Source organism: uncultured Roseobacter sp., from assembly GCF_947496515.1.
Taxonomy (GTDB): domain Bacteria; phylum Pseudomonadota; class Alphaproteobacteria; order Rhodobacterales; family Rhodobacteraceae; genus Roseobacter.
Window position 1 is genome coordinate 1 of record NZ_CANMDB010000008.1, and the last position, 54944, is coordinate 54944.

Sequence of the window (54944 nt, forward strand, 5' to 3'; positions counted from 1 at the left end):
GAGCTTGAGTTGAACAAGGCCGCGCTCGAAGAAAAGCTGCAAAATCAGGGGCAACCACGCCGGTCGTTCGAGGAGGCACTCGAACACACCCTCAAATTCCTCTCAAGCCCCTGGAAAGTATGGGAAAAAGGCAACTTTGAACTGCGCCGTGCTATCCTTAAACTGGTGCTCACAGCCCCCCTTCGCTACCACCGAGATAAGGGACCTCGAACACCGGAAATAGCATTTCCGTTCAATGCTTTAGCGGAAAATTGTGCCGGGAAATCAGATATGGTGCGGGCGGAGGGACTTGAACCCACACTCCGTAAGGAACTGGTACCTAAAACCAGCGCGTCTACCATTCCGCCACGCCCGCAATGTCCCCGGCATAGCGAGCAGATCGCCCACGCGCAAGGCTTTGCTGTGGATCCCGCGGCATCGGGTACCATAGCCGGTACCCGTCGCCCGGAAAGCGCCTGATCTTAATCAGACGTTATCAAAACCGCTGTTTAATGCGGGCATGAAGATGGGATTGTCGTCATGAAACCCGGGCGTGCCACGCGACAGGCGCGCTTGATGGATGCCGGACCGGTCGATGCCCAGCCATGGGTCGGCCTCGCCGGGCTCGTCACAGGTGCGCGTGTGACAACCAACACCGGCGAGCGCTCGGTGGAGGCATTGTCGCCCGGGGATGTCGTGCTGACACGCAGTGGTGCCGCGCCGATCACGCGGGTGGAGGCGCTCAGCCTCGTGGCACCTGTGGTCTATGTGATTGCCGGATCGCTCAGCCATAACCGCACGGACCGGGACGCATTGCTGATCGCTGATCAGACGATCTATCTCCAGGACTGGCGCGCGGCGGCCTTTTGTGGTGCGCCCGCCGCCTTGGTGGAGGCAAGACGCTTGATTGATGGCGAATTTGTGCGCCATCTCGGCCAGCACGCCGTCACCATCCACCGGGTCTTCTGCGACACCCCTCAGATCCTGCTCGCCGATGGCCTGGAACTGGGAACTTCTGATCTGGTTGGCGATGTGCGTCTGGATCAGGCGTGCTGAGAGGCAACCGGTCGGGTGTCTTCCGTCCATCGAGGCAACGTAGCTTTAGAGGCACGGCTCATCCCGCTGATCGCCTCCGCCTGTCCGAGAGGCCGGGCCGCCCCGACCAATCGTGTGGCCTCGGTACGCAAACCATGACCACGGCGCTAACGCCGCTGTTCCGCGGGTCAGTTCGGTGGGTTCACCACCGGTCGGCTCGCGATGTGGTTCGCAAGTATAAAGTAATTAAATCAGTATGTTAGATAGTTTTTTGCCAATCGTTTAGTCCTGAAAGGCCACAACCACTTCAAAGCAGATCGCAGCCTCTCGATATTCCATCGCCAGCAAGTCAGGCGCTTCAGCAGGTATCGAAACAAGGGACCAGGCGCAGCAGTGCGGCAGCCGCTGACACCCGATTATGCCCTCCGATGACTGATACCTGAGCGGCCCGAAACGACCCGAACTGATTGTCAGCGCGCTGCTTCCAGGATCTAAACGCGACACGCGAGGCACCCGGTATGTATTCCCTCTCGGATGCTCGGCGATGTCGAGGAGGCTTGGGCCCAAAGGATCATCGGCGCTCGGCCAATGCGGCGCAATCTACTTTCCACCAAACGTCCGGGACGGGCATGCTTCCCCGCGCCGACACCGGCCACCAACCGTGCCGCGATTGGCGCAGCAGACCTGTCGCCACGCTGCCAATTCGCGGCCAAGGCAACCAGCCTCCAAGCGTGACTAGGCAGACGCTTGAACGCACGGGGCTCAAGGACCGTTGCTCATCCCCGGTCGATGGACTACCCCTAATACGCAGAGGAGGCCCTGTGGGCCGAATCGGCAAATTTATCCGTCGGGGGGCCCGTAAGGGCTGAGAGGTGTTCGCACCGACCCGTCGAACCTGATCCGGACAATGCCGGCGTAGGGAACGGGTACACGTGCTTTGATCGCACCGTTTCCCGCTTTCGCGTCGTCAAGTCCCCCAACCGGAGGCCCGTGTGACGTGACCTATCCCCCGATTGCCTTGACCGTTGCCGGGTCGGACAGTGGCGGTGGTGCCGGGATCCAGGCGGATCTGAAAGCCATGTCTGCCAACGGCGTCTATGGTGCCAGCGTGATCACCGCCGTGACGGCGCAGAACACCATAGCGGTAACGGCAGTCCATGAGGTGCCGGCCCACCTCGTGGCGGAGCAGCTTGCCGCGGTGCTGTCGGATCTCGACGTGCGGGCCATCAAGCTCGGCATGCTGTTCTCCGTTCCGATCATTTCAGCCGTGGCGACAGCATTGCATACATTCGACGGCCCGATCGTGGTGGATCCGGTCATGATCGCGAAATCCGGCGACGCGCTGCTGAAAGAGGACGCCGTTGCCGCCATGGTCCGTGACATTCTGCCGTTGGCGACGCTCCTGACCCCCAATCTCCCCGAAGCCGCACAGCTCACCGGCACTCCGCAAGCGGAGACCCCTGAGGCCATGTCAGCGCAGGCCGCAGCACTTCTGGCGCTTGGTCCCGAGGCGGTACTGATGAAGGGGGGGCACGCTGACGGTCAAACCTGCACGGACTTGCTGGTCGATGGCACGGGCATTCTGGCGACACATAGCGCACCGCGTCAGGCGACCAAAAACACCCACGGCACGGGCTGCACCTACTCGGCGACCATCGCGGCGCTGATGGCGCGCGGGCAGGGGGTCGAGGCCGCAGTAGCAAGCGCCCACGGCTATCTGCAGGCGGCGATCCAAGCTGCGGATGATCTGCGGATCGGCGCGGGCCACGGGCCAGTGCATCATTTCCACGGGCTGTGGGGATGAGCACTATCACCGTCATCGGTGCGGGTGTTGCTGGGCTGTGTGTCGCGCGGGCGTTGCGTGACCGCGGTGCTGATGTGGTGCTGATTGACCGCCGCACGACCCCCGGGCCCCACGCCTGTTCGTGGTGGGCGGGCGGCATGCTCGCGCCCTTCTGTGAAGGCGAAAGCGCCGAGGAACCGGTGGTGCGGCTGGGCGGGGAGGCGGCCAGCTGGTGGGCCAGGCACACTGATGTTCTCCAGCGCTGCGGTTCGCTGGTGGTGGCGTCTGCGCGCGACAGGGCCGATCTTGCCCGCTTTGCCCGGCGCACGACCACGCATCGCGACGTGACCCAGGCCGAGATCGCGGCGCTTGAACCGGATCTGGACGCGCGCTTTTCCAGGGGTCTCTTCTTCGAAAGTGAAGCGCATCTGGATCCCCGGGCGGCCTTGGCGCAGCTGCGCGACGGTCTGATCGCAGAGGGGGTCACCCTGCGTCAGGAGGAGGCGCGGCCCGAGGATCACGCCGTACGCGGTCTGACCATCGACTGCCGCGGGTTTGCGGCGCGCGACACGTTGTCAGATCTGCGCGGCGTCAAAGGCGAGATGGTTGTGCTGTCCTGCCCGGAGGTGGACTTGCGCCGCCCCATTCGCCTGCTGCATCCGCGTCTGCCGCTTTACATCGTGCCGCGCGGGGACGGTGTCTTCATGCTGGGCGCCACGATGGTGGAGGGCAGCGCGGGGCGGCATGTGACGGCGCGGGCGTTGCTGGAGCTGCTGACTGCTGCCTACGCGCTGCATCCGGCCTTTGGCGAGGCCGACGTGCTGGAGATCGGCGTGGACAGCCGCCCGGCCTTTGCCGACAACCTGCCGCGGATCCGCCGCGAGGGTTCGTTGATCCGGGTCAACGGCCTGTTTCGGCACGGGTTTTTGCTGGCACCCGCGCTGGCGCGCATGGTGGCAGAGATGATTTTTGACGGCAAAACACCGGAGGTACAGGATGAAGTTGCAGCTTAACGGGGCGCGGATCACCTCGGAGGCCGGTACGCTGGCTGACCTTTTGGTGGCGGAGGGCTACGGCGGGGCCAAGGTGGCCACGGCCGTGAACGGCACATTTGTGCCCGGATCCGCGCGCGCCATTCATACGCTGGCGGATGGTGATAGCATCGAAGTCCTCGCGCCCATGCAGGGGGGCTGAGATGCGGGATTTCTACGGCGTGACACTGGCCAACGGCTTGATGCTCGGCACGGCGCAATATCCCTCTCCGGCGGTGCTGGCAGAGGCATTCCGGCGCAGCGGTGCGAGTGTCGCGACGGTGTCCCTGCGGCGCGAAAGCGGCGGCGACCGGGCGGGGCAGGATTTCTGGACGCTGATCCGCGGGTTGGGCGTGCACGTGCTGCCCAACACCGCCGGGTGTCACAGCGTCAAGGAGGCGGTGACCACGGCGCATATGGCGCGCGAAGTCTTTGATACCAAATGGATCAAGCTGGAGGTCATTGGCGAGGAGGACACGCTGCAGCCGGATGTCTTTGGCCTCGTCGAGGCGGCGCGCATCCTGACGGAGGACGGGTTTCAGGTCTTCCCCTACACGACCGAGGATCTGGTGGTGGCCGACAGGCTGTTGGGCGCGGGTTGCGAGGTTCTGATGCCCTGGGGCGCGCCCATCGGATCGGGGCTGGGGCTCAACAATGTCTTTGGTCTGCGCGCGATGCGGGCGCATTTCCCGGATGTGCCGCTGGTGATCGACGCAGGGCTCGGGCTGCCCTCGCAGGCGGCAGCAGCGATGGAGCTTGGCTATGATGCGATCCTGCTCAATACCGCCGTGGCCAAGGCGGGGGATCCGGCGATCATGGCCGAAGCCTTTGCCACTGCGATCCGGGCAGGCCAGCTTGCGGCTGTCGCCGACCCGATGGAACCGCGCGATATGGCAGCGCCCTCCACCCCCGTGATCGGCACGGCGTTTCTGTCATGAAACTGGACCGCTTCTACCCGATTTTCGACAGCGCGGCGTGGATGGAACGTCTGATCCCGCTGGGCATCAAGCTCGTCCAGCTGCGCGTGAAAGACGTGCCCGCGCCAGAGCTGCGCGATCACATCCGCCGCTCGCGGGCGGTGTGTGGGGCGCATGGATGTACGCTGGTGATCAACGACCACTGGCAGGCGGCGATCGACGCAGGTTGCGGCTACGTCCATTTGGGTCAGGAAGATCTCGACACGGCGGATGTGCCCGCGATCCGGGCCGCGGGGATGCAACTGGGCATCAGCACCCATGACAGGGCGGAGCTTGCGCGCGCACTGGCGCTGGAACCCGATTACATCGCACTCGGTCCGATCTACCCGACGATCCTGAAAAAGATGAAGTGGCATGAGCAGGGTCTCGACCGGTTGAGCACATGGCGCGGTCTTGTCGGTGAGACACCGCTGATCGCGATCGGGGGGATGACGGTTGCGCGCGCTGCAGGCGCGTTTGAGGCAGGCGCCGATGTCGTGTCTGCGGTGACGGACATCACCCTGTCCGATGATCCGGAAGCCCGGGTGCGCCAGTGGCTGGTGGCGACACGGTGAGCCGTTACGCGCGCCAGACCTGCCTGCCCGAGGTGGGCGCCGCGGGCCAGCGGGCCATCGCCGCGGCGCGCGTTCTGGTCGTCGGCGCCGGTGGCCTGGGCGCACCGGTGCTGCAGTATCTGGCGGGGGCGGGTGTTGGGCATCTTACGATCGTTGATGGAGACCGCGTCGCGCTGTCCAACCTGCACCGCCAGACCCTCTTTCGCGAGGCGGATGTTGGCCTGCCCAAGGCCGAAGTCGCCGCCGCGACACTGCGCCAGTTGAACAGTACGTGCGAGATCACCGCGCACACTCACCCGCTGGATCCTCTTACAGCGCCGGGGCTGGTGGATGGCAGCACGGTCGCGCTGGATTGTGCGGACAGTTTTGCCGTCAGCTACGTACTCTCCGATGCGTGCCGTGCGGCAGGTGTGCCGCTGATCAGCGCCTCCGCTCTGGGGTTTGGCGGGTATGTGGGCGGGTTTTGCGGGACAGCGCCCTCGCTACGGGCGGTGTTCGAGGATCTGCCGGAGCGCGCGGCAACCTGTGCCACCGCAGGTGTCATGGGTCCGGTGGTGGGCATGATCGGGGCTGCGCAGGTGCAGATGGCGCTGGCTGTGCTGGTGGGACAGACACCTTCGCCCTTGGGGCAGCTTTTGCACTTTGACATGCAGGGGTGGCGCACGGGCGGCTTTCGATTTGACGGCGCGCCCGAGCCGGAGAATGACCTGTCTTTCATCGCGCCCGGCCAGATCACAGCGGGCGATTACGTGGTTGAGCTGCGCGGCACCGAAGAAGCTCCCCAGCCGGTCGTCTCAAGCGCGTGCCGCCTCGACGTTGCAGCCTTTCGCGCCGAAATCCCGCGCCCCGCTCCCGGCCAAAGGGCCGTCTTTGCCTGTGCGTCCGGCCTGCGCGCATGGCAGGCGGCCTCTCATCTGCGGTCCTACTGGGACGGCGACATCACCCTCATTGCCATGGGCATGATGCCCGCACAACAAAGGTAGTTTGCATGAAACATATCCCCCTCACAGCCGCACTTGCGCTGCTGGCACCGCCGGCTCTGGCCGCTGACGAGATGACGGTCCTGCTCGATTGGTTCATCAATCCCGACCACGGGCCGCTGATCATCGCGCAGGAGAAAGGGTATTTCGCGGATGTCGATCTGGAGGTGGACATCATCGCTCCGGCTGATCCGTCCGATCCGCCCAAGCTGGTTGCGGCAGGAAAGGCGGATCTGGCGATTTCCTACCAGCCGCAACTGCATTTGCAGATCCACGAGGGTTTGCCCTTGCAACGGGTCGGCACGCTTGTGGCGACGCCGCTCAACTGTCTGCTGGTCCTCGCCGACGGGCCGGTCACCAGCCCGGCGGATCTCGCGGGCAAGAAGGTCGGTTTCTCCGTAGGCGGGGTCGAAGAGGCGGTTCTGGGCTCCATCCTGCGGCATCACGGGCTGTCGCTGGAGGACATCGAGCTGATCAATGTGAACTGGTCGCTGTCGCCGTCGCTGATGTCGGGACAGGTCGATGCGGTGATCGGGGCCTTCCGGAATTTCGAGCTCAACCAGATGGAGATCGAGGGTGTCGAGGGGCGCTGTTTCTTCGTCGAGGAAGAAGGGCTGCCGCCCTATGATGAGCTGATCTATGTGGCCAACACGGATAGCATGGACAAGGAGATGATCGCGCGGTTCCTCGCCGCGACGGAGAAGGCGACGCAGTACATCGTGAATCATCCGGAGGACAGCTGGGAGATCTTTGCGGGGACGTCGGTGGAGCTGCAGGATGAGCTGAACGCAAAGGCTTGGGTCGATACGCTGCCGCGCTTTGCGCTGCGTCCAACGGCCATGGATGCAGGCCGCTATGCCGCGTTCGAGGCGTTCCTGAACGAGGCCGGGCTGATCCCGTCGCAAAACCCTGTGGACATGATCACGATTGACGTGACGGCCCAATGACGGCGCCCGACTATGGCGCGAGTTTCGCGGTCTGGCGCGGGGGCGCGGCAGAGCCGTGGCGGCACTACACTCACCACGCCTTTGTGCAAGGGCTGGGCGACGGGACGCTGCCGCGTGCGGCGTTCCTGACCTATCTGGTACAGGACTACGTCTTTCTGGTGCATTTCGCCCGGGCGTGGTCGCTGGCAGTGGTGAAATCAGAAACGCTCGATGAGATGCGCGTCTGTGCCGGGACGGTCGATGCGCTGGTGAACCACGAGATGGCATTGCACGTAAAGACCTGTGCGGCAGAGGGCATTGATGAGGCAACGCTTTTTGGTGCCACGGAGGCCACCGCGAACCTAGCCTATACGCGATTTGTGCTGGACGCGGGGCTGCAAGGTGACTTTCTGGACATGATGGCCGCTCTGGCGCCCTGCGTCATGGGCTACGGCGAGATCGGCGCACGGCTGGCCAACGGTGATACGGCGGATACCCCCTACGCCCTCTGGATCGAGACCTACGCGGGTGCAGAGTATCAGGGGCTGTGCCGAGATGTGGGTGCGATGATCGACAGGGCCGTGGCGCGACGGGGGGGTAGTTTGCAAGGGTCGCCCCGCGCGGATGCCTTGCAGGCGCGGTTCACCAGGGCCACGGAGCTTGAGGTCGGCTTCTGGCAGATGGGGTTGGATGGGTGAGCGCGCCGGGCATCAGTCTGGAAGGGCAGCACTCGATCGGCGGCCTGCCGCTTTTCGATGCGGAGCTGATGATCCCGGCGGCCCGGTGGACCTGTCTGCTGGGGCGGTCCGGTGTGGGTAAATCCACAATCCTGCGGCTGATCCTCGGGTTGGAGACAGGCGGTGTCTTCACCGGGCGGATTGCGGCCACGGACGGTGCGGCGTTGACCGGTCGGATCACCTACATGGCGCAATCGGATCTGCTGTTGCCCTGGCTGACGGTGCGCGAGAACGTCTGCATCGGCGCGCGGTTGCGCGGCGAGAGAGTGGATGTGGCAAGGGCATCCGCGCTGCTGGACCGCGTAGGATTGGGGCCGCATGCGGGCAAGCGCCCCCCTGCGTTATCGGGGGGGATGCGTCAGCGCGCGGCGCTCGCGCGGACTTTGTTCGAGGACCGGCCTGTCGTGCTGCTGGATGAGCCTTTCTCCGCGCTGGATGCGGGGACGCGGGCGGATATGCAGGAGTTGGCCGCGGCGCTTCTGCAGGGCCGGACGGTCTTGCTGGTCACCCATGATCCGGCGGAGGCGGCGCGTCTGGGGCATGGGATCGTGGTCATGTCAGCTCAGGGGATGACAGCTTGGCCTGCCCCGCGAAGTGCGACGCCCAGGCCGGTCAGTGATGCCGAGGCGCTCGACTGCCAGACGCGACTGTTGGACCATCTGCGTCATCCCCGGGCCGCCGCATGAAGCTGCGCGACAGTCTGCTGGCCCTGCTGGTCGGGCTCGGCCTGTGGCAGGCGATCGTCGTTCTGACAGATGCGCCGCATTTCATCCTGCCCTCACCGGCGCGCGTGGCGGAGGCCGCCTACCAGAGCCGAGTGCTCATCGCACAGAACGCCTGGGTCACGGCGGTGGAGGTCTTTCTGGGGCTGGTGATCGGGACAGCTCTGGGTGTGGCGACGGCGATCCAGTTGGCGCTGTCCAGAACCGCCGAGAGGCTGATGCTGCCGATCCTGGTCTTTACGCAAGCCGTGCCCGTCTTTGCGCTGGCGCCGCTGCTGACGCTGTGGTTCGGCTACGGGATGGCCTCCAAGATCGTGATGGCGGTGCTGATCATCTACTTCCCGGTAACCTCGGCCTTTCACGACGGGTTGACGCGGGTGGATCGTGGCGTCCGGGATCTGGCGCGGACCATGGACGCGGGGACATGGCGGTTCATGCGGCATGTTCAGATCCCGTCAGCCTTGCCGAGCCTTGGCAGCGGTCTGAAGCTGGCGGCAGTCTACGCGCCGATCGGTGCTGTCATCGGCGAATGGGTGGGCGCGTCGCGCGGGCTGGGCTATCTGATGCTGCTGGCCAACGGGCGGGCCAAGATAGATCTGATGTTCGCCAGCCTGATCGTTCTGGCCTGCCTGACGGTGATGTTGCATCTGCTGGTAGGCAGGCTCGCCGCGCGGCTGACGCTCTATGCGCAGGGTCGGGCGGCTGACTAGGGGTTTCGGATCAGTGCCGAGCGCACGGGGGACAAGCCGCCTCACCTCCATCGAGGAGGATCGGCGGCTGCCTGGCCCACGGGCCAGGGGCGGCACCCTTCAGACCAGGGCGCCGGTGGTGACAGATCCGGGGCCCGCGGTGATATCGGCGGTACGGGCGAGAATGTCGGTGCCCTGCATTTTCCAGAAGTGCAGAAGATCGATAAAGATCCAGTTCTCGGCCAGCCTGTCACCATCACGCCGGTAGATGTCCATCACGCGGAACTCGCCCGCGGTATCGGTTGAGGGCATCCCCATGAAGCCATCCGCGGGGACCGCGGTGAAATTGGGCCAGCCGAAAAATCCGCCGAAATGGCCTTCGGCCAGCCGGGCGACATGTCGGGTTTTCGAGCGGTTGGTGAAGGTCGCGCGGAAGGGGCCTGCGTGCTGTTTGGCGTAGCGTTCGATCGTGTAGGTCGCGCCAATGCCTTCGGGACCCCACCACAGCATATCCTCTGCCCATGTCCGTCGCAGCTCCTCCTCCAGCGTGAGCCCGCTGTTCCATTGGCCCAGATCGCTGATCATCCGTTCGATCAGCGCAAGCGTCTCTGCTCCGGCGGCGGGACACCGGGGGGTCATCATCACGCCATCGTGGGTCATGGGACCGGGCTGGATCAGATGTGCTGCGGTCTGGGGGGCAAACACGGTCAGACCCGCCTGCCGCATCAGGTGCGGGATGTCGAAGTACATCGCCGTCTCGGCGATCTGACCGTCCGTGACGCGGTGAAAGGCACAATACCGCAGCATGGCGATTTTGCCGGTGGGTGGAATGCCCAGCCACGGCCGGTCGAAGAGACCCATCAGATGGCCCATGGAGACCACCCAGACACCGCCTTGCTCGGCGACGCTGTTCTGTCCTGCTATGAAGACATCCATGCGCCGCTGGAGCGACGTGAGTGCCTGACGCAGGGGGATCCAAAACGATTCGCCCACCTCCCGCGCGCTGCTGATTTCGTTGAAAGGATGATAGCCGCGCCACCGATACCCGTCACGCGCGAACTGCTCCATCACCGTCGGGATGTCCTCTTCCGCCGCACCGTCCAGTTGGGCGTAGAACCTAAGAACAATTTGTTTTTCTTCACTAAAATCAGGATTCATGGGGCGCTCATTGCTCGCTGGGGCGGTTTTGCATTCGATTGCAAAATACGTTGCCAAAGCGGACCGCTGATGTCTATGGTTGTGATGGGCTGCGGTAAAATAAAGCGCCGCATCATGTGTCGGGGGGCACCATGGCTGAGATACAATTGCGCAACTTGTCCAAGCGGTGGGGCTCTTTCGTCGGCGTCGATAACTTCGATCTGACCATCGCTGACAAGGAATTCTTGGTCCTGTTGGGGCCGTCGGGCTGCGGCAAGACCACGACAATGCGGATGATCGCGGGGCTGGAGGATGCCAGCGGTGGCGACATTCTGGTGGATGGGGACCGGGTCAACGATCTGGAGCCAAAGGACCGTGATGTCGCGATGGTTTTCCAGAGCTACGCGCTCTATCCCAACATGAATGTCTACGAGAACATTCGGTTCCCGCTGAAAGTGCGCAAGATCGATCCCAGCACACACGATGAAAAGGTGCGCCGCGCCAGCGCCATGGTGGAATTGGACGAGTTCCTGCACCGCAAACCGGCGGAGCTGTCGGGCGGGCAGCGGCAGCGCGTGGCGCTGGCCCGGGCCATCGTGCGCGAGCCCAATGTCTTTCTGATGGACGAGCCGCTGTCGAACCTCGATGCCAAGCTGCGCGTGTCCACCCGGGCGCAGATCAAGAACCTCAGCCACGAGCTGGCGGTCACGACGATCTACGTGACCCATGACCAGATCGAGGCAATGACGCTTGCCGACAGGGTCGTGGTGATGAAGGGCGGCGTCGTCCAGCAGGTGGGCAGCCCGACGGAGATCTACGACCGTCCGGCCAACGCATTCGTTGCGAGCTTTATCGGCAATCCTGCCATGAACCTGATCGAAGGCGATATGACGGGCGGCACCTTCCGCGCGCCCAATGTGGAGATTGCCGGGCTGGACGCACCGGATGGAAAAGTGACGCTGGGCTTTCGCGCCGAGGATGCGCAGGTCGCCACCCAAGGTGGGCAGATCACGGCACCGATCTACACGATGGAACTGCTGGGGGATGCGACCATGGTCAGCGTCCGGATCAGTGGCGCATTGGTCAGCGTCAAGGCTGACAAAACCTTCCGCGCCGATATCGCCGATCCGGTGTCGATCTCGGTAGACAAGCAGTTTTGCCATCTTTTCGACACCACGTCAGGCGCGCGCATCGACGCATGATGGCCAGGGATTTCCCGCTGCGGCGGGAGCAACGGATGCAGTCTTCGAAGGTGCATCCATCTTTACAGGGAGAAGAGACACCATGTTTCTGAGAAAAATCGCGCTGACGGGCGCAATGACATTCGCAGCCGCCGGCGCGGTTGCAGCCTGCGAAATACCTGGCAACGTCAGTATTGTCGGCAATGAATTTCCGGCCATCCAGACGGTCGCCAAGACCGCTGCCAAATGCGCTGGCGGTGAGGTAAAGGCGAACCTGACCGCGGATCATCAGAAAATCAACCTTGCGGGCATGCAAGGCAATCCGGCGGAATACAGCACCGCGATCATTGCGAATTCCTCCGTGGTGGCGCTGATCAACGAAGACGTGCTGCGCCCGCTGGACGATCTGGTGGCCGAATACGGTCAGGACATTCCCAAGCGGCAGTTGATCACCATCGACGGCAAGATCATCGCGGTTGCCTTCATGGCGAACGCCCAGACACTCGCGTATCGCAAGGATGTGCTGGAAGAGGTCGGCGTCGGTGTGCCCACATCCTACGAAGAGGTGCTGGTCGCGGCGGAAAAGATCCGCGATGCGGGTATCAGCCAGTATCCCGTGGGCGGCGCCTATGCGGCGGGCTGGAACCTCGCGCAGGAATTCATCAACATGTACATCGGTCACGGTGGCGAATTCTTTGCGCCCGGGTCGGCTGAGGTGGCGATCAACAACGAACAGGGTGTGGCAGCGCTTGAGATGATGAAGGCGCTGACCGAATACATGAACCCCGATTTTCTCACCCACGATTCCAACGCGACGGGTGCGGAGATGGAAGCAGGTAACGTCATGCTCATGAATATGTGGGGGTCGCGCGTGGGGCCATTGATGGACAGCGAGGGTGCCGCCGAAGAGGTCTATACCAATATTGCCGTCAGCGGTCCGCTGATGGTCGGCGACAGCGGGACCCCTGCGTCGACCCTCTGGTGGGATGGTTGGACCGTGGCCAAGAACATCTCTGACGAGGATGCGGTCGCCACCTTCAAGGCGATGTCACATGGTATCAGCCCCGCCATCCTGAACGAGGAAACCATGGGTCAGGCTGTCTGGATGATCGAAGGGTATGAGCCGGCGCCCGTCAACGATGGTGTCTTTGATGCCATCGCCAAGGGCACGCCCTCCTACCCGATGCTGCCCTACATGGGGCTGTTGCACACGTCACTGGGTGACAACCTGGCAGACTTCCTGCTGGGCAAGGAAAGTGCCGAGCAGGCGCTGGCCGACGTAGAGGCCGCATATACAACAGCGGCCAAGGAAAAGGGTTTCCTGCAATAGGAAGCTGCACGCCCTCCGGCGCGGCACCGCGCCGGAGGGGTCTGCACGTGAGCCACGCTCCACCAGAGGACAGAGACGATGAAGCATAGGTCATTTTTCTGGTTTGTTCTGCCGTCCGCCGTGGCGATGCTGCTGTTTATCTTTTTCCCGATCATCTCGGTCATCGTGCAGTCGTTGCATACGGAGCATGAGCAGGTCATCCGCACCGTCGAAAGCTGCGATCTGTTCGGTTGCAAGGAAACCACGACCATTGATCAGGAAGCGACCGCCGCCCTGCGTGCTGAAAAACCGCTGGGCCAGTTTGCCGGTCTGACGACCTATCTCGACCGCAACCACCTGGCCGTGGACGAGGTTGCCATGACCTGGGGATCCGCGGAGAGCCTGCGTGATTTCGGCACCCAGATGCTGAACCTGCCGTTCTATAAGGCCATGGGCTTTACCCTGACCTTTACCTTTGTCGTCACCCCTCTGGTGATCATCCTAGGCTTCATCATCGCCATTGCGGTTAACAGTGCCACCAAGATGATCCGTGGGCCGCTGATCTTTTTCTCGCTCTTGCCAATGATGATCACCCCGCTGGTGGGCGCGCTTATCCTGTTCTGGATGGTCGATGCGCGCGGGATCATCGGTACGACCTTGCAGCAGCTGGCGGGCGATCCGGATCTGTCGGTCAAGGCCTCCACGCCGCTGATGTGGATCATGCTGATGGTCTACGGTGTCTGGCATTCGGCGCCCTTTGCCTTCATCGTCTACTATGCCGGGCTGCAGACCGTGAACAAGGATACGCTGGAGGCGGCGCGCGTTGACGGTGCCAACAGGTGGCTGCAGATCCGCCATGTGGTGATCCCCCATCTGCTGCCGCTGACCACCTTCATTGCGCTGATGCAGCTGATGGACAATTTCCGCGTGTTTGAGCCCATCGTCAGCTTTTCCGCCAACGCCCATGCGACCTCGCTCAGTTGGGCGATCTTCAACGATCTGGGCGGCGAGACGCGGCAGCTGTCGTCGGCGGCGGCCACATCGGTGCTGACCATCCTGGGGATTGCGATCCTGTTGTCGCCCGTTCTCGTGCGCACGTGGCGCGATTTTGACCGGAAGTAGGTGAGATATGTCTGATACAGCACAAAGCCAACCGGTCATCATCACGACCCAGCCTGACAAAGCCGGGCGCCAACCCATCATCATCACGACCCTGGTCGTCACCGTTTTGGCGATCTGGATGTTGCTTGCCGCGTTTCCGTTCATCTGGACGCTCTGGGGCTCCTTCAAGGTCGAGGGCGACTTTTTCTCCAAAGCAGACTGGACCAACGCGCTGACCGGCCCTTTGACCACAATCGAGACAGGCGGTCCCTTTACCGGTGCAGGCTATCACGGTGCTTGGGTGCAGGAGGAGTTCTGGCGCGCGGCGATGAATTCGCTCATCGTGTGTTTCTTTGTGGTGACCATCTCGCTGACACTGGGCACGCTGGGGGGGTATGCGCTGGCCCGCTCCACCTACCGTTATGCGTTCTGGTTCCTGCTGGCCGCCCTGATCTTTCGCGCGATGCCGCCGATCACATTGGTCTCGGGCTATCTGCCGGTGTTCTTTCAGTGGAACCTCTGGGGGCACACGGCGACCACCATCATCGTGCTGGTGGCGATCAACCAGCCCTTTACGCTCTGGATGCTGCACTCCTTCTTCAAGAACATCCCAGCCGAGCTGGACGAAAGCGCCATGGTCGATGGCTGCACAAGGTTTCAGGCTTTTCGCAACGTCATCATTCCGGTGATGTGGCCGGGGGTGATCACCACGGGGCTGTTTTCTTTCCTGCTGGCCTACAATGATTTCGCGGTAACGGCGATGCTGCTGTCCAAGGAAAACCAGACCATGATCCCCAAGGTGGCGAGTTTTCTCGGCACAACCCAGACCAAGGGCAACGTGATGTTCGCCGTCTCTTCGGTGGTATCGGTCACGGCGCCGCTCTTCCTGATGATCATGTTCTTCCAGCGCCAGATCGTCGGCGGTCTGACCGCGGGTGCGGTGAAGGGCTGAACGGTGCGCAAAGAGGCTGCGATATGAAAGGCTCCCGACCCGAGCAGGCCGTGCTGACGCGCGACACCGACATGTCCAAGACCGATGAAACCCGCGCGGTGATCGAGGGCATGGTGGATGGTCTCAATGATCACCGGATCGACGACATTGGCGCTTTTTTCGCGGATGGGTTCCGTTGGATGGGCAATCAGGGTTGCGGGACCAAGACCGGTTTGAAGGAATTTCAGGACAACTGGCAGCGGCCTTTTCAGGCGGCCTTCTCCGACAAGACCTGCATCGACGAGGCGCGGCTCTACATGGGCGAATGGGCGGCGGCCTTCGGGCGGCAGGAGGCCACGCATTCCGGTCCGTTCCTTGGCATCGCCCCCACCGGTAAACGGGTCGAGATCCGCTACATGGATTTCTGGAAGGTCGTGGATGGCAAGATCGTGGACAACTGGGTGAACGTGGATTTCGCCCATGTGGCGGCGCAGCTGGGCGTTGATTTGTTCAACGGGGAAGGCTGGGAAGCATTTGACCGAGGCGAGCGCACCGCACCCAGACCGGACTAAGTGAGGACACAGACATGACGATCACCTACCTCAAACGCGGCAAGCCCGAGGCTGATCGCGCCGATGACGACACCAAGACCGCTGCTGCCGTGTCGGCGACGCTCAGGGACATCGAGACGCGCGGTGACGTTGCCGTGCGCGAATTGGCCGTGAAGTTCGATGGCTATCACCGCGACAGCTACCGGCTGAGCCCGGCGGAGATCGACGCGCTGATTGCCAAGGTCGCCCCGCGCGATCTGGAGGACATCAAGTTCGCGCAGGCTCAGGTGGTGAACTTTGCGCAAGCCCAACGCGACAGCATGTTGGATATCGAAGTGGAAACCATGCCCGGCGTCATTCTGGGCCACAAGAACATACCTGTGCAGTCGGTGGGCTGCTACGTTCCCGGGGGCAAGTTCCCCATGGTTGCCTCCGCCCATATGTCTGTGGCCACAGCCAAGGTCGCGGGCGTGCCGCGCATCATCGCCTGCACCCCGCCCTTCAAGGGCGAGCCGAACCCGGCGGTGATTGCCGCGATGCACCTCGGCGGCGCGCATGAGATTTACGTGCTGGGGGGCATTCAGGCGGTGGGCGCCATGGCGCTCGGTACGGAAACGATTGACCCGGTGCATCTGCTGGTGGGACCCGGCAACGCCTTCGTTGCGGAGGCCAAGCGCCAGCTCTTCGGCCGTGTGGGCATTGACCTCTTCGCAGGCCCAACGGAGACGATGGTGATCGCGGACGACACCGTGGACGCCGAGATGTGCGCCACGGATCTGCTGGGGCAGGCGGAGCATGGGTATAACTCTCCCGCGGTGCTGGTGACCAACTCCGAGAAGCTTGCCAAGGAGACACTGACCGAGATCGAGCGCATTCTGCAGATTTTGCCGACCGAAGGGACAGCGCGGGTCAGCTGGCAGGACTACGGCGAGGTGATCTTGTGTGACACCTACGATGAGATGCTGGAGGTCGCCGATGACATCGCCTCCGAGCATGTGCAGGTGATGACCGACCGCGACGACTGGTTTCTGGAGAAGATGACCTGCTACGGCGCGCTCTTTCTCGGGCCCCGGACCAATGTTGCCAATGGCGACAAGGTGATCGGCACCAACCACACGCTGCCGACGAAGAAGGCCGGGCGCTATACCGGTGGCCTCTGGGTGGGCAAGTACCTCAAGACCCACAGCTACCAGAAGATCACCACCGACGAGGCCGCCGCGAGGATCGGCGCCTACGGCTCGCGGCTCTGCATGCTCGAAGGGTTCGTGGGCCACGCGGAGCAGTGCAACCTGCGGGTCCGCCGCTACGGCGGGCAGAACGTGCCGTATGGAGAGGCGGCCGAGTGATGACCGACCCCGCCGGGACAAAGGATCTGCTGATCCCGCTGCGCCGGGCGATGGCGGATATGTCCGAAGCGGGGGTGCGCGGGGCCTTGGCCTCTTTGCTGGCGGAGGATGTGGTGGTGCGGCTGTTTCACCCGGTGGGGGAGGTCACGGGTGCTGCGTTCTATGATGCGGCCTATGCGCCGCTGCTTGCTGCCATGCCGGACGCGGAACGCCGCGATCTGATCGTGATGGAGGGGGCGGACGACGACGGCGCGCGGTGGGTCGGCTGCATGGGCCAGTACATGGGCAGCTTTCTCGGCCCCTTCCTGGACATCCCGCCCACGGGCCATCTGGCGCATCTGCGCTTTCACGAATTCTACCGGTTTGAGGGCGCGCAGGTTGTCGAAGTGCAGGCCATCTGGGACCTGCCGGAACTGATGATGCAGGCCGGTGTCTGGCCCATGGCGCCGAGCCTCGGGCGGGAGCTTTGCGTGCCGGCGCCGATGAGCCAGGACGGGCTGGGCCCGCATGATCCGCACGCCAGTGCGGCGAGCCGCGATCATGTCATCGACATGTTGACCCATCTTGTTCGGCACCCCGCCGAGGGCGGTGCGGAGGTGATGCAGGCGGAACGCTTCTGGCATCCGCGGATGAACTGGTACGGGCCCGCGGGGATCGGCACCGCCCGAGGCATCGCGGGGTTCCGCGCCTGGCACCAGATCCCGTTTCTGAACGCCATGCCCGACCGCAAGGGCGGCACCAACGGCACGCTGCAGTCGCATTTCTTTGCCGAAGGGGCCTATGTCGCCGTCACCGGCTGGCCCAACATGCAGATGACGGTGACTGGCGACGGCTGGTTGGGGATTGCACCCGCGGGGCAGGAGATCACCCTGCGCAGCCTCGATTTCTGGCGGATGGAGGCGGGGCGTATCCGGGAAAACTGGGTGCTTGTCGATCTGCTCGATGCCTATGCTCAGCTGGGGGTCGATGTCTTGGCCCGGTTGCGGGAGTTCAATCAGGCACGGGTGCCCGGGCGGGTGCCAGTGCTCAGCGGGGCTGCCTGATGGCACTGCCCCGGACCCCATCCTTTCGCCTCGACGGCAAGCGCGCGCTGGTCGCGGGTGCCAGCTCCGGAATCGGACTGGCCTGTGCCGCGGCCCTCGGTGAGGCCGGGGCGGAGGTTGTGCTGGCCGCGCGGCGATTGGATGCGCTGGATGCGCTGGCCGAGGAGATGCAGGCCGCAGGCATGCACGCAGAGGCTTTGCCGCTCGACGTGGGCGATGTTGCTGCCACACAAGCCGCGGTGGCAGAGGCCGGACCTTTCGATGTGCTGGTCAATTCCGCCGGGCTCGCGCGGCATAGCCGTTCCGCCGACACCACGACCGAAGATTTTGATGCGGTTGCCGGACTTAACATCAAGGGCGCGTATTTCCTGACGCAGGCGGTGGCCAAGGGGCTGCTGGAAGCAGGCAAGCCCGGCAGCCTGATCAACATCTCCTCTCAAATGGCGCATGTGGGCGGGCCAGAGCGGGCGGTCTATTGCGCCACCAAACACGCCGTTGAGGGCTTCACCAAATCCATGGCGATCGAATGGGGCAGGGCGGGCATCCGCGTCAACACCGTTTGCCCGACGTTCATCCTCACCGACCTGACCCGCGGCACCTTTGAGCAACCTGACAAACGCGCCTGGATCGAGGAGAAGATCAAGCTGGGCCGGGTCGGCGAGGTCGAAGACATCATGGGCGCCGTGGTCTATCTGGCCAGCGAAGCATCGGCACTGGTGACCGGCACATCGCTGCTGATCGACGGCGGCTGGACCGCGGAATGAGCCGGAACCGCGTCACCTCCGCCGAAGTCGCGAAACGCGCGGGCGTCAGCCAGTCGGCGGTGTCGCGGACCTTCACGCCCGGTGCCTCCGCGTCTCCCAAGACAGCGGAAAAGGTGCGCCGGGCGGCGACGGAACTCGGCTACCGCCCCAATGTGCTGGCGCGCGCCATGGTCTCGGGCAAGAGCCGCATCATCGGTCTGGTGGTGGCCTATCTGGAAAATCAGTTCTATCCGCAGGCGTTGGAAAAACTCTCCACCCAGTTGCAGCAGCGGGGGTATCATCTTTTGATTTTCACCGCCGACCAGGCGATGGGCAATGTGGACCAGGTGGTGGAGGAGATCCTCGATTATCAGGTGGACGGGATCATCGCGGCTTCGGTTGATATGTCCTCGAACCTGGCCAAGCGTTGCCGGGCGGCGGGCGTGCCGATGGTGCTCTTCAACCGGTCGCAGGACGATCCCACCATGTCCGCGGTGACCTCGGACAACCATGCAGGCGGGCGCAAGGTGGCGGAGTTCCTGCTGGCCGGGGGGCACCGCAAGATCGCGCATATCGCGGGCTGGGATGAGACTTCGACCCAGCGGGACCGCGAGGCAGGGTTCGTCGCGGCGCTGACAGCGGCGGGGGTGCCGTTGCACGCCCGTGGCAGCGGGGACTTCACGATGGAGAAAGCTGCGGAGGCTGCGCGCGCCATCTGTGCTGCCGATCCGCCCGACGCGATTTTCGTCACCAATGATCACATGGCGCTGGCGGTGATGGACACGCTGCGGTTCGAGCTGGGGCTTGATGTGCCGGGTGATGTTTCGGTGGTCGGATACGACGATGTGCCCGCCGCCAGCTGGCCCTCCTACCGCTTGACCACGGTACGGCAGCCTGCCAACCGGATGGTCGCCAAGACGGTCGAGATCCTTCTGGATCAGATCGAGAACGCCACTGCCCGCACGCGGCGGATCGCCATCGACGGGCCGATGATCCTGCGCACCTCCGCCCGCATTCCCAAAGGATGGAACACATGAAGGGGTTCAACCCGAAATTCACCGATTTCCCGGATTACATCCTGAAAATCACTCATGAAATCTGGGAAGAGCGCGGCATCGCCACGCTGGACCACTACTACGCGCCGGACATTCCCGTCCGTTTCGCCGAAGGCGTCTCCATCGGAAATCAGCGTACCAAAGCCGGCACGCTGGCCACGCTGGCCGAATTCCCCGACCGCGAGTTGATGGGGGAGGACGTGATCTGGTCCGGTGACGATACGGCGGGCTATCTGTCCTCGCACCGGCTGCTGACCACCGGGACGCACACCGGTGGTGGGTATTTCGGCCCACCCACGGGCAAAAGGTTTACCGTTCGCGCTATCGCGGACTGTGCCGCAATCAACGATCAGATCTATGACGAGTGGCTGATCCGCGACACGACCGGCATCGTCAGGCAGCTGGGAATGGAACCCAAGCAATTTGCCCGGGATCTCATCGCCCGGGAAGGGGGGCCGGAGACCTGTACCAAACCGCTCAACCCCGCGACGGACGTGGAAGGCCCGTATCAGGGCCGCGGCAATGACAATGAATGGGGACAACGGCTCGGCGATATCCTGACCCGGATGATGAACACCGATTTCGCCGTGATCCGTGCGGAATACGACCGTGCGGTGCAGACAGAGCACCCCGGCGCTGTCACGGTGCATTCCTGGGCCGACACGGAACGGCTCTGGATGGGGTTGCGATCCTCCTTCCCCAATGCCCGTTTTGCCATCGACCACCAGATCGGTCGCGAGGATCCGATGCTGCCGCCGCGGGCGGCTGTCCGCTGGCACTTGCACGGCACCCACGATGGCTGGGGCATGTTTGGCCAGCCCACCGGGGCAGAGGTCTATGTGATGGGTTTCACCCATGCGGAGTTCGGCCCCTACGGTCTGCGCCGAGAGTGGACATTGTTCGAGCCTGTCTCGATCTGGAAACAGATCCTGATGCAGACCGGTGATCTCTAATGCGGACACCCGCAACACTGGATGCCAGTCAGGCGGCGCGGCGCTACCATGCGCATCGTGCCTCGTTGCGGGCGCGGCGTCTCAACAACCGTCCTCCGGGGGTGTGGGTCTGAGCCTTCGACACCCAATCCCAAAGGAGAGACATCATGAGCACCATCCAAGACCTCATCGTCCGCTACGGCGATCTGAAACCCTGTAAGACCGCCTTTATCGACGCCCACACACCCGGGTCCGACCGCAAGGAAAACTTCACCATCATCGGCGGCGGCGTCAGCGAAAGCCCCGATCAGCACGTGCATCTGACCGACCGTATCGGGTTCAACATCGGGGCGGCGGGCCAGCCACCCAAATGCCGCAACAGTCTGCATTGTCACCGCACCGCGGAGGTCTTTTTCGTCTTGAAGGGGCGCTGGCGCTTTTTCTGGGGTCGCTACGGGACGGCGGGCGCGTTCATCGCGGAAGAGGGCGATATCTTCAACATCCCCACGGGCATTTTCCGCGGGTTCGAGAACGTTGGTACGGACTACGGGATGATCATGGCGATCCTCGGCGGGGATGACGCGGGCGGCGGGGTCATCTGGGCGCCGCAGGTGATCGAGGACGCGCGCGAGCACGGGCTGGTGCTGGGCGAGAATGGCAAGCTGTACGACAGCAAAAAGGGGGAGGCGCTGCCCGAGGGTCTCAAGCCCATGCCGCTCCTCACCGAAGAGGCGCTCAAGACCTATCCGGAAGTCCCGGTCGAGGATGTGATCGGCACATATGTGGCGCGCTACTGGGATCTGATGGCGCTGGCCGCGCGCAAGCCTGCCAAGGTCATCGGCGCGGATGCGGTGTTGCGCGACAAACCGGGGTTCGAGGTGGATTTCCTGACCCGCGGCTCTGTCCCCGACGAGATGGAGAGCCACGACAAGCCCACCGTGCTGATGCCCCTGCGCGGTCACTGGCTGCTGCGCTACGAAGACGGTGAAACGGTGCTGAACCCCGGTGACACCGCGCTGATCCACCCTGGCGAGGCACATGCTGTGGCGCCGTCGATGACAGGTGAGGCGAGCCTCTACCGCGTGCGGGCGACGGATGATCCCGCTGGCCCCACCTGGACCGGTAGCTGACATAAAAAGGATCCTGAAATGAGTATCGTCAAGACAACCCACACAGGGTCTCTGCCACGCAGCCAGGAGGTGGTCGATTTCATCTTTGCGCGTGAACATGGCAAACCCTATGACACCGAAGCCTTTGATACCTGTATCACCGAGGCGGTATCGGAGACGGTGCGCAAACAGGTGGCGGCGGGTGTCGATATCGTCTCGGACGGGGAGACCTCGAAGATCTCCTATGCCACGTACGTCAAGGACCGCTACACCGGTTTTGACGGGGACAGCCCGCGCAACGCGCCCGCGGATCTCAAGATGTTTCCCGGCTATCTCAAGCGGCTCGCCGATGATGGTGGGACCCCGCAATACGCGCGGCCCATGTGCGTCGGCGAGGTGCGCTCCAACGGGCAGGAAGAACTGCAGCGCGACATCGCAAATCTCAAGGCGGCGATGGCGCAACACGGAGCGACACGCGGTTTTATGAATGCGGCGAGCCCCGGGGTGATTTCCCTGTTCCTGCAGAACGACTTCTATCCGACGCGGGAGGCGTATCTGGCTGCGCTCGCCGATGCGATGAAGGCTGAGTACGAGACGATCGTGGCGGCCGGGCTGGACCTGCAGCTGGACTGCCCGGATCTGGCGCTGTCGCGGCACATGCTTTTCACGGATCTCACGGACGATGAATTCATCGCGGTCGCGAATTCGCATGTGGAGGCGCTGAACCATGCGCTGGCGGATATCCCCGCCGAGCGGGTGCGCGTGCACATTTGCTGGGGCAATTACGAGGGGCCGCATTGTTGCGACATTCCCATGGCCAAGATGTTCGACACGCTGATGTCGACAAAATCGCGCTATGTGCTCTTTGAGACTTCGAACCCGCGGCACGGCCACGAATGGACCGTGTTCCGCGACCGCAAGGATGACATTCCCGATGACAAGGTGTTGGTGCCAGGGGTAGTCGATACGACGACCAACTTCGTCGAGCACCCGGAGCTGGTCGCGGAGCGGATCACGCGTTTTGCGGGGATCGTCGGGTCGGAGCGGGTGATCGCCGGATCTGATTGCGGCTTTGGCACCTTCGCCGGTTTCGGCGCGGTGGATCCTGACATCGCCTACGCCAAACTTGCAGCGCTCGCCGACGGGGCGGCTCTGGCCTCGTGACACCGCTTGTCCTGCTGCCCGGCATGATGTGCGATGCACGGCTGTTTTTGCCGCAGATCGCGGCGTTCTCGGCGATCCGAACGGTGATCAGCGCTGAGATCTGGCGCCACGACAGCATTGGTGCGCTGGCGGAGGCCGTGCTGGCGGATGCGCCTGCGCGTTTTGCGCTCGCAGGGCTGTCGATGGGCGGGATCGTCGCGATGGAGATCCTGCGGCGCGCGCCGGAGCGCGTGGCGCGCATTGCGCTGATGGATACTAATCCGCTGGCGGAGACGGAGACCGTCAAAGCCCGCCGCGCTCCCCAAATGGTCGCGGTCCGCGAGGGACGGCTGGCGGAGGTGATGCGCGACGAGATGAAGCCGAACTACCTGAGCCACGGCGCTCAGCGCGCCGAGGTGCTGTCGCTTTGCATGGAGATGGCGCTGGACCTCGGACCGGAGGTTTTTGTCACCCAATCACAGGCGCTGATGGACCGGCCTGACCAGACCGGGACGTTGCGCGCCGCAACGCTGCCGGCGCTGGTGCTCTGCGGGCGTGACGATACGCTTTGCCCCATAGCACGGCACGAGTTGATGGCCGGGCTGATCCCCGGCGCGCAGCTGGAGATCATCGACGGCGCCGGGCATCTGCCCACGCTCGAACAACCGGCGAGGACCAATGAGGCCCTTGCCCGCTGGCTGGAGGATTGAATGGACGACACGCTGCTGAGCCTGCTGAGGCAGGTCGATACCCCGACCGTTTGCAACGCCATCGAAGTGGCCCAGGGCAAGCGTGGGTTTGATGCCTTCACACGCGGGACCGTTCTGGCGTCTGACCCGGGCGCGCCTGCGATGGTGGGCTATGCGCGCACGGCGCGGATCGCTGCCGTGCACCCGCCCGAAGAACCCGCGGATGTGATCAAGGCCCGGCGGATGGATTACTACCGCCATATGGCGAGCGGTCCGCGCCCGGGCGTCGCCGTGGTCGAGGACATGGATGTGCCCAATGCAATTGGCGCCTATTGGGGCGAGATCAACACCACGATCCACAAGGGCTTCGGCCTGTCAGGGGCGCTGACCAACGGGGTCATGCGTGACCTGGGCGATCTGCCCGAGGCGTTCCCGGTCGTCGCAGGCTCAATCGGGCCGAGCCATGGGTTCGTGCACGTGCGCGAGATTGCGACCCCCGTCACCGTCTTTGGCATGGCGGTCAGCGACGGTGATCTGATCCACGCGGACAGGCATGGCGCGCTGGTGATCCCGTCAGAGGTTGTCCCGGTTCTGGAGGCCGCCATTCACAAGCTGCTGGAAACCGAAAAGCTGGTGTTGGACCCCGCCCGGCGCGAGGGCTTTGATTTCGATGCTTTCGAGACCGCATGGGCAGCGTTCGAGAAGGCGCGGACCTGAGCTTTCCAAATCATGAGAAACGGCGTGCAATGGGTGGGTCGTTCTGGCCTCGGGAACGGATCAGCGTTGAGGCGTCGGACCTTTTTGAACAACGCCAGCACCGGATCGCGGCCTTGAAGGGCGCTCCGCCTCGGGGAGGGGCCATCATCCAGCGCGGATCTGCGGGAACCGGTCATTTCTACAGTATATAGTGGCGTGAGACGTCACCGTGGCATACTGGTGTCGCATGCCCTATGCGCAGTCGACATTGCATGAGCCATCCGAAATGATTCCGCCGGTCCCGTCCTGGATTGCGACCGGGAAGGCTCGCACGGCGGAGGATGCCGCATTTGCCTCCGGTGCGGCATTGTCCCATCTGCACCGTGTCCTGACCCGAGCCGAGCTTCCTGGCGCCTTGCTCCGCGCGCGGCTGGCGTTGCGGGCAGCGGAGGTCTGTGTGACCCACACAGGCCGATCTGAACGGGCGCCCGCGCTGCGCGACGCGACAGCGTTTCTTGAACCCGGGGATCAGCCCGGACCGGCCGGTGAGGTCTACGTGTCTTGGCGCAAAGCCGTGGAGCGCCCTGTATCGGTTAAGGCGCTGCAGCGTGCCTTGCCGGACCTGCGGCAAGATCAGATCGTGCTTTGGCAGGGAACCACGACCGGGTCGCCGCTCACCTGCGCTGCGCGGGTGTTGCAGGCGGCGCTGGCCGAGGATCCGCAGGCGCGGACAACAGCGCTGGTGCTGGCGGATGCCGCGCTGGCCAGAGCGTTGGGTTGGTCGCATTTGGTTCCGTTGCTTGCGACAGAAGTGCCGCGCGCGGATCTGCAGGCAACCGCAGATGCCTTGCGGCTGGCATGTCATCTGGCGATCGCGCGTGCCGCTGTCAGAGTGACGCAGGAGGCCGCAGACCTGACACGGCGCGCCGCGCGGCTGCGCGCTGTCGCCCCGAAACTGCGCGCACGGGGTGCGGAAGCAGCGGTAGCGCAGTTCCTGGCCTGCGATGCCGTCGCCCCGACTGCTTTGACCTCGCTGAGGTCGGATCGCGCCGCACGCCGGTTTTGCGACCGGTTGGTCACATTGGGCGCCGCCCGTGAACTGACCGGGCGCGATACGTTTCGCCTTTACGGTGTCTGACGATGGTCAAGGATCACCGCGATACCGCGTTTGACCGGTCGCTCGAAGACTTGCCGCCCGATCTGCGCTGGCGCGAGTGGATGCGTCGGGTGGAGGCCGTGCTCTTTGCCAGTGCCTCCCCTGTCCCGCGGGAAGATCTGGCGCGTGTCGTTGGTCAGAATGCGTCGGTGGATCTGTTGATAGAAGACCTCGCCGCTGAGTTGGAAACCCGCTCTTTTGAGGTCATCGAGGTCGCTGGCGGGTGGATGTTGCGCACACGGTCGGCCTATGCGCCGGTGATCCGGGCTGCGGCGGATGTGAGCGTGCAGGAGCTGGATCTCAGAGAGTTCGACATCGCGGTGCTGGCTGCCATTGCCTACAATCAGCCGGTGACGCGCGATGGCCTGAAAGACATCTTTGGCAAGGACATCAGCCGTGATCTGATCGCACGCCTGCATGCGCTCCGACTGATCGGTACCGGCCCCCGCAGCCCGCGCCGGGGCGCGCCCTACAGCTACGTCACGACCCCTCAGTTTCTGGTCGCCTTCGATCTGCAATCGCTTCAGGATCTGCCCGACCGCGAGCAGTTGATCGACGCTGGTCTGCGTGAATGATCGCGCGGCGCTCTTGATGAACCTGTCTTCCTACCAATGATGTAGACGTATGCGGTTACCACAACACAGTTTTACATCTGTCGTGGTGGCTGACCGCTGCGGCGATAGGCTCGCGTGCACTGCGGGGAGGTGAGCGCAGCCACATCCAGATCCGACGACAAGGCAGTGATCCCTCTTTGCTATGTGACCCCGGGCGCTCTCAGCGCGTGGCGTTGGATCGCCGTGTACGGTCCGTCATGCGGTAGCCGCGGTGCAGAGGTGCCTGTTCGACAGATCGCCTTGCCGACTCGCTCCTGATCTCAGATCTCCAGAGCCGACAAGGTGGTCCGAAGGGTGTCCAGTTTCAGCGGCTTCTCCAGTACGCCATCAAAACCATGATCCTCGACCTTACGTGGATCATGCCAGCGCACGTCCGCCGTCAGAGCGATCACCGGCAAGTGCCGGCAGTCAAGGGATGGATCGTTGCGGATGACCCCAGCGGCCTCCACCCCCGACATCTTCGGCATGTGCAGATCCAGCAGCACGGCACCGATCCCGGTCCTGTGCGTCGACAACATGTGCAGACAATCCTGACCATCGCAGGCGGTCAGGAAATCATACCCGATTTCACGGCACATTTCCGACAGAACCAGTCGTAACAACGCATCGTCATCTGCGACCAGCACCGCTTTATGCACCCTTTTCACCTTTTGACGCAGCGCCGCGGACGGGCAAGTAGACTTCGAACGCGGTCCCGGTTCCCACGACACTGTCGACGGTAATTGTGCCGCCCATCAGATTGATCAATTCGTGACAGATGGACAAGCCCAGCCCCGCGCCGCTGGTGTCGCGTGTCATTGAGTTATCAACCTGGCGGAACCTTTCGAAAATCTCCTCCATATTGCCGCCTGCAATACCCTTGCCGCTGTCAGTGATCGAAAAGCCGATCCTTTCGACGCCATCGGCGGTCGGGTCAGGGCGAAATGCCCGAATCGCGATAACGCCTTCTTTCGTAAAGCGGGCGGCGTTGTCCAGGAGGTTGTTCATGACCTGCGACAACCTGATGTCGTCAACGGTGATGGTCTCTGGCACGTCGTCATCTACCGTCGCCGTGACCGACACAGCTTTCTTCATCTTCTCTACCAGCCCTTCCGCCAATCGCTGCCATTCATTCAGCAGGGGCGATACCGGAACGTCCCGTTCCCATAACGCGACGGCATTGGCCTCAAGCCGGGACACATCCAAGACATCGGTGAGCAGTTTGATCAGCCTGTCCGACGCTTTTCGTCCGGTATCGACGAGCATCCGCTGCTTCGCAGGTAGATCAGCGCGTTCCAGAAGCTCCAGTATCCCGCTTATCGCGGTCAGCGGTGTGCGGACTTCGTGGCTCATTGTTGACAGAAACGTGGACTTCATCGCACTGGCGCTTTCGGCTTCCTTGCGCGCAATCTCCAGATTGCGGTTGGCAGCTTCCAGAGCCCCCGTCGCCATATCCGCAAAGCGCAGGCCCCGTCTGTTGGCGCGCGACAGCAAAATGAAGATGGCGAGCAGGGCAACGTCCAGCACGATACCGACGACGAGAATGACAATTGCCTCGATGCCTGAGTTCTCCTGCCTGAAGCTCAACCCCGAACGGATATCGAGTGCCCATTCACGACCGTAAAGCGACATCAAGATCCGCTTTTCCTTGATGGCATCATGATCGTAGTCGGTATCTTCCGAACTGATCTCATCGTAGATGATCTCGTCACCATCGCTGATCCGCACGGCGGTGGCGCGCCGGTCTTTGTCCAGAACGCCTTCCATCAGCCGTTTGACGACAAAAGGAGCGTAGACCGCGCCCAGAAACCTGTCGGCATGCGTTGCGTCGGCCCCGTTATCCGAGGTTCGGTAGAAAGGCGCAAAGAAGAGAAATCCGGGTGTGCGCCCTTCGTCCTGAACCAGAATGATCGGACCGGTGATTTGTGTCGAGGCGCTGTCACGTGCCTGTGTCAAGGCAGTGTAGCGGTTGGTCTCATGCATCATGTCGAGACCCACGGCTTCAATGTTTATGTCTTCGGGCTCGATGAAGGTAATGGGTTGATAGATATCTGCCTGCCGGGGCGGGTGGACCTTGAAGTCCGGCCGGTCTTTTCGCTGCCGCGCCAGATAATCGGGCATGTCAGCTGCGGTAATTTCGTGGATGACACCGATCCCGTTGATGCCCGGATAACGGTGCTCAATATCGAGGTTCTGCGCAAAGCTGCGCCATTGGTCGAGATCGACCCCGTTATCATGGGTCTTGATGGCCGCAACCCCGGCCCAAAGGGCCACTTGGTACTTCTGCAGCCGTTCTTCGATCAATTCGGCGACCTGGTCTGCGGCAATATTGAACCGCGTTTCGGTGCGAAGCGCCAGCTGGTACTTGACGTACTGCCACACGACCAGGGTCAGACCTACGGACAAGAGCAGGGTCAACCAGTGAACGAGACGCAGCCGACCGAGCCGTTCGATCGCCCGTCGTTCGTGTGCTACGGTTTCTGGCGGAATACTGTGCGGGGTGTCCGGCGCCGGAGCGCCCGGGGCATCTGTGGTCATGGCGTCCTCCCCTTTCAACTCGACCCCTCACTGTCGGTTTGCTGCGATCAGCCCTTTCCCAAACGCCTTCCAACCAGCGGCTCGCACCGCGCGCGATCAATGATCACGCTGCACGCTGCTCGGCGTAGCTGACCAGCGCTTCCAGATCACGCAGGTATACCGGCTTGCGCAGAATCCAGGTCACGCCGGGAAATTCAGCCAACACTTCCCCGTGGGCAAACTTGCTGGTGCCCGTCACGAGGATCACCTCGGCATCGGGAGCCGCGTACCCGGCGTATTGCGCCAGACCAAGGCTGTTGGTGTCACCGATCATCAGGTCGATGATCAAGAGATCTACTTTGCTTGTTCTCAACACGGTCAGGGCGCTGGCGATGGTGTCGCATGCGACAACCTGGTGGCCCGCATCTGAAAGACACTCCCGGAATACGTCTCTCGCGGCGTCGTCATCTTCAAGCAGGAGTACGCGCATAACAAGAACTCTCCTTAAATCATTATTCTTTAGGTAATATCCCTTATTAGTCTATTAGTAGAATTATTAGGACCGATCTAGACCTAAATTGCTGGGCTTTGGGTCTTCATTACACGGGTTTTGGAGGCGTAATGCCCAGTTGCACTAGCGTTGCGCGCGGTTGATCTGCCGCTATGTTCTCTGTGCTATTCTATGCCCCCCGGAAAATCGGACGACGTTGCCGGAAGCGCGATCAGAGTGCTGTCACCAGAGCATCTTGACCGCGGAGGCAGGGAACCAAAACGGCAATGAGAGAAAAGATCCGGGTGACGTCCCGATTGCCGCCGTCAAATATCCTTGGGGATGGACGCCAACAACATGGATAAATTTCCACCCAGCCATGGCAGCCGGACGTGCTACCTTTCTTCGGTACGTGATGTCCGAGTGAGAGGTCCGGTCGGGATTGATCCATTCAGCATGACTGTTTCAGTCTGCGATAACCAAAAAACAGTCACTCCAGACGTCATGCAGCACCTGTTGGCATACGCTTGATCCACAGGACCGTCAGTGCCATTGCGCCGACGATCGGCAGGGCGCCAAGGGCAAGTATGGTCCAGCCCGCGCCCACCACCAACGCCCCCGAGGCGAAAGCGCAGACAGAGGCGCAAAGTGCGATGGCGGTGTCGTTCAAGCCCTGAACAGCCGCGCGTTCGTGCGGGGCAAGCGCGTCGGCCAGCAAGCTTGTGGCGCCGACGAAGCCAAAGTTCCACCCGACGCCCAACACGATCATCGCGCTGTAGAAGTGAGGCAGGGTTATGCCGCTGGCGGCGATCACCGCAGAGCCAGCGAGCAGGGCGAGACCTGTCATGACGATGGCGGTCGCGCCAAACCGCTTGATCAGGAACCCTGTGACGAAGCTTGGGGCGAACATGGCCACGACGTGCCAGCGAACCACATCACCCGCATCGGCTTCGGTAAAGCCGCAGCCTACCATAGCGATGGGCGTCGGCACCATCAGCAGGACCATCACCCCTTGCGAGACCGCTGCGGTCGCAACCGCGACAGCGACCATCGGGCGCCGCAAGACAGCGATCACATTGACAGCCGGGGCCGAAGCGGTTTCTTCCATTCTGGGCGCCCGTCCTAGGCCGCGCAGGAACAGCAGCGGCAGAATGCCCATCCCGCACAAGACACTGATCGCACCATAGGCACCCGCAAAGGGGATCGGGGCAAGCATATCCTTGGTGCGGGTAAAGACCTCTGGCCCCGCGAAGGCGGCCAGCAGTCCGGATGTCAGCATCAGCGAAATGGCGACCGGTTTCCACCGATCCGGCACCACTTCGGCCGCGGCAAAGCGAAAGAACTGAAAGCAGGCAAGTGCTGCCCCAAGGGCAAAGTGCCCGACGAGGAGGAGGGGAAAGCTGGCCTGCAGGACGCCCGCGACCGCTGCGGCGCCGCCCGCTGCGGCCACCGCCGCCCCCGCCACGAAGCCCGCCTGTCTCCCGAAGCGACCCATGAAGAGCGAGAACGGTGCCGCTGCCACGAGCCCGGCGAGCGTCGAGACGGAGGCGGGCAAGGTGGCCAGACCGGGCGTTGGCGCGAGCAACAGACCCGCCAGCGCGCCGAGGATGATCATCATCGGCATGGCGGATCCAAGGATCGCATTCGCAGCCAGCAGCAGCGCGAAGTTGACGAGGCCTGTGGGCGAGGTTTGGTCGGTCGTGGTCACCGTGTCTTTCCCGGCATTTGTGCTGACCAAAGGGAAGAGGATCCGGGCCAGATTTGCTGTATGGGCGCTCAATACGGTCGTTTCCACGCAGCAGACCTGCGTATAGATGTGCTCCGGTTCCACGGGGTCAATGCGCCTCAGCACCTGGGGGGGAGCGGTCTCAGTTGTCGCAGACCCGAAACGGGGCGGTGTCGGTGGCTCTCGACGCATTTTTGAGGGGCAAGTGTCAGACGCCGAGGGTAGACATGAAAACCTGCGGGACGGTTCGGCAACGCGCTGAGTTTTCCAATGACCTTGAACCACATACCATACCGGTGCCGCTGAAGGTGTGCTGACTGTCAGGGCCCGAGTACGTTCTCAAGAAGCCGGCGATCTATGCCGTCAGATCCGTGCCATACCGGCGGGGAAAGTGTCGTGCCGAGACAACAGGAAATCCGGTGAGCGCAGTGCTTTGATGTTTTGGTTCAACGGCCAGTGCAGTGCGGCCAAGCCGCAGGTCGATCCGGTGCGATGGACAGCTTAAAGCTACGCAATGATTGCTCCTTGGTCAGGACAGCAAGACCTGCGCAACCCGGAAGTCTGACCGCCTCTTGAGTGACCCGATGGGTACCGCAGATGACATCCCCGCCCGCCTTTGCGTGATGAATGCCTGCTACTCTTGGTTCTGACGCGACGGACGACGGGCCAGCTGATGGCGAAGCAGCGGCAGCAAGAGCGCGACGAGAGCTGTCAGGCCAAGCACCAGCGCAATGGGATGGCCCACGAAAAACGCCGCAAAGCTGCCGTCGGTCAGGATCAGGCCCTGTCGCAGGGTGATCTCCAGTGTTGGCCCCAACACCATGCCGATCACCAAAGGTGCCATTGGGAAGCCCTGACGGCGCAGGACGAATCCAACCACGCCAGCGGCGCCCATCACCAATAGATCGAACGGGTTGCCGCGGACGAAGTAGACCCCGACCGCGCACAACAGGACAATGGCCGTCATCATGTAGGCTTCGCGAACGCGCAAGATCGGGGCGGCGACGCGCGACAGTATCAGACCCAGCGGCAACAACAGCAGGTTGATGATGAAGAAACCGGTGAAAATTGCGGCGATGAGCGTGGGGTTGTCTTCGACGAGTTTCGGTCCCGGAGTGATCCCGTGCAGGGTCAGCGTGGCGAGCATCACCGCGGTGATGGCGTCCCCGGGAATGCCCAACGCCATCGTCGGCACGAGCGCGCCCCCCGTGACCGCGTTATTCGCAGCCTCGGATGAGACGATGCCATCCGGCTCCCCGGTGCCGTAGTTCGCCCCGTTTGAGGAGGACCGCCGTCCCTCCGCGTAGGAGATAAAGGCGGCTGTCGCGGCGCCGGTCCCCGGAAGAACGCCGACGAGATTGCCGATCAAGACGGATTTTCCGAGGTTCTTGAGCCGACCTTTCCACATCGCCAGTTTGGGCAGGACGATCCCTTTGAAATCAACCAGCTCGGACGTTTGAGACAGGGCCGTGCTGGCCCGCATCAGCACTTCGGACAACGCGAACACCCCGATGACAACAGCCAGCAGATTGAACCCGGCAAAGAGCTGCCATTGACCGAAGGTGAACCGCATCTCTCCGATGATGGGATCTCCGCCGACCGTGGACAGAAAGATGCCGATCATCCCCGCCAGCAACCCCTTGATCACCGATCCGGTGGACACGGAAACGATACAGGTCATTCCCAAAAGGATCAGGGCGAAGGTCTCGATCGGACCGAATTCGAGCGCGAAGGCCGCGAGTTGCGGGGCCGCAAAGATCAGGACGATCGCGGATACCAGCCCCCCGATGACGGAGGCAACGGTCGCCCACCCCAGGGCGAGGCCAGCCTCGCCTCTCTGTGCCATTGGATAGCCATCCAGGCAGGTGGCGGCCGACTGTGGCGTCCCGGGGGTGTTGATCAGGATCGCCGCGATTGAACCGCCGTAGACAGATCCAGCATAGACGGCTAGGAGCAACAGAATGGCCGGCGCCTGCCCCATGGTCAGCGTGAATGGCAGGACCATCGCAACGGCTACCGTCGACCCGATGCCCGGCATCGCCCCCAAAACGATGCCGAGGACAGTGCCCATCACGAGGACGAGCAACCCCTCGACTGTCAGCAGAATCGCGAGGGCATCGGGCAAGGAAGACAGCATGGACGAGGCCCTAAAATAGATATGTGAAGCGGGACACCGGCAGTGGCATGCCCAACAGGTGATTGAAGAACAGCACAAGCGCGCCCGGCACCGCGACAGCGTAAAGACCGACGACCAAGGGATTGCGGATCCCGAAAATCGGCAGGCTGATCGCCGCAAAAACGACCGAGGGCAAAAAGAACCCCTCGCGCCCGATCACGTTGGTGTAGGTCACCGCGGCCAGCAACAAAACGATCAACCGCGGCCAGCTTGTGACGGGCGCGGTGTCAGAGGGTGCACGGACCGCCTGAACCAAGGCGGCCAGTGCGAGCAGCATCCAAAGTGCGAGGATAATGCGCGGGAAAAATACCGGCGATTGCGCGGTTTCAGTGCTGGAATAGATCTGACCGAAGGTCGCGGCATAAAGGCCCCCTCCCACAAGAAAGAGGGCCAGCAGAACCATCACCCGCTCATTCACGATATGTGTCATAGCAAGGTCTTGGCATGGGGTGGTGACCCGTCAGGCCCCGCGCCCCATGCCTGTTCCGTCACAGACCAGCGGCTTCGATCAACGCGCCGTTGGCCTCATATTGCTGTCGGAAGAACGTATCGAACGCCTCGGCGCCCCGGAAGTTGATGACGGTGCCGGAGTTTGCCGCAAACTCCTGAAATCCTGCCGACGACACGGCGGTCTCGCAGGCCGCTTCAAGCTTGGACGTGACCGCAGGGTCCAAACCCGCCGGTGCGAACAACCCGCCCCATAGGTAAAGCTCGTTCAGCGGTGCCTCGATACCGACCTCTGTTGCGGTTGGCACGTCTGGATAGCTCTCGAGCCGTTCCGAATTGAACACCATCAGGGGACGAAAATCGCCACGGCTCATCAGGATTTCGGTGTCGCCGAAGAACTGTATCGTGCCCGATGTCAGTTCTTTCACCGCGGGGCCGGATCCCTGAAATGGCAGGTGCTTGAGCTTGTCCAGAATACCCAGCCCGGCAAAGGCCGCCACGGTCGTCAGATGTGTCATGGCGCCGGGACCGGAGGAGCCGTAGACAAGCTCACCGGGGTTGGCAGTCGCCGCCTCGACGACATCGGCGGCCGTCATGTAGGGTGTGTCGGCGTTGGTGAAAAGAAGCGTCGGAGAGGCAGCAACGGAACAAATGGGCGTCCAGCTGTCGACGTCATAAGGGACATTCTTGATCTGCGGCTGGATGGTCGAGACCGTAATCGAGAAGTATCCCAACTGATAGCCGTCGGCGCGCTGGCCCTGCAAGGCGGAGGCGGCAACGGTCCCTGATCCGCCCGCCATGTTTGACACAAACGCATCCCCGCCAATGGCTTCGGCGAAATGAGGAGCCAGTCCGCGCAACAACAGATCTGTGCCGCCACCGGCGTTAAAGGGCGCGATCAGATTGATGGGGCGCTCAGGAAAAGCGTCTTCTGCACCCGCTGACGTCGCTATTACCACACTGGCCACGATGCCCGAAAACGTCTTGATATTCATGTATTTTCCTCCCGTGCGGCGGCTTTTGTGCCACCACTATTTCCCTAGTACGATTGCAAGATAGCATGGCAACCGGAAATACCAATCACTCGTGGTCGTCGTGGGGGTAATCTTTACTCGCGCGATGCAGCGGTCAACGGCATGATCTGTGCCGAAGGCCAATGGCCGCGTTTTCGCGGGCATTGCTGGGGTCAGTCTCGTTTTTTGCGCCCGTCTCCTATGGTCTTGGATCATACTTCAGGGTCCGAACTAGGGGGTGAGCGCCTGTGAGGATCCTCTATGCCGGAGGTCGTGTTAGATCAGGCGCAGTGGTGTTGGAGGACAGATGTCCGGTTCTTCCTTCGGGTGCGGTGCCACGCAAAGATGCAGGTTGCCGCGAAGCGGGCAGGGACCTTGAATACGGTATTGGAAGGCCACGGGTGATCGCGGCGCAGAGTTCTCCCGAAGGTGCGAGCCTCGAAAAACCTCTGGCCATCGGTGACGTCGGTCGCCACTGACAGGCGCGTCTAGTAAGCGCCTTTGCCGCTGAACAGGCTCAGAGGTGTGCGGAAGAGGATTTGCAGATCCAGCCAGATCGACCAGTTCTCGATGTAGTAGAGATCATGGGCGTAACGGGCTTCGAGTTTTTCCGCGCTGTCGATTTCACCCCGCCATCCGTTGATCTGAGCCCATCCGGTGATCCCGGGGGGCAGCCGATGTCTTGCAGAGTATCCGTCGACGATCTGCGTGAACAGATCCTGTTGGCTGGACTGTGCCTGGATCGCATGAGGGCGTGGCCCGACCAACGACAGATCACCTCTGAGCACATTGAAAAGCTGAGGCAGTTCATCAATCGAGCTGCGTCGCAAAAACCGGCCGACCCGGGTGACGCGGGGGTCGCCTTTGGTGACGACCTTGCTGGCACTCGGGTCCGCATGCTCGACATACATCGAGCGAAATTTCAGGACTTCAATCGTGCGGTCATTGTATCCGTGGCGGAGCTGACGGAACAGGACCGGACCGGAGCTTTCAAGGCGAATTGCGGCGGCTGCCACCAGCATGACCGGCCAGAGGATCAGCAGGGCGATGACCGCGAAAAAGACATCGAAGAGACGCTTGGTCAAGCGACATTCCGGCGCAAAGCTGCGCCTCAGTTTCTTCAGGTACGGCGCGCCGCTCTGCTCAAACGCATAGTCCTTGCTGTGCGTCGACAATCCAACCTCGACGGGGAGTACACGGAACTCATCCAGCAGCCATTTGATCCGTCCTTCCGCAGCGAAGGGAAGCGCTATGATGACAAGATCAACCGCCGACGCCCGAACGAAGGCGATCAGGTCGTCATAATCGCCAATTTTGGGAATGCCGAGGACCTGGGTTGGGGAGCGTATGTCGTCGCGATCATCGAAGATGCCGTAGAGGCGGATGTCGTTGCCCACCCGGTCACGTACCCCCCGGATCAGACGGGCCGCCTCTTCTCCGCCGCCGGCAATCACGGTTCGACGCGCAATCAATCCGGTTTCCATCACCCATTTGACGACGATCCGATAGCCGAACCGCGTCGGAAGGATCGCAATTGTCAAACTGAGCACAGCCGCCACAGTTGCCGCCCCCAGACTTTCAACCGGCCCAAAAAAGGCGAGCCCCAATAGCGGCGGAAACACGGACAAGACTGTGCGGAAGATGAAAGAAGAGAGGCTGGCAATGATCTTGCCACGATAGGCGCCGATGGCTGCCATGGTCGATACGAATACGACGCTCGCCAAAGCGGCCCATCCCGCAGCCATAATCGGGTTGAAGGCGTCTGCGGGGCTGGCGCCGTAGAGCACGAACCAAAAAGCAAGAACGAAGACCGGAAAATCAACAGCCACAACCACACATAGCAACCAGAGCGGTTCCAATGCGCCGCGCCGCAGCGTCATGGCCACATTCTGAGCGGCCTCGTTCAACTGGATCGATTGTCCATCCATATGTGTTCCGCCGCTGGACCCCCGCGTCTGATCTGCCCGCGCAATGCTGTTGGTGATCAGACATACCTCTGAAGCGGTTAAGGCATCGTAATCGGTAACGGGTATCGAGCGGGTATCTCTCCGACAAAGCGAGGTGTTTGCCTTGGAGCGACACAGGCAGCAGGCGATTGAGTAGTTTGAGCCACGCTTCTCAATCCGGACCACCGCATCGGCTATGGTTGGTCAGATCAAGGGACTTGTGGGGCAAGTGCGGGTTTGCAAGCAGGTAGGTCACTTGAAGGGAGACACGGGTTAAAGCTGGCCTGAAAGCAGACCCGCGGTCCCCTTTCCAGTGTCGCTTCTCCGAAACGGTCTGGATTGCGCAGCTACCCAACCTTTTGCCGGTGCAGGCCGGAATGCTTCGTCTTTTCTCAGCATGGCGGCCGGATGTAATCTGCGGGGGTCGCGAGGGTAACGGAGCTTCGGTCGCCCGCTGGCGGAAAACCAGGTCTGCAGCGCTGCCCTGAACGGCCACACCGCGCTCGGCACGCCCGTCCTGACAGCCTTGAGATCGATCAGTCCGCGGAAAGGGCGGGCGCACCTCTCATCATAATTGTGAAAAGAGCCGTGTGCTGAGATAGATCTGGTTTCAGCGGCCGTGACACCGCTGGACTGACACATGCGTCACAGGTCAGAAACCCACCTGGTCTTGCATGCCTTTGGATCCCGCCTCAGCTCAGTCGGCCAGATCAGCCCGGCGGGACCGATCAAGATCTCTTTCATTGAGCGGGACAAACCAGACATGACAGCGCTCTGGCCACCCGACAGGTATTCAAAACAAAAAGCCGCGCCTGATGAACGGCGCGGCTTTTGACTTTTGGGATGATACCCGTGCTTAGAAACCCAAGCCCGCGTATTTGTTTTTGAATTTCGATACGCGACCGCCGGTGTCCATCAAACGGGAGGACCCGCCCGTCCACGCGGGGTGTACCGATGGATCGATATCCAACGCGAGCTGGTCGCCTTCCGCGCCCCAGGTCGATTTCATTTGCACGACCGTACCGTCTGTCATCTTGACGTCGATGATATGGTAGTCGGGATGTGTGTCCGCTTTCATCGATCCGCTCCTTACGCTTCTGCGCCCGCTTTGGGCTTGTAGTTGGTGTTCTCCGTGATCCGCGCCGATTTACCGCGACGGCTGCGCAGGTAGTAGAGCTTGGCGCGACGGACACGGCCGCGGCGCACAACGGTGATGCTGTCAATGTTTGTCGAATGCAGCGGGAACACCCGCTCAACACCTTCGCCAAACGAAATCTTGCGCACGGTGAAAGACCCGGCGATACCCGATCCGTTATTGCGCGCGATGCACACGCCTTCGTAGTTCTGGACCCGTGTGCGGGTGCCCTCTGTCACTTTGAAGCCAACACGAACAGTGTCACCAGCGCGAAAATCGGGAATGTCACTCCCGAGCGCGGCGATCTGCTCCGCTTCGATCTCTGCAATCAGATCCATCGGATCGTCTCCTATATAGCTCGCGGTTTGCCCACGAAGGTTGTCGCGTCCCAGAGCTTTCAGTCTATGACCGGGTCCGCATCATACGCCCGCTGAAAGAGTTCAGACATCTTTGCTTGTCTCTGCTGCCGCATGGCATTCCTTTGAACAGGAATGCAGCACAGCGAACAGGTCCAGAAGCGCGTGCGCGATTCCAGACAGAGGCCGTATAAGACGGATAGAACGATGGATCAAGGGCGAACGGCCGGCCAACGCGAGGCATTGGTCAGGTGCGACCTAACGCTACTGGCGCGCCGAGAAATTCTTTTGTCGGCAAGGTGATGACCGGCAGCTCCGCAGGTAATGCCGCAGGGCCTCTTTGCGGCCAGGGGCCGCCTCCAACACCCTCATGCTCCTCCGGCGCGCGCCGCTTTGCTCGCGCGCCTAGGGCGGACCCGGATGCTTTTACGCTTCGTCGCTCGGACGCCGCCGCCACAGATCTGGCCGGCGCTCCTGCGTGAGTGCCTCGGATTGCGCGCGCCGCCATTTTGCAATCTCGGCGTGGTTGCCGGACATCAGCACATCCGGGATCGGCGCATCTTGCCAGACGGCGGGCCGGGTATACTGCGGATGCTCCAGCAGGCCGCTCGTATGACTTTCCTCGACCGTACTCTGGGCGTTGCCAAGCACACCGGGCAGCAGACGTACAGCCGCATCAATCATCGCCGCGGCGGCTATTTCCCCACCCGTCATGACGAAATCCCCCAATGAGACTTCCTGCACGTCGTAGTGCTCAAGCACCCGTTCATCGACCCCTTCGAACCGACCGCAGAGCAGGGTCATACCGTTGCCCCGCGCCAGGTCACGCGCCATCGTCTGGTCAAAGGGCCGCCCCCGCGGTGACAGGTAGATCAGCGGCCAACGACCGCGAGCGTGCGCCTGAGCCGCCTCGATCGCGGGGCCAACCACATCGGCGCGGAGCACCATGCCAGCACCCCCGCCCGCAGGCGTGTCATCCACGTTGCGGTGCTTGCCGATGCCGAAGTCGCGCAGGTCGTGGGCGTGCAATTGCCATAGCCCGTCAGCCAATGCCTTGCCGGTGAGTGACAGGCCGAGAATTCCCGGAAAAGCCTGCGGAAACAGAGTGATGATGCGCGCCTGCCAGACGCCTGCCAGCACCTCGTCATCTGACATCAGCGCCCGAGGGTGCAGCACCTGCCGGGCTTGCTTGCGGCCATGGCTCCGGGGTGGATCTGCCACGTCAGAAGAGCCCGTCCGGCGGGTCGGCGATCACCCGTCCGGACGCCAGATCAACCGTCGGGACTGCGACGCGGGTAAAGGGTAGCAGCACTGTCTCCGAGGTGCCGGGGCGCTGCACGTCGAGCAGATCACCCGCGCCGTGATCCACGACGGTCTTGATGGTGCCCAGCCGGGTGCCGCCGGTGTCGTAGACCTCCAGTCCGATAAGATCGGCGTGGTAGAACTCATCGTCGGGCAGGTCAGGCAGTTGCGACCGGTCCGCGAACAGCTGGGTGCCTTTCAGCGCGTCTGCCTCCTCCTTGGTGGCGACCTCCGCGATGCGGGCGGCAAACCCGTTCTTGATGGGGCGAATCAGCGCGAGGTGAAAGGTGCTGTCGCCGTCTTCACCGGTGAGCGGGCTGTAGCTCTCGATGTCTTCGGCCACGGCGCAAAAGCTCTTGATGCGCAACTCGCCGCGCACCCCGTAGGCACCGCCGATCGCACCAACGCAGACCCGGTCCTCGCTCATCGGGCTGCCCCCAGACATACACCGCCCGTGACCTCGCCACCCGCGTCAGCGCAGGCGGATTTCTGGTTGGATCGCTCGGTCAGGATGCCCGCCACGAAGGCCAGCAGGATCAGAAAGAGGGTTCGGAGGGGACGCAGCATGTCTCACCAGATTGAGGGGGGTCCGCCGCAGGGGCAGGCCGGAGCCGGGCCGCAGGGGTCGTGCGCGGCCCGGTCGCTGAGTGTTACTCGGAGGCTTCTTCCGCAGGGGCGGCTGCCTTGGCGGCTTTCTCCTCTGCGCGCTCCTGCGCCTTCTTGCCGGGCGTGCCCTTGTTGGGGTTGTTGCGCTCGGTTTTCTCTTTGAGGCCAGCGGCTTCGAGCATCCGGGAGACACGGTCGGTCGGCTGTGCGCCCTGACCGAGCCAGTGCTGCACGCGCTCCACATCCATCTTGACGCGCTCTTCGCTGTCCTTGGGCAGGAGCGGGTTGTAGGTGCCCAGCTTTTCGATGTAGCGGCCATCGCGGGGCATGCGGCTGTCAGCGGCAACGATGCGGTAGAAGGGGCGTTTCTTGGAGCCGCCGCGGGCGAGACGAATTTTCATAGACATGTCAGTTAGGTCCTTTTGGGTTGATTGTCGGGGGGCCTGCGCCCGCCCTAGCTTTGGTGACGTTGGTGATGCTGAATAACCTCAGCGATGATGAAGTTGAGAAACTTCTTGGCGAAGTCCGGATCGAGATCCGCTTGCTTTGCCAAATCTTCGAGCCGCTCGATCTGGGCCGCTTCGCGGGCGGGATCAGAGGGCGGAAGGTCGTGGCTGGCCTTGAGTTTCCCCACGGCCTGCGTGTGTTTGAACCGCTCGCCCAGGGTGTAGACGAGGATGGCATCGAGACGGTCGATGGAGCTGCGGTGTTCGCTCAGGAGTGTCGCGGCGCGGGTGATGGCGTCGGTCATGGCAGGGGCCTCCGGGGACGTCGGTGGTACGTCGGTATTGCGTCGGTACGACGTCGGTATTGTGTCGGTGCGCGGCGCGCGCTGCGGTAAGGATCAGTCAATGGCCCAGCCTTTCGGTGTGAAGAGCGGATCGGCGTAGTGGCTGATCTCCATTTCGATGCCGTGGGCCAGTTGCGAGCCTGCCAGCGCCTGCGGCGATGGGTGGCGGTAGACCGCATCGTTGCCGTCAATGGTGGGGGCGTCCGGATCCTTGACCGCGCCAAGGCGCTCGGCCAGGCGAATGCTGTCGAGGTTCTTGGGGTCGATGTAGCTGACGGCGGAGCTCCAGCCGAGGGTGCCGTAGAGATAGTCGCGCACCGCATGGGTGGCTTCGAGTGCGTAGCCTTTGCCTGCGTGCTCGGGCCAGATGACCCAGGCGATCTCTGCCTCGGGCCATTTCGCGGGCTGCCAGCCACCCGCCATGCCGTGGGTCGTATCACTGCCCTTGTCGTGGATCATCCACATGCCGAAGCCGCGGATCTGCCAGTGGCCGATTTCAGCGGCGTAGAGCATCCAGGCCTCATAGGCGTTGAGCGGCCCGCCCATGAACCGCGCGCGGTAACTGGTGAAAGTCGCCTTGAAATCAGGGTAGTCCTGAGGTTCGGGGCCGCGCAGCACGAGGCGGTTGGTTTCGATCCGGGGGATCTGCATCACGCTGTCCCCCCTGCGGTTCGGGTGGCCGGCGTCGGATGCCTCCGGCGGGAGTTTTTTTGGCAAGATGACAGGGGAGCGGTCATGCGATCTGCTCCGGTCCGGGGTGGCGCCAGACCTGCATGACCCCGTATTTGGGGTGGGTGAAATCGGTGGTCCGGGTCGCGCCAAGGTGTTCGGCGACGCGGCGGGAGGCGGCGTTATCCGGTGCGATCATGCTGACCACCGTGGTCCAGCCCAGGGTGCCATAGGCGTGCTGGCGCGCGGCGCGCCCGGCCTCGGTCGCGTAGCCCTGGCCCAGAGCGTCCCAGACCATCCAGCCCACTTCGGGCTCCGGCCAGTCGAGCGGCGCGTGCAGGCCGACGAGACCGATGGCGCCGGGGGTGTCCTTGCGTTCGATCATCCAGCGGCCGAACCCGCGCAGCTGCCAGTGGCCGATGACCTGTGCCAGATAGCGCCAGACCTCATAGTCCTTTTGCGGCCCGCCAACGTGGCGCGCGGCGTCGCTGGCGTAGAAGGCGGTGAAGCCGGGCAGGTCGTCAGCGCAGGGCGCGCGGAGGATCAGGCGCCCGGTTTCCAGGATCGGGATAGTGACGGTCATGCTGAAGCCCCGGGATGCGGGTGGCGGTAGACCATGACATCCGTGGCGCGGTCCGGAGTGCTGGGAGTGGGGGCTGCGGCCGCCTCGTCGCGGGTGGCGCCCAGCCGCTCGGCGAGGCGGGCGGAGGCGCTGTTGCCCGCGTCGATGTAGCTGACGATGGTGTCCCAGCCCAGCACGGTCCAGGCGTGATCAAGGCAGGCGTGCGCTGCTTCGGCTGCGATGCCTTTGCCTTCGTGTTCTGCGTCGAAGAGGATCCAGCCGACTTCCCGTTCGGGCCAGCCGTGCGGGTACCAATGCCCGACGAGGCCCAGCGGGGCGTCTTCGTTGTGGAAGGTGACTGTGAACATGCCGAAGCCGCGCATGCTCCAGTGGCCGATTTCCGAGCCGAAGAAATGCCAGGCCTGCCGGGGGCTGAGGGGGCCGCCCACGTATTGTGCCCGGTCGCTGCCGTAGAACGCCATGAAGGCGTCCGCGTCGCCCGGGTGGGGCATGCGCAGGGTCAGGCGGTCCGTGGTGAGGCGGGGCGCGGTCGTCATGTCAGGGGAGGCCCAGCTCTGCCGGGGAGGCACCGGTCAGGACCGGACGGGTGAAAGACCGGTCATAACGGCGGATGCACTTGCTCTCGGCTGCCAGGGCGTAGGCGCGCTGACATTCCGTGTCGGCATGCATCGCGGTGCGGTAGTCTTCGTAATCTGCGAGCGACGGAAAGGAGAAGTGGCAGTAGGCGATGTCGTTAGGTCCCTCATACGGCATGTGATAGCCGTGGTGAAGGCCACCCATCTGCGGGATCTTCCACATCCAGAACCGCGCATACCGCTCGAAAACATCGAGCTTGGCCGGATCCAGTTCGTATCTGACGGTGCAGGTGATCATTTCTTTTTCCCGAAACCGGAGAGGCCCGGGGGCAGGGGCATGCCGCCGCCCATCCCACCGAGGCCGCCGGGCAGCTTGCCGCCCATGGCTTTCGCGGCGGCTTCAAGCTGTTTGGGGTCCATTTGCGCGGGATCCATGCCGGGGGGCATGCCGCCTTTGCCGAACATGCCTTTCATGGCCTGTTTCAGCATGCCGCCTTTGCCCATCTTGCCCATTTTCTTCATCATGTCAGACATTTGCCGGTGCATCTTCATCAGCTTGTTGAGCTCTGACACTTCGAGCCCCGCGCCGCGCGCGATGCGTTTCTTGCGGCTGGCCTGAAGGATCTGCGGGTTGGCGCGTTCCTTCTTGGTCATGGACTGGATCAGTGCGATCTGGCGGCGCAGGATGGCGTCATCGAAGCCCGCGGCCTCGGCCTGTTTGGCCATTTTGCCCATGCCGGGCATCATACCCATCATGCCTTCCATGCCGCCCATCTTGAGCATCTGTTCCAGCTGCATCTTGAGGTCGTTCATGCTGAACTGACCTTTGGCCATGCGGCGCATCATCCGTTCGGCCTGCTCGGCCTCGATGGTTTCCTGCGCCTTTTCCACGAGGGAGACGATGTCGCCCATGCCGAGGATGCGGCCCGCGATGCGTTCCGGCTCGAAGGTTTCCAGCGCGTCCATCTTTTCGCCCAAGCCGACGTATTTGATGGGCTTGCCGGTGACCGCGCGCATCGAGAGTGCAGCACCGCCGCGGCCATCGCCATCCATCCGGGTGAGCACGACGCCGGAGACACCGATGCGGGCGTCGAAGTTCTCGGCGGTGTTGACGGCGTCCTGACCGGTGAGGCCATCGACGACCAGCAGGGTCTCGCGCGGGTCGGCCACGTTGCGGACGGCTTCGACCTGGGTCATCAGCTCTTCGTCGATGGAGAGGCGGCCTGCGGTGTCCAGCATGTAGACGTCGTAGCCCGCAAGGCCCGCTTGCGTCTTGGCGCGGCGGGCGATCTGGACGGGGTCCTCACCTTTGACGATGGGCAGGGTGTCGACGCCGATCTGCGCGCCGAGGATGGCCAGCTGTTCCATCGCCGCGGGGCGGTTGACGTCGAGCGAGGCCATGAGCACGCGCTTGCCGTCACGGTCCTTGAGCCGCTTGGCCAGTTTGGCGGTGGTGGTGGTTTTACCGGAGCCCTGCAGGCCCACCATCAGGATCGGGGCGGGCGGGTTGTCGATCTTAAGCGCGCCCGGTTCGCCCTCGCCGCGCAGCACATCAATCAGCGCGTCATGCACGATCTTGACGACCTGCTGGCCGGGGGTGACGGATTTGGTGACGGCCTGACCGGTGGCCTTTTCCTGCACTGCCTTGACGAAATCACGTGCGACGGCCAGCGAGACATCCGCCTCCAGCAGGGCGACGCGTACCTCGCGCAGGGCGGTGGTCACGTCCTCTTCGCTCAAGCTACCCTGTTTGGTCAGCCGGTCAAAGACGCCAGAGAGCCGTTCAGACAGATTTTCAAACATGGGCCAGAGCCCCTTTCGGTTCGGTTGCGGGATGCCCTTGATGTAGGCGGCCCGCGATCAATTCACAAATGCCCGGGGTCATTACCAAAGGGGTCAAATCCAAATGGATTTGCCCCCGTGGGCGCAACGCGCTGACGGAGGGCGATCCCGGGGTGCCCGGGACCGGAAGGCTGATGCTTCCGGATGTTGGCGCCGTTTAGATCGCGGGCCGGGCCATGTCAAGCGCTGCGGAGCGGCTGTCGGCGGCGGGCGAGGCGCAGTGCCAGCAGCAACCCGCCCGCCAGCAAAAGACCCGAGGCTGGCAGCGGGATCGGGGCCGGGGTGATGGAGAGTACCGTCGCGTCCACGGATTGAATGATGTCGAACTCATCCAGGAAGTAGGCAGAGATCCAACCGCTCCTAAAGCTGCCGGGAAAGGCCGCTGGCAGGGTCGTGGCGCCGCCGCGCCAGTCATCCGCGATCAGATCCAACATCATGTTCCAGCCATTGGGGTCTTCGGATACGAAGCTCTGGGCGGAGAAGAAGTCGGTGTTGCCGATGGCGGCGATGGAGACGATCCGGTTGCTCAGCGACAATCCAAAACCGGTCGGCGTGGAAATCTCAAAGCGCTCCAGCCCGATGTTATAGAAGTAGTCGCTGCCGAACTGCTGGGATGGCGGATCGCTGTAGGTCAACCGCCCTTGCAGCAGCGCGCCATCCTCTACCAGCGCATCCTGTGCGGGATCGCGCAGAAAGGCGCTGTCGATGCGGGCTGTAATGTCGAATGTGAAAGTGGTTGCCGCTGCCATCTGCGGCAGCGCGAGGCACAGGAGGCAGGCGATTGCTCGAAGATACATGGCAGCACTCCACGCGGTTGGTTTCTGGGGTCAGCCGAGCCTACCATGCGCGGGGCTTCCGGTCCATCTAAGCGCGAAGTGACTGGTCCGGGGATCGCGGTTGGTGCAGGGCCCGTCCGCAGACAGGCCCGCCGCGAGCGGACCCTGTCAGGCGGCGATGGCCGCTATCTGGGCGCGGGCCTTTGCCAGAGCCTTGTCCGCATCGAGTTTGACCAGATCAGCGGCGATGATCTCCACATCCGTGATGCCGATGAACCCCATGATGTGGCGCAGGTAGCCGGAGGCGAAGTCGATCTCGGACCCTACGGGCGTGCCGCCGGAGGCCAGCGCGATCACAGCGCGCTTGCCTTTGAGCAGACCGACGGGGCCATCCTCTGTGTAGCTAAAGGTCAGCCCGGCGCGGGCGATCTGGTCAATCCACGCCTTCAGTGCGGCAGGTACGGCAAAATTGTAGATGGGCGCACCGATCACCACCACATCCGCCGACCGGATCTCTGCCACGAGACTGTCGGAGAGTGCGAGGGTCTCGCGCTGCGCTGCGTCGCGGCGATCCTCCGGAGTGAGATTGGCATCGATCCACGCCTCGTCGATCTGGGGGATCGGGTGTGTGAGGTCACGGCGGATCACCGCGCCGCCGAGCTTTTCGACAATGTCGCGCGTCAGGGCGCGGGTGGTCGAGCCCGTGGTGCGGGCGGAGGCGTCGAGGTGAAGGATGGTCTGGGTCATGGCGCTGTTTCCTGCTGGTTGGAGACATGAGAGGTCTGCACCCCAAGATGCACATTGCATTTTCGAACTCAATTTCGGATACCCAACAGGTGCTGTGCATATCCGCACCATTGGAGATCTGTGGCGATGACCAACTGGGACGAAATCAAGACCGCCTATCATGTGGCGCGCCGGGGCACTGTCAGCGGTGCGGCCGAAGTGCTGGGCGTTCACCACGCCACCGTGATCCGCCATGTCGATGCGCTGGAGGCGCGGCTGGGGGTGAAGCTCTTTCAGCGACACGCGCGCGGATACACGGCGACCGAGGCGGGGCAGGATCTGCTGCGCGTGGCACAGGCAACCGACGACCAGTTCAGCCAGCTCGCCGGGCGGATCCGCGGGCAGGGGGATGCGGTCTCGGGCGAGCTGGTGGTGACCTCACTGACCAATCTTGTGCCGCGCATGGCGCCGGTGCTGACCGATTTTCAGCGCGACTATCCGGAGGTGGTGGTGCGGTACCTGACCGGCGATAGGCTGTTCCGGCTGGAATACGGTGAAGCGCATGTTGCGATCCGCGCGGGCAACGCGCCGGACCAGCCCGACAACGTGGTGCAGAACTTTCACCATCAGCACGTGGGGCTCTATGCCACGCGCGGCTATCTTGATGTCTACGGCACACCTGGCGGGATTGACGATTTTCCCGCTCATCGCTTTGTCGGTCATGACACGGATCACAATCGGGCACCGTTCAATCGCTGGCTGCGGGCCAATGTGCCCGGCAGCGCCATCACCTTTCGCGCCACGGACACCCGCGCGCTGGAGGCGGCGGTGATCGCCGGGGCGGGCATCGGGTTCCTGCCCGCGATGGAAGCGCAGGCCAATCCGGATCTGGTGGAGGTGATCGCCCGGCAGGACGACTGGTCGGTGCCGCTTTGGCTGGTCAGCCACGTGGATCTGCACCGCACCACGAAGGTCCAGACCTTTCTGGACTACCTCAAGAAGCGGGCGGCGCGGTGGGACAGCTGAGCGCGGGCGCGCAGGGTCACATCGCGATGCTGGCCTTTTCTGCACTGGTCGCGGGGTCGTTTTCGCTCGGCGCGGATGCGGCGGCGTTCATTGATCCGGGCGTGATGAACGCGGCGCGCTTTGCCATTGCGTCGCTGATCATCGGGGTGGCTGCAGCGGTCACCACGGGCCTGCCACGGGCGGCGTTTCGGGCCAGCTGGCGGTATCTGCTGCTGGGCGGGATGCTGGCCACTTACTTTGTGCTGATGTTCGAGGGGCTGAAAACGGCAGCGCCGGTGAGTGCGGCGGCGGTGTTCACGCTGACCCCGGTGATGGCGGGAGTTGCGGGCTGGCTGATGCTGGGGCAGCGCAGCACGCCACGGATGATGCTGGCGCTGCTGCTGGGCGGGGGCGGTGCGCTCTGGGTGATTTTCCGTGCGGATCTGGGCGCGCTCATCGCCTTTGAGATCGGTCGCGGCGAAGCGATCTATTTCGTCGGTTGTATCGCCCATGCGGTCTATACGCCGATGGTGCGCAAGCTGAACCGGGGCGAGCCGGCGGTCATCTTTACCTTTGGCACGCTGGCGGCGGGAACGGTGCTGCTGGGGGTCTGGAGCGGGCGTGATCTGATGGCCACCGAATGGACAGCGCTGCCGCCCGTGGTGTGGGTGACGCTGGCCTACATCGCGGTCTGCGCCTCGGCCGCGACCTTTGTGCTGTTGCAATTCGCAACGCTTCGCCTGCCGAGCGCGAAGGTCATGGCCTATACCTATCTCACCCCCAGCTGGGTCATTGCCTGGGAGGTCGCCCGCGGGCAGGACATTCCCGGGGCGCCGGTGCTGGGCGGTGTGGGGCTGACCATACTGGCGCTGATCTTGTTGCTGCGCGATGAGGTCGGAAGCGATGGCATGGAACCATCTGCGCCCGCGCGGCGTTAACGTCACAATGAAGTGAAGCAAGGAGCGAAAAAATGCGCAGTATTATTTATATCGTCGGTCTCGTGGTCGTTGTGATGGCTGTCATCAATCTGGCGACCTGACATCACCGGTCAGCTCGGCTGCCAGGAACCGCTCGAACGCATCGAGGTTCACCGGCTCGAACTGGCCAAACCCCTGCATCCAGACCGAGACAGCGCGCAGCGCATCGGGCTGAAGCTTGCACCATATCACGCGGCCGCGGCGCTCCTGAGCAATCAGGCCCGCCGCGACAAGAACACGCAGATGCTTTGAGATTGCTGCCAAAGACATCTCGAACGGCGCCGCCACATCGGTGACAGCCATATCGTCTTCCAGCAACATCGTCAGAATTTCCCGACGGGTCGGATCTGCCAAGGCGGCAAAGGTCTGATCGAGCGTTTGTGCCATGGCATGGCTATAAAGCGCTGGAGCGTTGGACGAAAGATCAACCAGCAGGTTGAATAAGCGAAATGCCGGGTTGAGACCGGCGGGCGCCGGAAACGGTACGAAGCAGCGTGCAAATGTAAAATAAATACCATAATGATTTCAGTACTTTGCGCTGACCTACCCACCGGTGTAGCGCAACTTGACTCCCACCCCCCCACGTCTTAGCACACCCCTGTCCATACCGGAGGCCGTTTGGCATGACCGATCCCGATCAACAGCAGCGCATGAGCGAGCTGGAAGCACGGATCGAGGCTGCCAAAAAAGCGCAAGCGCCCAAGCCCCGGCAGGATGAGCATTATTCCCAGGCGCAGCTTGCCTGGCGGATGGTGATAGAATTGGTGGCCGGTCTGGGGATCGGTTTCGGCATCGGATACGGGCTGGATAGCCTTTTCGGGACGCTCCCGATTTTTCTGGTGCTCTTTACATTGCTGGGCCTCGCGGCGGGTATCAAGACGATGCTGAGATCCGCTCAGGAGGTCCAAGAGAAGAAACTGGCCGAGCTGGCCGAGAAAGACGAAGGGGCCTGAAATGGCAGACAAGGCGGAAGAAGGCGGTCTGGTATTCCATCCGATGGATCAGTTCATCGTCAGCCCGCTTTTTGGCGGCACCGAGGTTGCCTGGTACACGCCCACCAACACGGCCCTGTGGATGGGGTTCTCCATCGTCGCGGTCATCGTGTTGCTGGTGCTGGGCAGTGCCAAACGGTCCGTCGTGCCGGGGCGCGGGCAGTCTATCGCGGAGCTTGCCTACGGCTTTATCTATAAGATGGTCGAGGACATCTGCGGCAAGGAAGGGGTGAAGTATTTCCCCTATATCATGACGCTGTTCATGTTTATCGTCTGCGCGAACTTCCTCGGCCTGATCCCGACGTCCTTTACGCCGACCTCGCATTTCGCTGTTACCGTGGTGCTGGCGCTGGCGGTTTTCATCACCGTGACCGTGTTGGGTTTCGTCAAGAACGGCGCTGCGTTTCTCAGCCTTTTCTGGGTCTCCTCGGCCCCGCTGGCGCTGCGGCCGGTATTGGCGATCATCGAGGTGATTTCCTATTTCGTGCGGCCGGTCAGCCACTCCATCCGTCTGGCAGGCAATGTCATGGCCGGTCACGCGGTGATCAAGGTCTTCGCAGGCTTTGCGGCCATCGCTGCCGTCAGCCCCGTCGCGGTGCTGGGCATCACAGCGATGTACGGGCTCGAGGTGCTGGTGTCCTTCATCCAGGCCTACGTCTTTACCATTCTCACATGCGTGTACCTCAAGGACGCGCTGCATCCGCATCACTAATTCGGGCGGTTTGGTCCGTAATTCTACTCAACTTCCAATTTACAGGAGAATTCTCATGGAAGGCGAACTCGCACACATCGGCGCAGGTCTGGCAGCAATCGGTTCCGGCGCTGCGGCCATCGGGGTTGGCAACGTGGCAGGCAACTACCTGGCAGGCGCGCTGCGCAACCCATCGGCTGCGGCCAGCCAGACGGCGACACTCTTCATCGGCATCGCCTTTGCCGAAGCTCTGGGCATCTTTGCCTTCCTCGTCGCCCTGCTGCTGATGTTCGCCGTCTGAAACTTCAGAGACGATTTTCCTGTAGCCGGGCACTGCGCATCCGCGTAAGGCCCGGTGATCCGGACCGGCTCTAAGGAGACTGACATGGCAACAGAAACGACTAGCGCGGACGCGGCGGCCTCTGCACCCGGTATGCCACAGCTCGACTTTTCGACCTGGGGAAACCAGATCTTCTGGTTGGTGATCACGCTGGTGGTCATTTACATGGTGCTGTCCCGGGTTGCCTTGCCGCGGATTGCGGCAATTCTGGCGGAACGGCAGGGGACGATCACGAGCGATCTTGCCGCGGCGGAAGACCTCAAGTCCAAGGCCAAGGATGCGGAAGCTGCCTATGACAAGGCGCTGATCGACGCGCGCGCGGAAGCGCAGCGGATCGTGGCCGAGGCCAAGGCCGATATCCAAAAGGATCTGGACAAGGCCATTGCCGCCGCGGACGCGGAGATCGCGGAGAAATCCGCGGAGTCCGAGAAGGCGATTGGCGAGATCCGCGCCGGTGCGATGGCAGCGGTGAAAGAGGTGGCGGGCGAGACAGCGCAGGCCATCGTCTCGGCGATGGGGGCCAACCCGGACGCTGCCGAGATTGATGCTGCGGTCAGCGCGCGGCTGAAAGGATGAGTGGGATGCGGATTTTGACTGTGGCGACCGCGGGTTTGGTGTCTGCCGGGCCAGCGTTTGCAGCCGGGGACAAGCCGTTCTTTTCCCTGCTCAACACGGATTTCGTGGTGCTGCTGGGCTTGCTCGTCTTCATTGCGATCCTCGTTTACTTCAAGGTGCCGTCGCTGGTGATGGGCATGCTCGACAAGCGGGCGGAGGGCATCAAGTCGGAGCTCGACGAGGCGCGTGCGCTGCGGGACGAAGCCCAGACACTGCTGGCGAGCTATGAGCGTAAGCAGCGCGAAGTGCAGGAGCAGGCGGACCGGATCGTCGCCTCCGCCAAGGAAGAGGCGGGCGTGGCCGCCGAACAGGCACGTGCGGATCTGGCCAAATCGCTGGAGCGGCGCATGGCCGCCGCCGAAGAGCAGATCGAGAACGCGCAAGCCGCGGCGATCAAGGAAGTGCGGGATCAGTCGATCAGCGTGGCCATGGCTGTGGCCCGCGAGGCAATTGCCAAGCAGATGACGGCGTCGCAGGCCGATGCTCTGATCGACGCATCCATCGAACAGGTGGACACAAAGCTGCACTGACGGGAAAGCCCCCTCACCGCCATCGAGGCGGATCGGGGGCTGCCCGGACTGACGCCGGGGGCGCCCAGTGACTGGTGATCTTTCAAAGCATTGAGCGACAGGACCCTGCCTTGACGGCGGGGTTTTTGTTATCCTTGCGCTCTTTCGTGATCGAGCCGCTGCCGCGCGACCGCCTCGTTACGGTCGGCGCGGATCTGGTCCTGCAGGCATCCCAGCACGAAATCCAGGTGGTCCTCTATCGCAGCACGGGTGCCTGCCGGGTCGCGCGCCTGAAGGTGGTCGTTGATCTGGCGGTGCTGGTCCAGCAGGCTCGCCTGGGTGGCGCGTTGTTTGAACATGATCTGCCGGTTGTAGAAGACGCCCTCGCGCAGCAGATCGTACATGGAGCGCATCATGTGCAGCATCACCACGTTGTGGCTCGCCTCGATGATGGCCATGTGGAATTGCGCGTCCAGCCGCGCCTCATCCTCGGGGCGGCGTGCCGGGTCGGGGGCGGCCATACGGTCAAAGACCGTCTGGACAACCCGCAGATCGGTGTCGGAGGCAAGGCGGGCGGCGCGTTCGGCAGCCAACCCTTCCATATCGCGGCGAAAGGACAGGGCGTCAAAGACAGCCGTTTCGTGGCGCGAGAAGAGATGCACGAGGGCGGGCGCGAAGGCGGAGCCCAGCACCTCGGCCACGTAGACCCCCGCGCCTGCCCGGGTGCTGAGAAGCCCCTGATCCTGCAGAACACCCAAGGCATCCCGCAGGCTGGGGCGGGAGACGCCCAGCCTTTCTGCCAGTTCTCGTTCCGCCGGGAGCCGTTCGCCCGGTCGCAGGATGCCGCGCAGGATCAGATCCTCGATCTGGCGCACCACGGCGGTGGAGAGTTTCTCGGGCTGGACAGGGCGAAAGGGCATGGATGCTCCGGTTTTGGTCAAATCATATGACCAGTTGACCAGTGCGACAATGGTTTTCGGGTGCACCACGGTGAGGCATCATTATCTGGGTCGCACCTCAATATCTTGGGGATAAGTCGCCGATCGCCCCATTCCTTGGGGGTGGCGCTGTTGACACGCGCGCTGTGGGGCCGCAGGCTCGACGGCAATTCCCGGAATCACAGCGAGGGCCCGGTGCGCTTCTCCAAACTCAGACTGACCGGCTTCAAGAGCTTCGTGGATCCCACCGATCTGATCATCTCGGATGGTTTGACGGGCGTGGTGGGACCCAACGGCTGCGGCAAGTCGAACCTGCTGGAAGCGTTGCGGTGGGTGATGGGGGAGAACCGGCCCTCGGCCATGCGCGGTGGCGGGATGGAGGATGTGATCTTTGCCGGTGCGGCCACCCGGCCCGCGCGCAATTTTGCCGAAGTGGTGCTGCACATCGACAATTCCGACCGGTTGGCGCCCGCGGGGTTCAACGACAGCGACCAGCTGGACATCGTGCGGCGGATCACCCGCGATGTGGGCAGCGCCTACAAGGTGGGGGCCAAGGACGTGCGGGCGCGGGATGTGCAGATGCTGTTCGCGGACGCCTCGACCGGCGCGCACAGCCCGGCGCTGGTGCGGCAAGGTCAGATTGCGGAGCTGATCAACGCCAAGCCCAAGAACCGCCGCCGCATTCTGGAAGAGGCGGCGGGCATCAGTGGGCTGTACCAGCGGCGGCACGAGGCGGAGTTGAAGCTGAAGGGGGCGGAGACGAACCTCGAACGGCTCGATGATGTGATCGAACAGCTGGCCTCGCAGCTGGGGCAACTGGCGCGGCAGGCGAAACAGGCAGCGCGGTACCGGGCCATCGGAGAAGATCTGCGCCGGGCGGAGGGGCTCTTGCTCTACCGCCGCTGGCGAGAGGCGGAGACGGCGCGGGCCACTGCGGATGAGGCGCTGCGGACCCGGGTGCGCGAGGCGGCGCAGGCCGAGGCAGCGGTGCGCGAGACGGCAAAGCAGCGCGGCACGGCGGAGGCGGCGCTGCCTGCGTTGCGTGAGGAAGATGCGATTGCGGCGGCGCTCTTGCAGCGGTTGATGGTCGAGCGGGACACGCTTGCGGATCAGGAAGCCCGCGCGCTGGATCTGATCGAGACGCTCACGGCCCGGATTGTGCAGCTGGAGCACGATATCGCCCGCGAGGGCGCGCTGAACCGCGATGCCGGCGAAACTATCGCGCGGCTGGATTGGGAAGCGCAGGAGTTGGCCAAGGCAGCCGATGGGCAGGACGAGCGGCTGGCCGAAGCAGCGGAGGCCGCGCGCGAGGCGGCGGCGGTGCTGCAGACCCGCGAGGCGGATATGTCCACGCAGACCGAGGATGTGGCGCGGTTGTCGGCGCGCTATGGCTCCGCGCAGCGGTTGCTTGAGGACAGCCGCAAGACGCTGGAGCGTTCCGAAGGGGAAGCGGCGCGGGCGCGGGCCGCCGTTGCCGACAGTCAGGAAAAACTGGCCCGGGCGGGGACCGACTTTGTCGAGGCGGAGGCTGCCGAACGGGCTGCGGTCGCCGAGGCGGAGGCGGCAGAGGCCGCGTTGCTGGCCGCGGAGCAGGCGCGGGCCGAGACGCAGGCGCGCGAGGCGGACGCCCGGGCGCAACGTTCCGAGGCGGAAGGCGAGATGAATGCGCTGCGGGCCGAAGCCGGGGCCCTGGCGAAACTGGTGGACCGCGACACGGCCGAAGGCGGGCAGATCCTCGATGAGGTGACGGTCACGCAGGGGTACGAAAAGGCGCTTGGCGCGGCACTGGCCGATGATCTGCGGGCGCCGGTTGTTGCCGCGGATGGACCATCGGGCTGGGCGGGGTTGCCGCAGTATAGTGCGCATCAGCCCTTGCCCGCCGGGGTCACGCCGCTGTCGCTGTTTGTGACGGGGCCGGAGGTTCTGGCGCGCAGGCTGAGCCAGATTGGCCTCGTCGAGGGAGATCAGGGGCCCGCGCTGCAGGCCGACCTGCGGCCCGGTCAGCGGCTTGTCTCCGCCGAAGGGGACCTGTGGCGGTGGGACGGGCTGCGCGCCTGGGCCGAAGATGCGCCCTCGGCCGCCGCGCTGCGGTTGCAGCAACTGAACCGCATGGAAGAGCTGAAACAATCGCTGGAGCTGGCGAGCCAGCGCGCCGAAGGCGCACAGGCGGCCCATGCGCATCTCGGGGCGGAACTGGCCGACCGCGCCCGCACCGATGCTGCCGCGCGCGACGCGCGCCGCGCCGCTGACAAGGCTGTGGCCGATGCCGGGCGACGACTGAGCCGCGCGGAGGCGGACCGCAATCTGGCGGAAGGACGGCTGGAAGCGCTCGGACTGGCGGTCAGCCGTCACGAGGAAGAGGCCATGGCCGCGCGCACCCGGGCCCGCGAGGCGGAGCGCGCGCTGGCCGATCTGGGCGATCTGGGGGCCGCCCGCGCGCTGGTCGAGGACATCCGCACCGCTGTCGAGGCCGCAAGGATCACCATGATGTCACGCCGGTCTGCCCACGACGAGCTGCGCCGCGAGGGCGAGGCCCGCACGCGTCGCGCGCAGGAGATCAGCAAGGAGATCAGCGGCTGGCGGCACCGGCTGGAGACGGCGGAGGCGCGTGCGGCAGAGCTGGTGACGCGCAAGGAAACGGCGCAGGCCGAGTTGACCGCGGCGCAGGCCTCGCCGGAAGCCATTGCCGCCAAGCGAGCGGAGATGCGCGACGCGATCACACTCGCCGAGGCGCGCAAGGCCAAGGCGGCCAATGCGTTATCCGAAGGGGAGGGCGCGTTGCGCCGGGCGGGCGAGGCGGAACGCGAGGCGGAACGCAGCGCATCGGACGCTCGTGAGAGCCGTGCCGGTGCGCAGGCACGCAGCGAAGCGGCGCGCGAGACGGTCGCTCAGGCGGCGGGTCGGATTGCCGATGAGGCGCAGGCGACGCCGAGCCAGTTGCTCGCCCAGCTTGACGCGGTGCCCGATGAGATGCCCGCGGCTGAGGCGCTGGAGGCGGATGTGAGCCGGTTGAAACGGCAGCGCGATGCTCTGGGAGCGGTGAACCTGCGCGCCGAGGAAGATGCAGCGGAGGT

General features: G+C 63.3%; 60 protein-coding genes, 1 tRNA gene and 1 riboswitch (1 of these 62 running past the window's edge). Of the genes, 35 read left to right on the plus strand and 26 right to left on the minus strand.

Going from position 1 to position 54944, the window contains the following annotated elements; translation table 11 throughout:
• Positions 1 to 271 precede the first annotated feature (271 nt).
• A tRNA-Leu gene (locus Q1A53_RS14225) sits at positions 272 to 355 on the minus strand.
• Between the two features lie 164 nt (positions 356 to 519).
• Here Q1A53_RS14225 and Q1A53_RS14230 point away from each other — a divergent pair.
• The 11 genes from Q1A53_RS14230 to Q1A53_RS14280 all read left to right on the plus strand — a co-directional run bounded on the left by Q1A53_RS14230 (position 520) and on the right by Q1A53_RS14280 (position 9434).
• On the plus strand, positions 520 to 1035 hold the full coding sequence (locus Q1A53_RS14230; RefSeq protein ID WP_299967962.1) for a Hint domain-containing protein: 516 nt from the start codon (positions 520 to 522) through the stop codon (positions 1033 to 1035).
• An 817-nt stretch (positions 1036 to 1852) separates the two neighbouring features.
• Positions 1853 to 1953, plus strand: a riboswitch (TPP riboswitch).
• A gap of 58 nt (positions 1954 to 2011) precedes the next feature.
• Positions 2012 to 2818 carry a bifunctional hydroxymethylpyrimidine kinase/phosphomethylpyrimidine kinase gene (thiD, locus tag Q1A53_RS14235; protein WP_299967966.1) on the plus strand — a complete coding sequence of 269 codons (807 nt, stop codon included), beginning with the start codon at positions 2012 to 2014 and terminating at the stop codon, positions 2816 to 2818.
• On the plus strand, positions 2815 to 3810 hold the full coding sequence (locus tag Q1A53_RS14240; protein WP_299967969.1) for an FAD-dependent oxidoreductase: 996 nt from the start codon (positions 2815 to 2817) through the stop codon (positions 3808 to 3810). Before thiD ends, Q1A53_RS14240 begins: the two co-directional genes overlap by 4 nt.
• The gene (gene thiS, locus Q1A53_RS14245; RefSeq protein WP_299967971.1) at positions 3794 to 3991 is read left to right on the plus strand and encodes a sulfur carrier protein ThiS; all 198 of its coding nucleotides are present in this window, start codon (positions 3794 to 3796) and stop codon (positions 3989 to 3991) included. Before Q1A53_RS14240 ends, thiS begins: the two co-directional genes overlap by 17 nt.
• Before the next feature lies 1 nt (position 3992).
• The gene (locus tag Q1A53_RS14250; protein WP_299967974.1) at positions 3993 to 4766 is read left to right on the plus strand and encodes a thiazole synthase; all 774 of its coding nucleotides are present in this window, start codon (positions 3993 to 3995) and stop codon (positions 4764 to 4766) included.
• The gene (locus Q1A53_RS14255) at positions 4763 to 5359 is read left to right on the plus strand and encodes a thiamine phosphate synthase (RefSeq protein WP_299967977.1); all 597 of its coding nucleotides are present in this window, start codon (positions 4763 to 4765) and stop codon (positions 5357 to 5359) included. Before Q1A53_RS14250 ends, Q1A53_RS14255 begins: the two co-directional genes overlap by 4 nt.
• Positions 5356 to 6342 (plus strand): HesA/MoeB/ThiF family protein, encoded by a 987-nt coding sequence (locus tag Q1A53_RS14260; protein ID WP_299967979.1) that lies wholly within the window; start codon positions 5356 to 5358, stop codon positions 6340 to 6342. Before Q1A53_RS14255 ends, Q1A53_RS14260 begins: the two co-directional genes overlap by 4 nt.
• Before the next feature lie 5 nt (positions 6343 to 6347).
• Positions 6348 to 7286, plus strand: coding sequence for an ABC transporter substrate-binding protein (locus Q1A53_RS14265; protein WP_299967981.1), 939 nt, complete (start codon positions 6348 to 6350; stop codon positions 7284 to 7286).
• Positions 7283 to 7963: a TenA family protein gene (locus Q1A53_RS14270; protein WP_299967983.1), complete on the plus strand. Its 681-nt coding sequence runs from the start codon at positions 7283 to 7285 to the stop codon at positions 7961 to 7963. Before Q1A53_RS14265 ends, Q1A53_RS14270 begins: the two co-directional genes overlap by 4 nt.
• Entirely contained in the window at positions 7960 to 8688 is a 729-nt protein-coding gene (locus tag Q1A53_RS14275; RefSeq protein WP_299967985.1) for an ABC transporter ATP-binding protein, read from the plus strand. The genes Q1A53_RS14270 and Q1A53_RS14275 overlap by 4 nt, the downstream gene beginning before the upstream one ends.
• Positions 8685 to 9434, plus strand: a complete 750-nt coding sequence (locus Q1A53_RS14280; protein ID WP_299967988.1) for an ABC transporter permease — start codon at positions 8685 to 8687, stop codon at positions 9432 to 9434. Before Q1A53_RS14275 ends, Q1A53_RS14280 begins: the two co-directional genes overlap by 4 nt.
• Before the next feature lie 99 nt (positions 9435 to 9533).
• Here the strand turns inward: Q1A53_RS14280 and Q1A53_RS14285 are convergent, their stop codons facing one another.
• Positions 9534 to 10571 (minus strand): nuclear transport factor 2 family protein, encoded by a 1038-nt coding sequence (locus tag Q1A53_RS14285; RefSeq protein ID WP_299967991.1) that lies wholly within the window; start codon positions 10569 to 10571, stop codon positions 9534 to 9536.
• A 131-nt stretch (positions 10572 to 10702) separates the two neighbouring features.
• Here Q1A53_RS14285 and Q1A53_RS14290 point away from each other — a divergent pair, with 131 nt between their 5' ends.
• The 16 genes from Q1A53_RS14290 (at position 10703) to scpB (ending at position 26110) form a co-directional block, all read left to right on the plus strand.
• On the plus strand, positions 10703 to 11752 hold the full coding sequence (locus tag Q1A53_RS14290) for an ABC transporter ATP-binding protein (RefSeq protein WP_299967993.1): 1050 nt from the start codon (positions 10703 to 10705) through the stop codon (positions 11750 to 11752).
• Positions 11753 to 11834: 82 nt separating this feature from the next.
• Positions 11835 to 13061: an extracellular solute-binding protein gene (locus tag Q1A53_RS14295; RefSeq protein ID WP_299967995.1), complete on the plus strand. Its 1227-nt coding sequence runs from the start codon at positions 11835 to 11837 to the stop codon at positions 13059 to 13061.
• 78 nt (positions 13062 to 13139) lie between these two features.
• The gene (locus tag Q1A53_RS14300) at positions 13140 to 14162 is read left to right on the plus strand and encodes a sugar ABC transporter permease (protein WP_299967997.1); all 1023 of its coding nucleotides are present in this window, start codon (positions 13140 to 13142) and stop codon (positions 14160 to 14162) included.
• Positions 14163 to 14169: 7 nt separating this feature from the next.
• Positions 14170 to 15093 (plus strand): carbohydrate ABC transporter permease, encoded by a 924-nt coding sequence (locus tag Q1A53_RS14305; RefSeq protein ID WP_299967999.1) that lies wholly within the window; start codon positions 14170 to 14172, stop codon positions 15091 to 15093.
• 23 nt (positions 15094 to 15116) lie between these two features.
• Positions 15117 to 15644, plus strand: a complete 528-nt coding sequence (locus Q1A53_RS14310) for an ester cyclase (protein WP_299968001.1) — start codon at positions 15117 to 15119, stop codon at positions 15642 to 15644.
• Positions 15645 to 15658: 14 nt separating this feature from the next.
• The gene (gene hisD / locus Q1A53_RS14315) at positions 15659 to 16969 is read left to right on the plus strand and encodes a histidinol dehydrogenase (RefSeq protein ID WP_299968003.1); all 1311 of its coding nucleotides are present in this window, start codon (positions 15659 to 15661) and stop codon (positions 16967 to 16969) included.
• Positions 16969 to 18012 carry an ester cyclase gene (locus Q1A53_RS14320; RefSeq protein ID WP_299968005.1) on the plus strand — a complete coding sequence of 348 codons (1044 nt, stop codon included), beginning with the start codon at positions 16969 to 16971 and terminating at the stop codon, positions 18010 to 18012. The genes hisD and Q1A53_RS14320 overlap by 1 nt, the downstream gene beginning before the upstream one ends.
• A complete protein-coding gene (locus Q1A53_RS14325) occupies positions 18012 to 18776 on the plus strand; it encodes an SDR family oxidoreductase (RefSeq protein ID WP_299968008.1) in 765 nt (254 codons plus the stop codon). Before Q1A53_RS14320 ends, Q1A53_RS14325 begins: the two co-directional genes overlap by 1 nt.
• Positions 18773 to 19792 carry a LacI family DNA-binding transcriptional regulator gene (locus Q1A53_RS14330; RefSeq protein WP_299968011.1) on the plus strand — a complete coding sequence of 340 codons (1020 nt, stop codon included), beginning with the start codon at positions 18773 to 18775 and terminating at the stop codon, positions 19790 to 19792. Before Q1A53_RS14325 ends, Q1A53_RS14330 begins: the two co-directional genes overlap by 4 nt.
• Positions 19789 to 20763, plus strand: coding sequence for an ester cyclase (locus Q1A53_RS14335; protein ID WP_299968014.1), 975 nt, complete (start codon positions 19789 to 19791; stop codon positions 20761 to 20763). Before Q1A53_RS14330 ends, Q1A53_RS14335 begins: the two co-directional genes overlap by 4 nt.
• A 146-nt stretch (positions 20764 to 20909) precedes the next feature.
• On the plus strand, positions 20910 to 21872 hold the full coding sequence (locus tag Q1A53_RS14340; protein WP_299968016.1) for an AraC family ligand binding domain-containing protein: 963 nt from the start codon (positions 20910 to 20912) through the stop codon (positions 21870 to 21872).
• Positions 21873 to 21890: 18 nt separating this feature from the next.
• A complete protein-coding gene (locus Q1A53_RS14345) occupies positions 21891 to 23015 on the plus strand; it encodes a cobalamin-independent methionine synthase II family protein (protein WP_299968019.1) in 1125 nt (374 codons plus the stop codon).
• Entirely contained in the window at positions 23012 to 23704 is a 693-nt protein-coding gene (locus Q1A53_RS14350) for an alpha/beta fold hydrolase (RefSeq protein ID WP_299968022.1), read from the plus strand. The genes Q1A53_RS14345 and Q1A53_RS14350 overlap by 4 nt, the downstream gene beginning before the upstream one ends.
• The gene (locus Q1A53_RS14355) at positions 23705 to 24400 is read left to right on the plus strand and encodes an RraA family protein (RefSeq protein WP_299968025.1); all 696 of its coding nucleotides are present in this window, start codon (positions 23705 to 23707) and stop codon (positions 24398 to 24400) included. It abuts the gene before it with no gap.
• Between the two features lie 265 nt (positions 24401 to 24665).
• Positions 24666 to 25517 carry a DUF1403 family protein gene (locus Q1A53_RS14360; protein WP_299968026.1) on the plus strand — a complete coding sequence of 284 codons (852 nt, stop codon included), beginning with the start codon at positions 24666 to 24668 and terminating at the stop codon, positions 25515 to 25517.
• Positions 25518 to 25519: 2 nt separating this feature from the next.
• Positions 25520 to 26110, plus strand: coding sequence for an SMC-Scp complex subunit ScpB (gene scpB, locus Q1A53_RS14365; protein ID WP_299968029.1), 591 nt, complete (start codon positions 25520 to 25522; stop codon positions 26108 to 26110).
• A gap of 299 nt (positions 26111 to 26409) precedes the next feature.
• Here the strand turns inward: scpB and Q1A53_RS14370 are convergent, their stop codons facing one another.
• The 22 genes from Q1A53_RS14370 to Q1A53_RS14475 form a co-directional block, all read right to left on the minus strand.
• Entirely contained in the window at positions 26410 to 26787 is a 378-nt protein-coding gene (locus Q1A53_RS14370) for a response regulator (RefSeq protein WP_299968031.1), read from the minus strand.
• Positions 26780 to 28666, minus strand: a complete 1887-nt coding sequence (locus Q1A53_RS14375; RefSeq protein WP_299968033.1) for a CHASE domain-containing protein — start codon at positions 28664 to 28666, stop codon at positions 26780 to 26782. The genes Q1A53_RS14370 and Q1A53_RS14375 overlap by 8 nt, the downstream gene beginning before the upstream one ends.
• Positions 28667 to 28769: 103 nt before the next feature.
• Entirely contained in the window at positions 28770 to 29135 is a 366-nt protein-coding gene (locus Q1A53_RS14380; RefSeq protein ID WP_299968035.1) for a response regulator, read from the minus strand.
• A gap of 502 nt (positions 29136 to 29637) precedes the next feature.
• On the minus strand, positions 29638 to 30987 hold the full coding sequence (locus tag Q1A53_RS14385) for an MFS transporter (RefSeq protein ID WP_299968038.1): 1350 nt from the start codon (positions 30985 to 30987) through the stop codon (positions 29638 to 29640).
• Positions 30988 to 31495: 508 nt separating this feature from the next.
• Entirely contained in the window at positions 31496 to 32998 is a 1503-nt protein-coding gene (locus Q1A53_RS14390) for a tripartite tricarboxylate transporter permease (RefSeq protein ID WP_299968041.1), read from the minus strand.
• Between the two features lie 10 nt (positions 32999 to 33008).
• Positions 33009 to 33467 (minus strand): tripartite tricarboxylate transporter TctB family protein, encoded by a 459-nt coding sequence (locus Q1A53_RS14395; protein WP_299968043.1) that lies wholly within the window; start codon positions 33465 to 33467, stop codon positions 33009 to 33011.
• A 58-nt stretch (positions 33468 to 33525) separates the two neighbouring features.
• Complete coding sequence (locus tag Q1A53_RS14400) at positions 33526 to 34479, minus strand: tripartite tricarboxylate transporter substrate binding protein (protein ID WP_299968046.1); 954 nt, start codon at positions 34477 to 34479, stop codon at positions 33526 to 33528.
• Positions 34480 to 34985: 506 nt separating this feature from the next.
• A complete protein-coding gene (locus Q1A53_RS14405) occupies positions 34986 to 36425 on the minus strand; it encodes an exopolysaccharide biosynthesis polyprenyl glycosylphosphotransferase (protein ID WP_299968049.1) in 1440 nt (479 codons plus the stop codon).
• Positions 36426 to 37299: 874 nt separating this feature from the next.
• Positions 37300 to 37521 (minus strand): 50S ribosomal protein L31, encoded by a 222-nt coding sequence (rpmE, locus tag Q1A53_RS14410; protein ID WP_299138556.1) that lies wholly within the window; start codon positions 37519 to 37521, stop codon positions 37300 to 37302.
• Between the two features lie 11 nt (positions 37522 to 37532).
• Positions 37533 to 37916, minus strand: a complete 384-nt coding sequence (rplS, locus tag Q1A53_RS14415; RefSeq protein ID WP_299968051.1) for a 50S ribosomal protein L19 — start codon at positions 37914 to 37916, stop codon at positions 37533 to 37535.
• A 444-nt stretch (positions 37917 to 38360) separates the two neighbouring features.
• Positions 38361 to 39089, minus strand: a complete 729-nt coding sequence (gene trmD / locus Q1A53_RS14420; RefSeq protein ID WP_299968053.1) for a tRNA (guanosine(37)-N1)-methyltransferase TrmD — start codon at positions 39087 to 39089, stop codon at positions 38361 to 38363.
• A gap of 67 nt (positions 39090 to 39156) precedes the next feature.
• Entirely contained in the window at positions 39157 to 39663 is a 507-nt protein-coding gene (gene rimM / locus Q1A53_RS14425) for a ribosome maturation factor RimM (protein ID WP_299968056.1), read from the minus strand.
• Entirely contained in the window at positions 39660 to 39803 is a 144-nt protein-coding gene (locus Q1A53_RS14430; RefSeq protein ID WP_299968058.1) for a hypothetical protein, read from the minus strand. Before Q1A53_RS14430 ends, rimM begins: the two co-directional genes overlap by 4 nt.
• Before the next feature lie 83 nt (positions 39804 to 39886).
• The gene (gene rpsP, locus Q1A53_RS14435; protein WP_299968061.1) at positions 39887 to 40249 is read right to left on the minus strand and encodes a 30S ribosomal protein S16; all 363 of its coding nucleotides are present in this window, start codon (positions 40247 to 40249) and stop codon (positions 39887 to 39889) included.
• A 47-nt stretch (positions 40250 to 40296) separates the two neighbouring features.
• Complete coding sequence (locus tag Q1A53_RS14440; RefSeq protein ID WP_299968063.1) at positions 40297 to 40593, minus strand: chorismate mutase; 297 nt, start codon at positions 40591 to 40593, stop codon at positions 40297 to 40299.
• A gap of 93 nt (positions 40594 to 40686) precedes the next feature.
• Positions 40687 to 41283, minus strand: coding sequence for a GNAT family N-acetyltransferase (locus Q1A53_RS14445; protein WP_299968430.1), 597 nt, complete (start codon positions 41281 to 41283; stop codon positions 40687 to 40689).
• An 82-nt stretch (positions 41284 to 41365) separates the two neighbouring features.
• Positions 41366 to 41884, minus strand: coding sequence for a GNAT family N-acetyltransferase (locus Q1A53_RS14450; protein WP_299968066.1), 519 nt, complete (start codon positions 41882 to 41884; stop codon positions 41366 to 41368).
• Positions 41881 to 42420 carry a GNAT family N-acetyltransferase gene (locus tag Q1A53_RS14455; RefSeq protein ID WP_299968432.1) on the minus strand — a complete coding sequence of 180 codons (540 nt, stop codon included), beginning with the start codon at positions 42418 to 42420 and terminating at the stop codon, positions 41881 to 41883. Before Q1A53_RS14455 ends, Q1A53_RS14450 begins: the two co-directional genes overlap by 4 nt.
• Position 42421: 1 nt before the next feature.
• Entirely contained in the window at positions 42422 to 42757 is a 336-nt protein-coding gene (locus tag Q1A53_RS14460) for an NIPSNAP family protein (protein WP_299968068.1), read from the minus strand.
• Entirely contained in the window at positions 42754 to 44262 is a 1509-nt protein-coding gene (gene ffh / locus Q1A53_RS14465; protein WP_299968071.1) for a signal recognition particle protein, read from the minus strand. Before ffh ends, Q1A53_RS14460 begins: the two co-directional genes overlap by 4 nt.
• Positions 44263 to 44480: 218 nt before the next feature.
• Entirely contained in the window at positions 44481 to 45098 is a 618-nt protein-coding gene (locus Q1A53_RS14470) for a hypothetical protein (protein WP_299968074.1), read from the minus strand.
• A 147-nt stretch (positions 45099 to 45245) separates the two neighbouring features.
• Positions 45246 to 45824 (minus strand): NAD(P)H-dependent oxidoreductase, encoded by a 579-nt coding sequence (locus tag Q1A53_RS14475; protein ID WP_299968077.1) that lies wholly within the window; start codon positions 45822 to 45824, stop codon positions 45246 to 45248.
• 126 nt (positions 45825 to 45950) lie between these two features.
• On the opposite strand from Q1A53_RS14475, the gene Q1A53_RS14480 reads away from it, so the two are divergent.
• Both Q1A53_RS14480 and Q1A53_RS14485 read left to right on the plus strand, forming a co-directional pair.
• Positions 45951 to 46829, plus strand: a complete 879-nt coding sequence (locus Q1A53_RS14480; protein WP_299968080.1) for a LysR family transcriptional regulator — start codon at positions 45951 to 45953, stop codon at positions 46827 to 46829.
• Positions 46826 to 47746: a DMT family transporter gene (locus Q1A53_RS14485; protein WP_299968434.1), complete on the plus strand. Its 921-nt coding sequence runs from the start codon at positions 46826 to 46828 to the stop codon at positions 47744 to 47746. The genes Q1A53_RS14480 and Q1A53_RS14485 overlap by 4 nt, the downstream gene beginning before the upstream one ends.
• An 84-nt stretch (positions 47747 to 47830) precedes the next feature.
• On the opposite strand, the gene Q1A53_RS14490 is transcribed toward Q1A53_RS14485, so the two are convergent.
• Entirely contained in the window at positions 47831 to 48172 is a 342-nt protein-coding gene (locus Q1A53_RS14490; RefSeq protein WP_299968083.1) for a metalloregulator ArsR/SmtB family transcription factor, read from the minus strand.
• Between the two features lie 236 nt (positions 48173 to 48408).
• On the opposite strand from Q1A53_RS14490, the gene Q1A53_RS14495 reads away from it, so the two are divergent.
• The 5 genes from Q1A53_RS14495 to Q1A53_RS14515 all read left to right on the plus strand — a co-directional run bounded on the left by Q1A53_RS14495 (position 48409) and on the right by Q1A53_RS14515 (position 50953).
• Positions 48409 to 48738 (plus strand): AtpZ/AtpI family protein, encoded by a 330-nt coding sequence (locus Q1A53_RS14495; protein WP_299968086.1) that lies wholly within the window; start codon positions 48409 to 48411, stop codon positions 48736 to 48738.
• A gap of 1 nt (position 48739) precedes the next feature.
• A complete protein-coding gene (locus Q1A53_RS14500; protein WP_299968090.1) occupies positions 48740 to 49489 on the plus strand; it encodes a F0F1 ATP synthase subunit A in 750 nt (249 codons plus the stop codon).
• A 55-nt stretch (positions 49490 to 49544) separates the two neighbouring features.
• Positions 49545 to 49769: a F0F1 ATP synthase subunit C gene (locus Q1A53_RS14505; protein ID WP_011567586.1), complete on the plus strand. Its 225-nt coding sequence runs from the start codon at positions 49545 to 49547 to the stop codon at positions 49767 to 49769.
• 84 nt (positions 49770 to 49853) lie between these two features.
• Positions 49854 to 50384 (plus strand): F0F1 ATP synthase subunit B', encoded by a 531-nt coding sequence (locus Q1A53_RS14510; RefSeq protein ID WP_299968093.1) that lies wholly within the window; start codon positions 49854 to 49856, stop codon positions 50382 to 50384.
• A 5-nt stretch (positions 50385 to 50389) separates the two neighbouring features.
• Positions 50390 to 50953: a F0F1 ATP synthase subunit B gene (locus Q1A53_RS14515; RefSeq protein ID WP_299968096.1), complete on the plus strand. Its 564-nt coding sequence runs from the start codon at positions 50390 to 50392 to the stop codon at positions 50951 to 50953.
• Between the two features lie 128 nt (positions 50954 to 51081).
• Here the strand turns inward: Q1A53_RS14515 and Q1A53_RS14520 are convergent, their stop codons facing one another.
• Complete coding sequence (locus Q1A53_RS14520; protein ID WP_299968098.1) at positions 51082 to 51852, minus strand: FadR/GntR family transcriptional regulator; 771 nt, start codon at positions 51850 to 51852, stop codon at positions 51082 to 51084.
• Between the two features lie 213 nt (positions 51853 to 52065).
• On the opposite strand from Q1A53_RS14520, the gene Q1A53_RS14525 reads away from it, so the two are divergent.
• On the plus strand, positions 52066 to 54944 hold the 5' portion of the coding sequence (locus tag Q1A53_RS14525; protein ID WP_299968436.1) for an AAA family ATPase. The gene runs 577 nt beyond the window's last position; only the first 2879 of its 3456 coding nucleotides appear in the window; the start codon lies at positions 52066 to 52068; the stop codon falls past the right edge of the window.

What these genes read in the sequence shown, in the direction of transcription:
- rpsP (WP_299968061.1), bottom strand. Translation starts at nt 40,249, where the DNA reads ATGTCTATGAAAATTCGTCTCGCCCGCGGCGGCTCCAAGAAACGCCCC.
- Q1A53_RS14270 (WP_299967983.1), top strand. Translation starts at nt 7,283, where the DNA reads ATGACGGCGCCCGACTATGGCGCGAGTTTCGCGGTCTGGCGCGGGGGC.
- Q1A53_RS14230 (WP_299967962.1), top strand. Translation starts at nt 520, where the DNA reads ATGAAACCCGGGCGTGCCACGCGACAGGCGCGCTTGATGGATGCCGGA.
- Q1A53_RS14455 (WP_299968432.1), bottom strand. Translation starts at nt 42,420, where the DNA reads ATGACGACCGCGCCCCGCCTCACCACGGACCGCCTGACCCTGCGCATG.
- rplS (WP_299968051.1), bottom strand. Translation starts at nt 37,916, where the DNA reads ATGGATCTGATTGCAGAGATCGAAGCGGAGCAGATCGCCGCGCTCGGG.
- Q1A53_RS14330 (WP_299968011.1), top strand. Translation starts at nt 18,773, where the DNA reads ATGAGCCGGAACCGCGTCACCTCCGCCGAAGTCGCGAAACGCGCGGGC.
- trmD (WP_299968053.1), bottom strand. Translation starts at nt 39,089, where the DNA reads ATGTCAGATGACGAGGTGCTGGCAGGCGTCTGGCAGGCGCGCATCATC.
- Q1A53_RS14450 (WP_299968066.1), bottom strand. Translation starts at nt 41,884, where the DNA reads ATGACCGTCACTATCCCGATCCTGGAAACCGGGCGCCTGATCCTCCGC.
- Q1A53_RS14325 (WP_299968008.1), top strand. Translation starts at nt 18,012, where the DNA reads ATGGCACTGCCCCGGACCCCATCCTTTCGCCTCGACGGCAAGCGCGCG.
- Q1A53_RS14440 (WP_299968063.1), bottom strand. Translation starts at nt 40,593, where the DNA reads ATGACCGACGCCATCACCCGCGCCGCGACACTCCTGAGCGAACACCGC.
- Q1A53_RS14360 (WP_299968026.1), top strand. Translation starts at nt 24,666, where the DNA reads ATGATTCCGCCGGTCCCGTCCTGGATTGCGACCGGGAAGGCTCGCACG.
- Q1A53_RS14255 (WP_299967977.1), top strand. Translation starts at nt 4,763, where the DNA reads ATGAAACTGGACCGCTTCTACCCGATTTTCGACAGCGCGGCGTGGATG.
- Q1A53_RS14240 (WP_299967969.1), top strand. Translation starts at nt 2,815, where the DNA reads ATGAGCACTATCACCGTCATCGGTGCGGGTGTTGCTGGGCTGTGTGTC.
- Q1A53_RS14400 (WP_299968046.1), bottom strand. Translation starts at nt 34,479, where the DNA reads ATGAATATCAAGACGTTTTCGGGCATCGTGGCCAGTGTGGTAATAGCG.
- Q1A53_RS14250 (WP_299967974.1), top strand. Translation starts at nt 3,993, where the DNA reads ATGCGGGATTTCTACGGCGTGACACTGGCCAACGGCTTGATGCTCGGC.
- Q1A53_RS14500 (WP_299968090.1), top strand. Translation starts at nt 48,740, where the DNA reads ATGGCAGACAAGGCGGAAGAAGGCGGTCTGGTATTCCATCCGATGGAT.
- Q1A53_RS14445 (WP_299968430.1), bottom strand. Translation starts at nt 41,283, where the DNA reads ATGCAGATCCCCCGGATCGAAACCAACCGCCTCGTGCTGCGCGGCCCC.
- Q1A53_RS14305 (WP_299967999.1), top strand. Translation starts at nt 14,170, where the DNA reads ATGTCTGATACAGCACAAAGCCAACCGGTCATCATCACGACCCAGCCT.
- Q1A53_RS14355 (WP_299968025.1), top strand. Translation starts at nt 23,705, where the DNA reads ATGGACGACACGCTGCTGAGCCTGCTGAGGCAGGTCGATACCCCGACC.
- Q1A53_RS14290 (WP_299967993.1), top strand. Translation starts at nt 10,703, where the DNA reads ATGGCTGAGATACAATTGCGCAACTTGTCCAAGCGGTGGGGCTCTTTC.
- Q1A53_RS14310 (WP_299968001.1), top strand. Translation starts at nt 15,117, where the DNA reads ATGAAAGGCTCCCGACCCGAGCAGGCCGTGCTGACGCGCGACACCGAC.
- Q1A53_RS14320 (WP_299968005.1), top strand. Translation starts at nt 16,969, where the DNA reads ATGACCGACCCCGCCGGGACAAAGGATCTGCTGATCCCGCTGCGCCGG.
- Q1A53_RS14295 (WP_299967995.1), top strand. Translation starts at nt 11,835, where the DNA reads ATGTTTCTGAGAAAAATCGCGCTGACGGGCGCAATGACATTCGCAGCC.
- Q1A53_RS14265 (WP_299967981.1), top strand. Translation starts at nt 6,348, where the DNA reads ATGAAACATATCCCCCTCACAGCCGCACTTGCGCTGCTGGCACCGCCG.
- thiS (WP_299967971.1), top strand. Translation starts at nt 3,794, where the DNA reads ATGAAGTTGCAGCTTAACGGGGCGCGGATCACCTCGGAGGCCGGTACG.
- Q1A53_RS14390 (WP_299968041.1), bottom strand. Translation starts at nt 32,998, where the DNA reads ATGCTGTCTTCCTTGCCCGATGCCCTCGCGATTCTGCTGACAGTCGAG.
- Q1A53_RS14300 (WP_299967997.1), top strand. Translation starts at nt 13,140, where the DNA reads ATGAAGCATAGGTCATTTTTCTGGTTTGTTCTGCCGTCCGCCGTGGCG.
- Q1A53_RS14340 (WP_299968016.1), top strand. Translation starts at nt 20,910, where the DNA reads ATGAGCACCATCCAAGACCTCATCGTCCGCTACGGCGATCTGAAACCC.
- Q1A53_RS14505 (WP_011567586.1), top strand. Translation starts at nt 49,545, where the DNA reads ATGGAAGGCGAACTCGCACACATCGGCGCAGGTCTGGCAGCAATCGGT.
- Q1A53_RS14395 (WP_299968043.1), bottom strand. Translation starts at nt 33,467, where the DNA reads ATGACACATATCGTGAATGAGCGGGTGATGGTTCTGCTGGCCCTCTTT.
- Q1A53_RS14345 (WP_299968019.1), top strand. Translation starts at nt 21,891, where the DNA reads ATGAGTATCGTCAAGACAACCCACACAGGGTCTCTGCCACGCAGCCAG.
- Q1A53_RS14510 (WP_299968093.1), top strand. Translation starts at nt 49,854, where the DNA reads ATGGCAACAGAAACGACTAGCGCGGACGCGGCGGCCTCTGCACCCGGT.
- Q1A53_RS14405 (WP_299968049.1), bottom strand. Translation starts at nt 36,425, where the DNA reads ATGGATGGACAATCGATCCAGTTGAACGAGGCCGCTCAGAATGTGGCC.
- Q1A53_RS14460 (WP_299968068.1), bottom strand. Translation starts at nt 42,757, where the DNA reads ATGATCACCTGCACCGTCAGATACGAACTGGATCCGGCCAAGCTCGAT.
- Q1A53_RS14515 (WP_299968096.1), top strand. Translation starts at nt 50,390, where the DNA reads ATGCGGATTTTGACTGTGGCGACCGCGGGTTTGGTGTCTGCCGGGCCA.
- Q1A53_RS14335 (WP_299968014.1), top strand. Translation starts at nt 19,789, where the DNA reads ATGAAGGGGTTCAACCCGAAATTCACCGATTTCCCGGATTACATCCTG.
- Q1A53_RS14280 (WP_299967988.1), top strand. Translation starts at nt 8,685, where the DNA reads ATGAAGCTGCGCGACAGTCTGCTGGCCCTGCTGGTCGGGCTCGGCCTG.
- Q1A53_RS14475 (WP_299968077.1), bottom strand. Translation starts at nt 45,824, where the DNA reads ATGACCCAGACCATCCTTCACCTCGACGCCTCCGCCCGCACCACGGGC.
- rpmE (WP_299138556.1), bottom strand. Translation starts at nt 37,521, where the DNA reads ATGAAAGCGGACACACATCCCGACTACCATATCATCGACGTCAAGATG.
- rimM (WP_299968056.1), bottom strand. Translation starts at nt 39,663, where the DNA reads ATGAGCGAGGACCGGGTCTGCGTTGGTGCGATCGGCGGTGCCTACGGG.
- ffh (WP_299968071.1), bottom strand. Translation starts at nt 44,262, where the DNA reads ATGTTTGAAAATCTGTCTGAACGGCTCTCTGGCGTCTTTGACCGGCTG.
- Q1A53_RS14380 (WP_299968035.1), bottom strand. Translation starts at nt 29,135, where the DNA reads ATGCGCGTACTCCTGCTTGAAGATGACGACGCCGCGAGAGACGTATTC.
- Q1A53_RS14375 (WP_299968033.1), bottom strand. Translation starts at nt 28,666, where the DNA reads ATGACCACAGATGCCCCGGGCGCTCCGGCGCCGGACACCCCGCACAGT.
- Q1A53_RS14520 (WP_299968098.1), bottom strand. Translation starts at nt 51,852, where the DNA reads ATGCCCTTTCGCCCTGTCCAGCCCGAGAAACTCTCCACCGCCGTGGTG.
- scpB (WP_299968029.1), top strand. Translation starts at nt 25,520, where the DNA reads ATGGTCAAGGATCACCGCGATACCGCGTTTGACCGGTCGCTCGAAGAC.
- Q1A53_RS14490 (WP_299968083.1), bottom strand. Translation starts at nt 48,172, where the DNA reads ATGGCACAAACGCTCGATCAGACCTTTGCCGCCTTGGCAGATCCGACC.
- Q1A53_RS14470 (WP_299968074.1), bottom strand. Translation starts at nt 45,098, where the DNA reads ATGTATCTTCGAGCAATCGCCTGCCTCCTGTGCCTCGCGCTGCCGCAG.
- Q1A53_RS14495 (WP_299968086.1), top strand. Translation starts at nt 48,409, where the DNA reads ATGACCGATCCCGATCAACAGCAGCGCATGAGCGAGCTGGAAGCACGG.
- Q1A53_RS14480 (WP_299968080.1), top strand. Translation starts at nt 45,951, where the DNA reads ATGACCAACTGGGACGAAATCAAGACCGCCTATCATGTGGCGCGCCGG.
- hisD (WP_299968003.1), top strand. Translation starts at nt 15,659, where the DNA reads ATGACGATCACCTACCTCAAACGCGGCAAGCCCGAGGCTGATCGCGCC.
- Q1A53_RS14285 (WP_299967991.1), bottom strand. Translation starts at nt 10,571, where the DNA reads ATGAATCCTGATTTTAGTGAAGAAAAACAAATTGTTCTTAGGTTCTAC.
- Q1A53_RS14430 (WP_299968058.1), bottom strand. Translation starts at nt 39,803, where the DNA reads ATGCTGCGTCCCCTCCGAACCCTCTTTCTGATCCTGCTGGCCTTCGTG.